This is a genomic window from Kitasatospora sp. NPDC002227 (genome assembly GCF_040296285.1).
Taxonomy (GTDB): domain Bacteria; phylum Actinomycetota; class Actinomycetes; order Streptomycetales; family Streptomycetaceae; genus Kitasatospora.
This window is the reverse complement of record NZ_JBEOWY010000023.1, coordinates 1-56,886: the sequence shown is the minus strand read 5'-3', so window position 1 is coordinate 56,886 and position 56,886 is coordinate 1. Positions and strand designations below refer to the sequence as shown.

At 73.9% G+C, this 56,886-nt stretch carries 51 protein-coding genes and 1 pseudogene (1 of these 52 only partly in view); 38 read left to right on the top strand and 14 right to left on the bottom strand.

What is annotated here, in order from left to right; genetic code table 11:
• Positions 1-888 carry the 5' portion of a LamG domain-containing protein gene (locus tag ABT095_RS21195; RefSeq protein WP_350531001.1) on the bottom strand. It extends 78 nt beyond the left edge of the window, so the window shows 888 of its 966 coding nt (coding positions 1-888); the start codon lies at positions 886-888; its stop codon lies off the left edge, out of view.
• Positions 889-1,155: 267 nt separating this feature from the next.
• Between ABT095_RS21195 and ABT095_RS21190 the strand changes: the two genes are divergently transcribed.
• The 8 genes from ABT095_RS21190 (at position 1,156) to ABT095_RS21155 (ending at position 12,670) form a co-directional block, all read left to right on the top strand.
• A complete protein-coding gene (locus ABT095_RS21190; protein WP_350531000.1) occupies positions 1,156-1,581 on the top strand; it encodes a hypothetical protein in 426 nt (141 codons plus the stop codon).
• Between the two features lie 32 nt (positions 1,582-1,613).
• Entirely contained in the window at positions 1,614-3,764 is a 2,151-nt protein-coding gene (locus ABT095_RS21185) for a bifunctional polysaccharide deacetylase/glycosyltransferase family 2 protein (protein ID WP_502884946.1), read from the top strand.
• Positions 3,765-3,766: 2 nt separating this feature from the next.
• Positions 3,767-4,963 (top strand): acyltransferase family protein, encoded by a 1,197-nt coding sequence (locus ABT095_RS21180; RefSeq protein WP_350530999.1) that lies wholly within the window; start codon positions 3,767-3,769, stop codon positions 4,961-4,963.
• 171 nt (positions 4,964-5,134) lie between these two features.
• The gene (locus tag ABT095_RS21175; RefSeq protein ID WP_502884945.1) at positions 5,135-6,769 is read left to right on the top strand and encodes a glycosyltransferase family 2 protein; all 1,635 of its coding nucleotides are present in this window, start codon (positions 5,135-5,137) and stop codon (positions 6,767-6,769) included.
• Entirely contained in the window at positions 6,766-7,782 is a 1,017-nt protein-coding gene (locus ABT095_RS21170; RefSeq protein WP_350530998.1) for a glycoside hydrolase family 26 protein, read from the top strand. The genes ABT095_RS21175 and ABT095_RS21170 overlap by 4 nt, the downstream gene beginning before the upstream one ends.
• Entirely contained in the window at positions 7,779-10,208 is a 2,430-nt protein-coding gene (locus tag ABT095_RS21165; RefSeq protein WP_350530997.1) for a glycosyltransferase family 39 protein, read from the top strand. Before ABT095_RS21170 ends, ABT095_RS21165 begins: the two co-directional genes overlap by 4 nt.
• A gap of 36 nt (positions 10,209-10,244) precedes the next feature.
• Positions 10,245-11,723 carry a PE-PGRS family protein gene (locus ABT095_RS21160; protein ID WP_350530996.1) on the top strand — a complete coding sequence of 493 codons (1,479 nt, stop codon included), beginning with the start codon at positions 10,245-10,247 and terminating at the stop codon, positions 11,721-11,723.
• Between the two features lie 620 nt (positions 11,724-12,343).
• Positions 12,344-12,670: a hypothetical protein gene (locus ABT095_RS21155; RefSeq protein WP_350530995.1), complete on the top strand. Its 327-nt coding sequence runs from the start codon at positions 12,344-12,346 to the stop codon at positions 12,668-12,670.
• A gap of 1 nt (position 12,671) precedes the next feature.
• On the opposite strand, the gene ABT095_RS21150 is transcribed toward ABT095_RS21155, so the two are convergent.
• Complete coding sequence (locus tag ABT095_RS21150) at positions 12,672-15,029, bottom strand: ATP-binding protein (protein ID WP_350530994.1); 2,358 nt, start codon at positions 15,027-15,029, stop codon at positions 12,672-12,674.
• Between the two features lie 174 nt (positions 15,030-15,203).
• On the opposite strand from ABT095_RS21150, the gene ABT095_RS21145 reads away from it, so the two are divergent.
• A complete protein-coding gene (locus ABT095_RS21145; protein WP_350530993.1) occupies positions 15,204-15,608 on the top strand; it encodes a hypothetical protein in 405 nt (134 codons plus the stop codon).
• Between the two features lie 84 nt (positions 15,609-15,692).
• Here the strand turns inward: ABT095_RS21145 and ABT095_RS21140 are convergent, their stop codons facing one another.
• Complete coding sequence (locus ABT095_RS21140) at positions 15,693-16,823, bottom strand: alpha/beta hydrolase (RefSeq protein ID WP_350530992.1); 1,131 nt, start codon at positions 16,821-16,823, stop codon at positions 15,693-15,695.
• A 304-nt stretch (positions 16,824-17,127) separates the two neighbouring features.
• On the opposite strand from ABT095_RS21140, the gene ABT095_RS21135 reads away from it, so the two are divergent.
• The 5 genes from ABT095_RS21135 (at position 17,128) to ABT095_RS21115 (ending at position 21,682) form a co-directional block, all read left to right on the top strand.
• A complete protein-coding gene (locus ABT095_RS21135) occupies positions 17,128-18,123 on the top strand; it encodes a substrate-binding domain-containing protein (RefSeq protein WP_502884950.1) in 996 nt (331 codons plus the stop codon).
• On the top strand, positions 18,120-19,136 hold the full coding sequence (locus ABT095_RS21130) for an ABC transporter permease (RefSeq protein WP_350530990.1): 1,017 nt from the start codon (positions 18,120-18,122) through the stop codon (positions 19,134-19,136). Before ABT095_RS21135 ends, ABT095_RS21130 begins: the two co-directional genes overlap by 4 nt.
• Before the next feature lies 1 nt (position 19,137).
• Entirely contained in the window at positions 19,138-19,941 is an 804-nt protein-coding gene (locus tag ABT095_RS21125) for an ATP-binding cassette domain-containing protein (RefSeq protein WP_350530989.1), read from the top strand.
• 50 nt (positions 19,942-19,991) lie between these two features.
• Positions 19,992-21,047 carry an ROK family glucokinase gene (locus tag ABT095_RS21120; RefSeq protein WP_350531061.1) on the top strand — a complete coding sequence of 352 codons (1,056 nt, stop codon included), beginning with the start codon at positions 19,992-19,994 and terminating at the stop codon, positions 21,045-21,047.
• Between the two features lie 167 nt (positions 21,048-21,214).
• Positions 21,215-21,682 (top strand): ricin-type beta-trefoil lectin domain protein, encoded by a 468-nt coding sequence (locus tag ABT095_RS21115; protein WP_350530988.1) that lies wholly within the window; start codon positions 21,215-21,217, stop codon positions 21,680-21,682.
• A 189-nt stretch (positions 21,683-21,871) separates the two neighbouring features.
• Here the strand turns inward: ABT095_RS21115 and ABT095_RS21110 are convergent, their stop codons facing one another.
• Together ABT095_RS21110 and ABT095_RS21105 are read right to left on the bottom strand one after the other, a co-directional pair.
• On the bottom strand, positions 21,872-22,027 hold the full coding sequence (locus tag ABT095_RS21110) for a hypothetical protein (RefSeq protein ID WP_350530987.1): 156 nt from the start codon (positions 22,025-22,027) through the stop codon (positions 21,872-21,874).
• The gene (locus ABT095_RS21105; protein ID WP_350530986.1) at positions 22,024-22,836 is read right to left on the bottom strand and encodes a DUF1963 domain-containing protein; all 813 of its coding nucleotides are present in this window, start codon (positions 22,834-22,836) and stop codon (positions 22,024-22,026) included. The genes ABT095_RS21110 and ABT095_RS21105 overlap by 4 nt, the downstream gene beginning before the upstream one ends.
• A gap of 138 nt (positions 22,837-22,974) precedes the next feature.
• Between ABT095_RS21105 and ggt the strand changes: the two genes are divergently transcribed.
• From ggt to ABT095_RS21090, 3 genes are all read left to right on the top strand, one after another.
• Positions 22,975-24,762 (top strand): gamma-glutamyltransferase, encoded by a 1,788-nt coding sequence (gene ggt, locus ABT095_RS21100; RefSeq protein ID WP_350530985.1) that lies wholly within the window; start codon positions 22,975-22,977, stop codon positions 24,760-24,762.
• A 183-nt stretch (positions 24,763-24,945) separates the two neighbouring features.
• Positions 24,946-25,746 carry an exodeoxyribonuclease III gene (locus tag ABT095_RS21095; protein ID WP_350531060.1) on the top strand — a complete coding sequence of 267 codons (801 nt, stop codon included), beginning with the start codon at positions 24,946-24,948 and terminating at the stop codon, positions 25,744-25,746.
• Positions 25,747-25,879: 133 nt separating this feature from the next.
• On the top strand, positions 25,880-26,557 hold the full coding sequence (locus ABT095_RS21090; protein WP_350530984.1) for a hypothetical protein: 678 nt from the start codon (positions 25,880-25,882) through the stop codon (positions 26,555-26,557).
• A gap of 43 nt (positions 26,558-26,600) precedes the next feature.
• Here ABT095_RS21090 and ABT095_RS21085 read toward each other — a convergent pair whose 3' ends face one another.
• A complete protein-coding gene (locus ABT095_RS21085; RefSeq protein ID WP_350530983.1) occupies positions 26,601-27,302 on the bottom strand; it encodes a lysoplasmalogenase in 702 nt (233 codons plus the stop codon).
• A gap of 246 nt (positions 27,303-27,548) precedes the next feature.
• Here ABT095_RS21085 and ABT095_RS21080 point away from each other — a divergent pair, with 246 nt between their 5' ends.
• Positions 27,549-28,925 carry a DUF2398 family protein gene (locus tag ABT095_RS21080; RefSeq protein WP_350530982.1) on the top strand — a complete coding sequence of 459 codons (1,377 nt, stop codon included), beginning with the start codon at positions 27,549-27,551 and terminating at the stop codon, positions 28,923-28,925.
• A 22-nt stretch (positions 28,926-28,947) separates the two neighbouring features.
• On the opposite strand, the gene ABT095_RS21075 is transcribed toward ABT095_RS21080, so the two are convergent.
• From ABT095_RS21075 to ABT095_RS21065, 3 genes are all read right to left on the bottom strand, one after another.
• A complete protein-coding gene (locus ABT095_RS21075) occupies positions 28,948-29,130 on the bottom strand; it encodes a hypothetical protein (protein WP_350530981.1) in 183 nt (60 codons plus the stop codon).
• Positions 29,131-29,477: 347 nt separating this feature from the next.
• Positions 29,478-31,130, bottom strand: coding sequence for a BCCT family transporter (locus tag ABT095_RS21070; RefSeq protein ID WP_502884944.1), 1,653 nt, complete (start codon positions 31,128-31,130; stop codon positions 29,478-29,480).
• An 80-nt stretch (positions 31,131-31,210) separates the two neighbouring features.
• A complete protein-coding gene (locus tag ABT095_RS21065) occupies positions 31,211-31,999 on the bottom strand; it encodes an alpha/beta fold hydrolase (RefSeq protein WP_350530980.1) in 789 nt (262 codons plus the stop codon).
• Positions 32,000-32,180: 181 nt separating this feature from the next.
• On the opposite strand from ABT095_RS21065, the gene ABT095_RS21060 reads away from it, so the two are divergent.
• Positions 32,181-33,473, top strand: a complete 1,293-nt coding sequence (locus ABT095_RS21060; RefSeq protein ID WP_350531058.1) for a sulfite oxidase — start codon at positions 32,181-32,183, stop codon at positions 33,471-33,473.
• A 67-nt stretch (positions 33,474-33,540) separates the two neighbouring features.
• Positions 33,541-34,158 (top strand): TetR family transcriptional regulator, encoded by a 618-nt coding sequence (locus tag ABT095_RS21055; protein WP_350530979.1) that lies wholly within the window; start codon positions 33,541-33,543, stop codon positions 34,156-34,158.
• A gap of 19 nt (positions 34,159-34,177) precedes the next feature.
• On the opposite strand, the gene ABT095_RS21050 is transcribed toward ABT095_RS21055, so the two are convergent.
• The 5 genes from ABT095_RS21050 to ABT095_RS21030 form a co-directional block, all read right to left on the bottom strand.
• Entirely contained in the window at positions 34,178-34,987 is an 810-nt protein-coding gene (locus ABT095_RS21050) for a phospholipid scramblase-related protein (protein WP_350530978.1), read from the bottom strand.
• A gap of 32 nt (positions 34,988-35,019) precedes the next feature.
• The gene (locus ABT095_RS21045; RefSeq protein ID WP_350530977.1) at positions 35,020-35,922 is read right to left on the bottom strand and encodes an acyl-CoA thioesterase; all 903 of its coding nucleotides are present in this window, start codon (positions 35,920-35,922) and stop codon (positions 35,020-35,022) included.
• Between the two features lie 124 nt (positions 35,923-36,046).
• On the bottom strand, positions 36,047-37,225 hold the full coding sequence (locus tag ABT095_RS21040) for an MBL fold metallo-hydrolase (RefSeq protein ID WP_350531057.1): 1,179 nt from the start codon (positions 37,223-37,225) through the stop codon (positions 36,047-36,049).
• Between the two features lie 243 nt (positions 37,226-37,468).
• Complete coding sequence (locus tag ABT095_RS21035; RefSeq protein ID WP_350530976.1) at positions 37,469-37,954, bottom strand: MaoC family dehydratase; 486 nt, start codon at positions 37,952-37,954, stop codon at positions 37,469-37,471.
• A gap of 53 nt (positions 37,955-38,007) precedes the next feature.
• Positions 38,008-38,436 carry a pyridoxamine 5'-phosphate oxidase family protein gene (locus ABT095_RS21030; protein WP_350530975.1) on the bottom strand — a complete coding sequence of 143 codons (429 nt, stop codon included), beginning with the start codon at positions 38,434-38,436 and terminating at the stop codon, positions 38,008-38,010.
• 223 nt (positions 38,437-38,659) lie between these two features.
• Between ABT095_RS21030 and ABT095_RS21025 the strand changes: the two genes are divergently transcribed.
• The 18 genes and pseudogenes from ABT095_RS21025 to ABT095_RS20940 all read left to right on the top strand — a co-directional run.
• On the top strand, positions 38,660-39,481 hold the full coding sequence (locus ABT095_RS21025) for a hypothetical protein (protein ID WP_350530974.1): 822 nt from the start codon (positions 38,660-38,662) through the stop codon (positions 39,479-39,481).
• Positions 39,482-39,676: 195 nt separating this feature from the next.
• The gene (locus ABT095_RS21020) at positions 39,677-40,285 is read left to right on the top strand and encodes a hypothetical protein (protein ID WP_350530973.1); all 609 of its coding nucleotides are present in this window, start codon (positions 39,677-39,679) and stop codon (positions 40,283-40,285) included.
• Positions 40,279-41,241 carry a hypothetical protein gene (locus tag ABT095_RS21015; RefSeq protein ID WP_350530972.1) on the top strand — a complete coding sequence of 321 codons (963 nt, stop codon included), beginning with the start codon at positions 40,279-40,281 and terminating at the stop codon, positions 41,239-41,241. The genes ABT095_RS21020 and ABT095_RS21015 overlap by 7 nt, the downstream gene beginning before the upstream one ends.
• A 78-nt stretch (positions 41,242-41,319) precedes the next feature.
• A complete protein-coding gene (locus tag ABT095_RS21010; RefSeq protein ID WP_350530971.1) occupies positions 41,320-42,081 on the top strand; it encodes an SAF domain-containing protein in 762 nt (253 codons plus the stop codon).
• The gene (locus ABT095_RS21005) at positions 42,081-43,310 is read left to right on the top strand and encodes a CpaE-like family protein (RefSeq protein WP_350530970.1); all 1,230 of its coding nucleotides are present in this window, start codon (positions 42,081-42,083) and stop codon (positions 43,308-43,310) included. The genes ABT095_RS21010 and ABT095_RS21005 overlap by 1 nt, the downstream gene beginning before the upstream one ends.
• Complete coding sequence (locus tag ABT095_RS21000; protein WP_350530969.1) at positions 43,300-44,841, top strand: TadA family conjugal transfer-associated ATPase; 1,542 nt, start codon at positions 43,300-43,302, stop codon at positions 44,839-44,841. Before ABT095_RS21005 ends, ABT095_RS21000 begins: the two co-directional genes overlap by 11 nt.
• Entirely contained in the window at positions 44,841-45,803 is a 963-nt protein-coding gene (locus ABT095_RS20995; RefSeq protein ID WP_350530968.1) for a type II secretion system F family protein, read from the top strand. The genes ABT095_RS21000 and ABT095_RS20995 overlap by 1 nt, the downstream gene beginning before the upstream one ends.
• A complete protein-coding gene (locus ABT095_RS20990) occupies positions 45,800-46,684 on the top strand; it encodes a type II secretion system F family protein (RefSeq protein ID WP_350530967.1) in 885 nt (294 codons plus the stop codon). The genes ABT095_RS20995 and ABT095_RS20990 overlap by 4 nt, the downstream gene beginning before the upstream one ends.
• 43 nt (positions 46,685-46,727) lie before the next feature.
• A complete protein-coding gene (locus ABT095_RS20985; protein WP_350530966.1) occupies positions 46,728-47,006 on the top strand; it encodes a hypothetical protein in 279 nt (92 codons plus the stop codon).
• A gap of 71 nt (positions 47,007-47,077) precedes the next feature.
• The gene (locus ABT095_RS20980; RefSeq protein WP_350530965.1) at positions 47,078-47,455 is read left to right on the top strand and encodes a TadE family protein; all 378 of its coding nucleotides are present in this window, start codon (positions 47,078-47,080) and stop codon (positions 47,453-47,455) included.
• A gap of 41 nt (positions 47,456-47,496) precedes the next feature.
• The gene (locus ABT095_RS20975) at positions 47,497-47,883 is read left to right on the top strand and encodes a TadE/TadG family type IV pilus assembly protein (RefSeq protein ID WP_350530964.1); all 387 of its coding nucleotides are present in this window, start codon (positions 47,497-47,499) and stop codon (positions 47,881-47,883) included.
• Between the two features lie 41 nt (positions 47,884-47,924).
• Complete coding sequence (locus tag ABT095_RS20970) at positions 47,925-48,338, top strand: hypothetical protein (protein WP_350530963.1); 414 nt, start codon at positions 47,925-47,927, stop codon at positions 48,336-48,338.
• The gene (locus ABT095_RS20965; RefSeq protein ID WP_350530962.1) at positions 48,338-52,210 is read left to right on the top strand and encodes a LysM peptidoglycan-binding domain-containing protein; all 3,873 of its coding nucleotides are present in this window, start codon (positions 48,338-48,340) and stop codon (positions 52,208-52,210) included. The genes ABT095_RS20970 and ABT095_RS20965 overlap by 1 nt, the downstream gene beginning before the upstream one ends.
• A gap of 4 nt (positions 52,211-52,214) precedes the next feature.
• The gene (locus ABT095_RS20960; protein ID WP_350530961.1) at positions 52,215-52,538 is read left to right on the top strand and encodes a hypothetical protein; all 324 of its coding nucleotides are present in this window, start codon (positions 52,215-52,217) and stop codon (positions 52,536-52,538) included.
• Positions 52,539-52,594: 56 nt separating this feature from the next.
• Positions 52,595-53,995 (top strand): hypothetical protein, encoded by a 1,401-nt coding sequence (locus tag ABT095_RS20955; RefSeq protein WP_350530960.1) that lies wholly within the window; start codon positions 52,595-52,597, stop codon positions 53,993-53,995.
• 273 nt (positions 53,996-54,268) lie between these two features.
• Entirely contained in the window at positions 54,269-55,039 is a 771-nt protein-coding gene (locus ABT095_RS20950) for a COG4705 family protein (protein WP_350530959.1), read from the top strand.
• 61 nt (positions 55,040-55,100) lie between these two features.
• Positions 55,101-56,150 (top strand): S66 family peptidase, encoded by a 1,050-nt coding sequence (locus ABT095_RS20945; RefSeq protein ID WP_350530958.1) that lies wholly within the window; start codon positions 55,101-55,103, stop codon positions 56,148-56,150.
• A 182-nt stretch (positions 56,151-56,332) separates the two neighbouring features.
• A pseudogene (locus ABT095_RS20940) lies at positions 56,333-56,886 on the top strand (hypothetical protein); the annotation flags it as partial.

The window sequence follows — 56,886 nt, the reverse complement described above, 5'->3', positions numbered from 1 at the left end:
TGACACGGCCTCACCGGCCTTGTAGTAGAACCAGTTGACCTTCATGTCCCAGGTGCGCGCGGCGCCGGTGAAGGGGAGGTCGATGAACCAGTCGCTGAAGTGGACGTCCATGTTCTCGCGCGGCACGTACTTGCCGGAGCTGGTGAACAGCTCCTTGCCGTCCATGGTGTAGGTGGCCTTGCCGTTCACGGCGGTGACCATCATGGTGTGCCAGCCCTTGAGGTGCTGCTTGAGCGGGTGGGTGACCCGGTCCGGCGGGTCGGACTTGAACCAGCTCGTGGTGTCGAGCTGCGGGCCCACCGAGCCCCAGCCGCCGTTCGCCATGTACTCGTAGTCGAGTTCGCTGTAGTTCGCCGAGCTGTCGTCGGGCGAGATGGCCGAGAAGGACTGGACGATGTGGTCGCCGCCCTTGCCGCTCGTCGGCTCGTCGCCGAGGTAGATCCGCGCGGCGAAGGTCCCGTTGAAGAAGGCCGTACCGGTGCTCGACACCTCGGTCTGCTTCGTGCCCGGCTTGGTGCCGTCGGTGGTGGCCCGCAACTGCAGGATCCGGCCGCCCTGGGCGGTGGAGTCGGCGGGGAAGGTGGCGCCGGCGGGGGACCAGGTGTCCTTGATGCCCGGGGCGCCCCCCTCGGTGCGGACGTGCCAGCCGTGGGCGGTGAGCTGCGGGTCGTCGGCGCCGCTGTAGTGGAAGCTGTCGAACACCGTGCCGGGCGGCCCGGTCGGCGTCGGCGAGGCGGCGGTGGGGGCGGTGTCGTGCCCGGGTGCGGCGGTGTCGGACTTCCCGCCGGAGGCGGGACCGGCGGAGCACGCGGCGAGCAGGCACGCGAGGGCCGGAAGCGCGAGCACGGTCCACGCGCGGCGGCGAGAGGTGCGGCGGGGCTGGCTCACTCGGGCTCCTAGGCTGATCAGATCAGAAGGGGGTCATCCTAACCAGGCGTGCAAGTGTGGCTGTGCGGTGTGTGCTTGGGGTCATTGGTGGCCCGCCTGTGAGCTTGCCCGGAACGGTGTCTCGATCCGGTTACGACACCCGTACAGAACGTTTCAAATTCGGACAACAGGCCTAATTTGCCGCAGGTCGGTGCACTAGTGTTCCCGCTACTACGCGATTGCTGTCCACGTACCGGCACGGAAAGGCCTCGCCAGGTGCGCCACGTCATGACTCTCACCGATCCCGGATCGGTGCACCCGGCACAGCCTGACATGTATGGGTCGGATACCGAGGAGCCTGCCCCCGCACCGGTTTTCGTCGACCAGTCGGGTGTGCGCGGGCGAATGCTGCGAGGGCTCGGCTGGCCGGTCTCGCTGGTCGGCGCCGTCCTGGCGGCCGCCATGGCGGGCAGCCTGATCGGCGGGCAGTCGGAGGCGCCGGCAATGTCCATACCGCCGCAGCCCTCGCTGTCCCCGTCACCCTCGCCGTCCCCCACCCCGTCGCCGTCTCCGTCGCCCACCCCGCCGGCGTCGTCGAGCCCGGCCACCCGCCCCGCGACGACCCGTGGGAAGACCCCGGCCGCCACGTCGAAGCCCGTGGCCAACACGCCGCGCAAGGCGACCTCCTCGGGTCAGCCGACCAAGCACGCCTGATCGTCCGCACCACCCAGTTCCAGGAGCGCCATTTGTCCCGCCACCAGCGCCGCCGGCAGTCCCTGCGCAGGTCGCGCAGACTGGCCGCGCCGCCGTTGCGCTTCGTGATGCCGGTGGCCCTGCTGGCCTGCCTGCTGGCACTCCTCGTCCTGCGCGGACTCGCCACCAACGAGGTGTTCCATGACACCCGGATCGCGATCTCGGTCGACAAGGACACCGTCCCCCAGAGCCTGCTCAAGGGCGGCCCGATCATCGACGCGCGCGGCAGCAACAACGCGAACCCGGTGAGCTACCGCATCCCGGACCGCACCGTGGTGCTGAGCTTCGACGACGGCCCCTCGCCGCAGTGGACGCCGAAGATCCTGGACGTGCTCAAGGCCCACGGGATCCGGGCGGACTTCTTCGTGACCGGCTCGATGACCACCCGCAACCCGGAGCTGATCCGGCAGATCGTCGCGGGCGGCAACGAGATCGGCGTGCACACCTTCACCCACCCGGACCTGGTGTTCCAGTCCCATGCCCGGATCGCCTGGGAGCTGGCGCAGACGCAGGTGGCGCTGGCCGGGGTCGCGGGCGTCCACAGCGCACTGTTCCGCCCGCCGTACTCGTCCGACGCCTCCGCGATGGACGACTGGAACTACCCGGTGATCAAGTACGTGGGCGCGCACGGCTATCTCACCGCGTTCATCGACGCCGACACCGACGACTGGAAGCGCCCCGGCGTCGACGCGATCGTCAAGGCGGCGATGCCTCCCGTACCCGGTGCGGGCCGGCTGATCCTGCTGCACGACGCGGGCGGCGACCGCGCCGAGACCGTCGCCGCGCTCGAGCAGATCATCGTCAAACTGCAGGGCGAGGGCTACCACTTCGCCACCATCTCCGAGGCGCTCGGCGCGCCCAGCGCCATGGTGCCGGTGCACGGGTACCAGCTCTGGGCGGGCAAGGGCTTCATCTGGGCCACCAAGGCCGCCGTGCTCGGCCTGCCGGTGCTGGTCGGGCTGCTGGCCGTGGTCGGCTTCCTCAACTTCGGCCGCTTCGCGCTGATGCTGGTGCTGGCTCCGATCCACGCCCGCCGGGCCAAGCGGCGGGACGCCTGGGGGCCGCCGGTCACGGCGCCGGTCACGGTGCTGGTGCCGGCCTACAACGAGTTCGAGTGCATCGCCAACACCCTCAACTCCCTGGCCGCCAGTGACTACCCGATCGAAGTGATCGTCATCGACGACGGCTCGACGGACGGCACCTCGGAGATCGTCGAGGAGATGGACCTGCCGTTCGTCCGGCTGATCCGCCAGGCCAACGGCGGCAAGTCCACCGCGCTCAACACCGGGATCGCGGCCGCCTCCTACGACATCATCGTGATGATGGACGGCGACACCGTCTTCGAACCGTCCACCGTGCGCGAGCTCGTCCAGCCCTTCGCCGACCCGGCGATCGGCGCGGTCGCGGGCAACGCCAAGGTCGGCAACCGGGACAGCCTGATCGGTGCCTGGCAGCACATCGAGTACGTCCTCGGTCACAACCTCGACCGCCGGATGTACGACATGCTCAACGTCATCGTGACCATCCCCGGCGCGGTCGGTGCCTTCCGCCGCGAGGCGCTGGAGCAGGTCGGCGGGATGAGCGACGACACGCTGGCCGAGGACACCGACGTCACCATGGCGGTGCTGTGCCAGGGCTGGCGGATCGTCTACGCCGAGCGCGCCCGCGCCTGGACCGAGGCCCCGGCCAGCCTTCCGCAGCTGTGGTCCCAGCGGTACCGCTGGAGCTACGGCTCCATGCAGGCGATGTGGAAGCACCGCCGCGCCGTGACTGCCGGCGGCCCGGCCGCGCGCTTCGGGCGGCTCGGGCTCCCGTTCGTCGTGCTGTTCGGGGTGGTCGCCCCGCTGCTGGCACCGCTGGTCGACCTGTTCCTGCTGTACGGCGTGCTGTTCGGGGACACCCAGGCCACGCTCTACAGCTGGGGCGGCTTCGTCCTGCTCCAGATGGTGCTGGCCGGGTACGCCTTCCACCTGGACAAGGAGAAGCCCTGGCACCTGATCACCCTGCCGGTCCAGCAGCTGGTCTACCGGCAGCTGATGTACCTCGTCCTGCTGCAGTCCTCGATCACGGCGATGACCGGCGGCCGGCTGCGCTGGCAGAAGCTCCGGCGCACCGGCGAGGTCGCCGTACCGGTGGAGGCGTGACGGTGTCGGACACCCTTCAGCTGCGGATCGTCACCCTCGCTGAGCCGGAGGCGCCGCCGGCGCCCCGCAGGGGCGGCCGCGACCGCTACCTCGACCTGCTGCGCGCCCTGGCGCTGGTCCGCGTGGTGCTGTTCCACATGTTCGGGTGGGCCTGGCTGCCGATCGTCTTCCCCTCGATGGGTGTGATGTTCGCGCTGGCCGGCTCGCTGATGGCCCGCTCGCTGTCCCGCCCGGCCTTCTCGGTCATCAGGGGCCGACTGCGCCGCCTGCTGCCGCCGATGTGGCTGCTCGGCGCGATCGTCATCCCCGGGATGGTCCTGCAGGGGTGGCGGCCGGGGGCGGGCAACAACGCCGTGGACTGGTGGGTCAACCTCTTCTACTGGATCCTGCCGATCAGCGACCCCCCGTACGCCGAGCAACTTCACCACGTCCCGGGACTCCTGGACGCCTACTGGGGCGAGCACGCGGCCGGCCCGCTCTGGTACCTGCGCGCCTACCTGTGGTTCGTGCTGCTCTCCCCGCTGCTGCTCCGCGCGGTGCGCAGGATGCCCTGGCTGACCATGACGGCTCCGATCCTCCTCTGCGTCGCGCTGGACAACGAGCTGATCCCGGCGCCGGACCGGATCTGGTCCGTCATCAGCGGCATCAGCACCTACGGCGCGTGCTGGATCCTCGGAATGGCCTTCAACGAGGGCCTGCTGAAGCGGGTGCCGGGCTACGTCCTCCCGTCGATCATGCCGTTCTTCATGGGGGCGGCGTTGTGGTGGGGCGCCACCCACACCGACCGCGGCGAGAGCCTCAACATGAACAGCACCACGCTCTCCGAGGCCGTCTGGTCGTTCGGCTTCGTCGTGCTGCTGCTGCACGCCAGCCCGTCGTGGGAGGAGTGGCCGCCCCGGCTGCAGCGCTGGAACGGGCTGATCACTCTGCTCAACTCCCGAGCCGTCTCCGTCTACCTGTGGCACAACCTCGCGGTGACGACGGCGATCGAGTTGACCGGCCTGCTCTGGTACAACGACTTCCTGGTCAAGCACGCGTCATGGCTGCTGAACAGCAACTGGCCGGCCTTCGCGCTCGTCATTCCGCTGATCGCCCTCTGCATCGCGGTCTTCGGCTGGGTCGAGGACCTGGCGGCCAAGCGCTCGCCGCGGCTCTTCCCGTACCCGCGCCGTCAGCGGGGCAGGCGCCGAGCCGCCTGACCGACACGCCACCTCCCCATGAAATTTGCCCAGTTGTTTAGGCAAACCGCCAGCGGGGCTCAGCCGGCTTCGCTAGATTCATCGGATTAGACCACTGGTCGGGAGCGGCCTTCTGCCCACGGGCCGGGGCCGTTCCCAGGTGAATCCGGCACGGCGGCGGAGCCCAACTCGGTGAACACACTGCACCACGTTCAGACGCAGGTCTCGTCGCAGGGGACCGCCGCGCACCAGGGTGGGCGGCGCCGGGCGCCGCGCAACCCGCCGCCCACGGCACACCGCAGCGGACTGCTCCCGGCACCACCCGACGACCGCGAGAAGTACTCCTACGTCAAGCGCCACAGCTGGGTGCTGACGCTCTCCTCGCTCCTCGGCTTCGCCTTCGTCCTCTACAGCCAGGTCGACACCGCCCGGCACAGCCTCTGGATCTGGGTCTTCTCCCCGGTCCTGGTGCTGTCCGTCCTCGGGTTCCTGATAGGCCTGCGCCTGGAGGCCTTCACCCCGAGCTTCGACCTCAAGGCCCACCGCCGCCTGGTCCGCACCTGGAACCCCGGGCAGCACCACCCCAGCGTGGACGTCTTCCTGCCGGTGTGCGGCGAGCCCGTCGAGGTGCTGCACAACACCTGGCAGTACGTCCGCCTGATGGCCGGCCACTACGCTGGCGAGGCCACCCCGATCGTCCTGGACGACGGCGACAGCCCCGAGGTGGCCGCGATGGCCGCCGACTTCGGCTTCCGCTACCTGGTGCGCCCCAACCGGGGCTGGTTCAAGAAGGCCGGGAACCTGCGGCACGGCTTCGACAACTCCGACGGCGAGGTCGTCCTGATCCTCGACGCCGACTTCGCCCCCCGGCACGACCTGCTCGACGAACTGCTCCCGTACCTGGACGACGACGAGCGCACCGCGATCGTGCAGTCACCCCAGTACTTCCGGGTGCTCGACCAGCAGAACTGGATCGAGCGCGGCGCCGGGGCCGTCCAGGAGCTGTTCTACCGCTCCGTCCAGGTCTCGCGGCAGCGCAGTGACGGCTCGATCTGCGTCGGCTCCTGCGCGGTCTACCGCCGCGCGGCGCTGGCCGAGATCGGCGGCACCAGCCTGATCGAGCACTCCGAGGACATGCACACCGGCTTCGACCTGCGGGCCCGCGGCTGGGACCTGCGGTACGTGCCGCTCGCGCTCTCCACCGGGGTCTGCCCCGACACCATCGGCGCCTACTACAACCAGCAGTACCGCTGGTGCATGGCCTCGATGAGCATGCTCGGCAGCATGAAGGACTTCTGGCGGGTGCCGATGCGCTTCGCCAGCCGGCTCTGCTACATGTCCGGCTTCGTCTACTACGTCGAGACGGCGCTGCTCACCTTCACCGGCCCGCTGATCGCGCTCGCCCTGCTGCTGTTCTTCCCCGACCAGCTGCAGGCCACCAACATGTGGTTCGTGCTGCCCAGCGTGCTGTACCTGACCGTGGTCTACCCCCTCTGGCACCGCAACCCCTACCGGCTCGAGGCCTGGGCGACCAGGGTCATGTACGGCTGGGCGCACACCTTCGCGATCTGGGACCTGCTGCGGCGGCGCCCGATGGGCTGGCAGCCGACCGGTGCCTCGGGGGCCAAGAACAACAAGACCCGCCGGTTCTGGATCGGCATGTGGGCCTGGAGCACGCCGACCGCCGTGCTGTGGATCGCCGCCGCCGTCTGGCGGATGTCGACCATGGTCCCGGAGAACTTCGCCCTGATGCTCGGCTCCGGCGTCTTCTACGCCGTGGCCGTCGCCCGGGTGCTCGTCCAGCCGCGAACGGAGAGCGCAGAGTGAGTGTCGGACGTCGTTCCTTGCTGCTGGGCGCGATCGCGTTCGGGGCCGCCGCCTGCGCGCCCAGCGCCACCGCGCCGATCGGCGCGGGCGGGCAGGGCGCGGCGCCCGCCGGGCAGGCCGTCCCCGGTGGCTCCGCCTCGCCGGCGGCGCCCCGGGTGCCGTACAACATCACGCCGATGCTCAGCCCGAAGAAGAAGTTCCTCGGCGCGACCTTCGAGGGCGTGCCGGTCTCGCTGGCCCCCGTGGACGCCTGGGCCTCGCTGGTCGGCAAGGCACCCAACCTGCTCGTCTACTACCTCGGCTGGGGCGACGAGTTCCAGACCGACCAGACCAGGGCGGTCTGGGCGAAGGGCATGGTCCCGTACATCGCCTGGGAGCCGTTCAAGAAGACGCTCACCGAGATCGCGGCGGGCGGGGAGGACGACTACATCGTCCGCACCGCGCAGGCGATCCGGGACCTCAACGTGCCCGTGGCGATCAGCTTCGGCCACGAGATGAACGGCGGCTGGTACCCCTGGGGCACCAAGACCAGCACCGCCGAGGCCTTCGTGAAGGCCTGGCGGCACGTGCACGACAAGTTCCAGGACGAAGGCGTCTCCAACGTCATCTGGGTCTGGAGCCCGAACGTGATCAACCCCGTGCCGAACGTGCGGCTCGCCCCCTACTACCCCGGGGACGGCTACGTCGACTGGCTCGGCGTGGTCGGGTACTACGCCAGGACCGGCCCGCACACCTTCAGCACGCTCTTCGAGCCCACGCTCAAGGAGATCCGGGCCTTCTCGGCCAAGCCCGTGCTGCTCGCCGAGACCGCCTCCGAACCCACCTCCCGCAAGCCCGCCGACATCGCCGACCTGTTCGCCGGCGTCCTCGCGGACCCGGGCATCCTCGGCTTCGTCTGGTTCGACCTCAAGAAGGAGGCCGACTGGCGGGTCGACAGCGGCCCGGACTCGCTGGCCGCCTTCCGGCGCGCGGCCGCCGACCCCCGTATCGGCTTCGACGTGGAGCACCCGTGAGCACCGACCCGGACCGCCGCGCCCCGTCCACCGGGGGCGACGGTGCCGCCGCCGACTCGTGGTTCGCCCCCCGCAAGCGCACGGCGCAGCCGGCCACTGCTCCCACTGCGCCGGACGAGCCCGCCCAGGGCCTCCGCCCGGGGCCGGTCCGGCCCTCGGCAGAACACCCGGCCGCAGGCGCCGCCGGCCCGGCCGCTCCGGCCGTGCCCCGTCCCGGCCGTCCGGCCGGAGGCGAGCACCCGGCGGCCCCGGCCCGTGGCTCCCGCTACGGCTTCGATCCGGCTGCCTCTGGTCCCGAGGCCGGTGACCGGGTGACTTCCGGCTTCAGTGCGGAGGCCGGCCCGGCCGCTCCGGCCGTGCCCCGTCCCGGCCGTCCGGCCGGAGGCGAGCACCCGGCGGCCCCGGCCCCCGGCTCCGGTGGGTCCGCCTTCGGTTTCGAGCCGGCTGCCGTCGGTCCCGGGGGTTTCGGCTTCGGTGCTCCTGCCCACGGCTTCGGGGGCAGGCCGTCTGGCGCCGCCACGGCGCCCGCAGCGGTAGCTGACGGCCGGGCTTCGGCCGCGTCCGCCTCGCCGCACGCCGCGGCCGGGCCCGACCAGGACACCACCGTGCTGCGGCGGGTCGAACTGCCCGTCACCGAGCCGAGCGCCGCTGCGGCGGCGACCGCCGGGCGGGCGGCAGCTCCGGCGACGGGGTCGGTCTCGGCGGCGGCCGTGCCCGCGCCCGCCGGGGCGATCCCGTTGCAGCGGGAGGCCACCGACGCCCCGGACGACGACGACAGTATCTGGGCGCCCGACCAGACCATGCAGCTGCGGGTACTGCCCCAGCCGGAGGCGGAGGCGGACCCGGGGTTCGCCTTCGCCGAGCCCGTCCGGCCGGGCTGGACCCTGCCGCCGGTACCGGACGTGGCCTGGTCGGCGGCGGCCAGCCGCCGCCGCACCTGGATCAGCCGGGGCATGCTGCTCGCCCTGCTGATCGTGCAGGCCGTGCTGAGCCTGCGGCTGACCAACTCCGCCTTCGAGGACGAGGCGCTCTACCTCTACGCCGGGCACGCCGAGATCGCCCAGCTCTTCCACGGCGCCCCAGACTACGGCGGCTTCGCGAGCTACTTCTCCGGCGCGCCCACCCTCTACCCGGTGCTGGCCGCCGCCGTGGACTCGGTCTTCGGCCTGGCCGGGGCCCGCGCGCTGAGCCTGCTCTTCATGCTCGGCGCCAACGCCCTGCTCTACTCCTTCACCCGCCGCCTGTTCAACGAGCGGGCCGGCCTGTGCGCCTCGGTGCTCTTCGCCTTCGCCCAGTCCACCCTCTTCCTCGGCAATTTCGCGACCTACGACGCGATGGCGGTCTTCCTGCTCGCCCTGGCCACCTGGATCGTGGTCCGCACCGGCCACGGCCACTGGTCCCTGCCGCTGGCCGCCGCCCCCGTCGCGGCGCTGGCCGTCGGCGTCAAGTACGCCTCGGCGCTGTACCTGCCGACCATCGCGCTGCTGCTGCTCCTGGTCGCGTACCAGCGCCACGGCGTGCTGCGGGCCGTGCTGCGCTCGGCACTGTTCACCGCGGGCGTCGGCGGACTGCTGGCGGCCGCCGTACTGAGCACCGACTACCTGGCCGCCATCAGCAGCACCACCACCGCCCGCGCCCACGGCGACACCCCGACCCTGGCGATGATCCAGGACAGCGCCCGCTGGGGCGGCCTGCTGTTCGCCGTCGCCTGCATCGGCACCGCCCTGTACGGCCGCCGGGCCCGCCTGAGCGAAGTCCCCGGCTGGCGCCAGGCCGTCCCCGGCGCCCGCTGGCGGACCGCCCTCGGCCTGCTGCTCACCGGCACCGCCCTGCTCGCCCCGGCCTACCAGATCCACCTGCAGACCAGCACCTCGCTGCACAAGCACATCGGCTTCGGCCTGCTCTTCGCCGCCCCGCTGGCGGGCGTCGGGGTCACCCGGCTGATGGGAGCGCACTTCAAGTTCCCGCAGTTCGCGATCGCCATCAGCGTCCTCGCGCTCACCATGGGCATGTCCCAGTCCGCCAAGAACTACGGCATCTGGCCCGACACCAAGTACCTGATCCAGGACCTCTCCTACAAGGTCCAGCCCGGCCAGCGCTGGCTCGGCGAGCCCCACGAGGGCCCGGTCTACTACCTCTCCGGCATGGGCCGCACCAGCTACCCCCAGTGGACCTCGGTCTACTACATCGACTACACCGGCCGCCCCGGCCAGCACCTCTCCGGCATCCCCGGCTACCGTGCCGCCCTCCAGGACGGCTGGTTCGACGGCGTCGTCCTCGACTGGTCCGACGGCGCGGGCGAAGTCCCCCGGGCCATCCGCGACGAACTCCGCAAGGGCGGCAAGTACCGCCTCTCCTCGGCGTTGCCGTACCAGACCTCGGCGGGCAAGGGCCACTTCGAGGTCTGGCTCAAGCAGCAGCACTGACGCGGGCGGCGCGCCGGATAGGCGATCATGGTTCGTGTGACGACAGACGGTGGGGAAACGGCGGGGCTGTACAAGGCCTGGCGCGGCGGGCTGGCATTGAACCGGGCAGCGCCGGCGGCGGTGCTGCTGCGGCTGGTGGAGGCCGGGGAGCACATACCGTTCGGGCTGGGCGATCGGGAGCTGGACGAGCAGGAGCTCCGGGAGTGGGTGGTCCATCCCGCCTGGGAGGTGCGCCGGGAGCTGGCCATGTGCTGGACCCTCAGTGCCGAGGCGCGGGCCCCGCTCTTCCTCGACCCGGTGGCGCGGCACCGCTTCGCCTTCACCACTCTCGCGGCCGACTTCTCGACGCCGCTGACCGACGAGACCTTCCGGCTGCTGGCTGAGGACCCGGCCGAGCGGGTGCGCGCGGCGGTGGCCGCCCATCGCGACCTTCCGGTCCGCGACTTGGTCCGGCTCGCCGTGGACCCGGACCCGGAGGTCCGGCGCGGGGTCGTCCGGCGCGCCTGGCCGCACCTGGCGGCCGAGACCCGGACGGCGCTGCTCGCCGACCCCGACGAGAAGGTACGGGAGGGTGCGGTGCTGGCCCACCACACCACCGTGCCGGTCACGGCTGCGGACCTTGCCGCGATAGCGGACGAGGACCTGCGCCGGAAGGTGGTCGAGGAGTGCCGGCTGGCCAGGGAGCTGGCGGAGGCGCTGGTGCGGGACGCCGACCGGCACGTCCGGCGGGCCCTGGCGGCCAACACCGGGCTCGACCTGGATCTCGCCCTCCTGCTCGGGGCGGACCAGGAGAACTCGGTCCGCTGGGCGGTCTCCGTCCGTGCTGACCTGACCGAGGAGCAGCGGGCCCGGATCGAGGCGGAGGACGTCCCCGGCCGCACGTGGTCCGACCCGCTGCCGTGGGTCCGCGCCCTGCACGACGACCCGGAGGCGATGCGTCGCTGCGCGGCCTCCGCCCACGTGGAGCTGCGCCGCAGTGTGGCATGGGCGCGGACCCTGCCGCAGGACGTGGCCGACCGGCTGGCGGCGGACGAGCACCAGGCCGTCCGGGAGGTGCTGGTCGAGCGCTGCGACCAGGCGCCGGGCGAGCTGCTGTTCGAGCGGTGGCGCAGCGGCGGCACGCGCTCGACCGCCCAGCTGCTCTACCGCTCCAACTTCCCCCGGGAGTACGGTCTGCGGCACCTGGACCACCCGGACCCGAAGCTGCGTCAGCTGGCGGCGATGGACCCCGCGGCCGACGCCGAGCAGCTCGAACGGCTGAGCCGCGACTCCGATCCCCGAGTCCGGGAGCAGGTCCTGCGCGGCCGCCGGCTGGATCTCGCCTCGGTGATCCGGCTGATCGACGACCCGGACGTCTCGGTCCGGTCGGCCGCAGTGCTCGACCCCCGGCTGCCCGAGCCCCTGCTGGACACCCTGCTGCAGGCCCCGGCGACGGCCTGGTCGGCGGCCATGAACCCGTCGCTGCCCGAGGCGGCGATGCACCGGCTCCTGAACACCATCGGACGGGACGCATGAGGATGTTCGAGTGGGACCGCACCGACCGGCCGGAGGTCTCGGCCGAACTGTACCGGGCGTGGTGCGACGGCCTGGCGTGGAACCGGGCCGCCCCGGGGGGCGGTGCTGCGACGGCTCCTGGACACCACCGGGCCGGTGCCCCTCGGTCTGCTGTGCCGGGAGCCGGACCAGGAACTGCTCGGCGCGTGGGCCGCCCACCCGCAGTGGCAGGTCCGCCGGCTCCTGGCGGACCACCCGGTGCTCGCGGCCGAGCAGCGGGCTCCGCTCTTCCAGGAGCCCGAGGCGAGACACCGCTGGTACCTCACCGTGTTGGCGGCGGAGAGGGATTCGCCGCTCACGGCCGATACCTTCCGCCTCCTGGCCGGTGACCCGAGCCCGCAGGTACGTAAGTGGGTAGCCCTCCACCGCGGCCTGCCGGTGGAGCTCCTGTGCGCACTGGCCGTGGACGGGGAGCCGGAGGTCCGGCGGGCGGCCCTGCCGCGTGCGTGGCCGAAGCTGGGCGCAGAGGCGCGGGCGGCACTGCTCGCCGATCCCGACGAGCAGTGCCGGGCGGAAGCACTGCTGCGGCACCACATGACCGTGCCGATGCCGCAGACCGCGTACGGCTGGCTCCCGGCGGGGTGGCAGCGCGAAAGGGCTGCCGGAAACTGCTGGCCCTGGGCGACCCGGACTCCACCGCCGAGCTGGTCGAACTCCTCAGCCGGGACACCGACTCGGGTGTGCGTCTGCGCGCACTGCGCGACCCACGCCTGGGCGAGGCCTCCGTCGTCCGGCTGGTCGACGACCCTGACCGCTTCGTCCGAGGTGTCGCCGCCGCCGACCCGCGCCTGCCCGCCTCCGTGCTGGCCGCCCAGCTGCACGACCCGGCGACGGCGGAGGCGGCGGCCAAGAACCCGACGCTCCCGGCGGCCGTGATGCACCGGCTCCTGGACAACGCGCCGGAGTGAGTCAGGCCAGGGCGGCCAACTGGCGCCGCACGGTGACGGCTTCGGGGGCGCCGAGCCGTTCGAAGATCTGCAGGGCGGCGCCCCAGTGGTGCGCGGCGCGGACGGGGTCGCCCAGGGTGGACCAGGTCAGGCCGATGTTGCGCTCGACCAGGCCCTCGCCGTGGGCGTTTCCCAACTCCCGCCGCATGGCGAGCGATCGGCCGTAGAGGTCGAGCGCCTCCGCGAACCTGCCGTTCTCCCGAGCGACTTCGCCGAGGAGGTCCAGGCTGAAGGCTTCGCCGTAGCGGTCCCCGATCGCCCGGTGGATCGCGAGTGCCTGCTGCTGGCACTCGGCTGCCTCGCCGAACCAGCCGAGCCGGCAGAGGGTTTCGCCGAGGTTGGAGAGTGCGATGCCCTCGGCATAGCGGTCACCCAGCCGGTGGGCCACCGCTGCGGCGAGGGAGTGCAGCTCGACCGCCTGCGCCTGGTCGCCGCTGTTGTGCAGGGCGGTGCCGATGGTGGTCAAGGTGAGCGCCTCGGCCCGGCCGTCGCCGGTTCGGCGGCGGATCTCCAGCGCCTCCCGGAGACGTCGGAGCGCCAACTCGGGGCGAGCCGTCGCGGTGTACAGGGCGCCGAGGTTGTTCAGCGTCCAAGCGGTGCCCAGGTCGTCGCCGACCGCCCGGGCGGCGCGTAGGGCGGTCTCGTGGGTGGTCTCCCAGTCCGCCCAGAGGTCACGACGGTTGTACAGCTGGCAGCCGACGACGGCGAGCTTCCAGCACAGTTCGTGGTGCTCCGTCTGCTCGGCCGCGGTGACGGCGGCCCGGAGGTGGTGCCGCTCGGCCTCCAGCCAGTCGAGTGCGGCGCTGTAGTCGGGGAGGGCCGGCAGCGGGCCGTGGTGGCACGGCGGTGGGAGGGCGACCCGCTGGCGCTGCGGGGCGAGCAGGTCCGTGGCGGCGTCCCAGCTGCGCAAGGTCCAGTCGAGCAGCCGGGTCAGTGCCTCCCGCCGCTCCTCGGCCGGCTCCTCGGCGGCGGCCCGTTCCGCGGCGTACGCCCGGATCAGGTCGTGCGGGCGGTACCGGCCCGGGGTGACGGACTGCAGGAGGTGCTGGTGGGACAGCGCCGCGAGCGAGCGCTCGGCGGTCTGCCGGGAGCGGCCGAGCAGGGCGGCGACCGCGTCGATGCTGAGGTCAGGCCCGTCCCAGAGGCCGATGAGGCGCAGCAACCGGGCGTCTTCGGCGGAGAGTTGGGTGTAGCTGACGTCGCAGGTGGTGCGTACGGCCCGGTCGTCGAGGCAGAGTTCGTCCAGCAACCGGTCACGGTCGGCGAGCCGTGCCGCCAGGGTCGCGACCGTCCAGGTCGGCTCGGTGGCGAGCCGGGCGGCGGCGATCCGGACGGCCAGCGGAAGGCCGGCGCAGGCCTTCAGCACCTGCTCCGTCGCGGACGGCTCGGCGGCCGTGGCCGCGGCGCCCGCGAATCGCTCGAACAGGGCGCGTGCGTCCGGTGGTTCGAGCAGGTCCAGGTCGATCCGGTCGGCGCCGTCGAGCCCGGCCAGCCGGTTGCGGCTGGTGACGACCACGGCGCAGCCCGCCGTCCCGGGCAGCAGCGGAAGGATCTGCCCGGCACTCGCGGCGTCGTCCAGGAGGAGCAGCACCCGCCGGTCGGCGAGCAGGCTGCGGTACGCGGCGGCGCGGGCTTCCTCGCCGGCCGGTACCGCCGCGGGGGCCAGGCCGAGGTCGACCAGGAACCGGGCGAGCAGGTCGGTCGGCGCCGTCGGACCGGTGCTCGCGCCCCGGAGGTCGGCGTACAGCTGTCCGTCGGGGTAGCGGTCCCGGACGGCGTGGCCGAGGTGCACGGCCAGACTCGTCTTGCCGACCCCGCCCGTGCCGGTCACGGCGGCGAGCACCGGTACACCGGGCGGGGTGCTGCCCGGCGAGCAGCGGGCGGCCAGGGCGGCCAGCTGCCCGGCCCGGCCGGTGAAGTCGGGCAGATCGCGAGGCAGTTGGGCCGGCCGCGGCCGTTCGCCGGTCAGCTGCTCAGGGGCCGGCGGGCCGGCGCCGCGCAGCCGCTTCCAGGCGTCGGCCCAGGCCGCCGCCTGCGGCCCCGTCGCACCGAGCGCCGTCAGGACGGCCAGACAGCTGTCCAGGCGGGGCAGCCGGCTCCGGCGGGTGTCGAAGATCGCGGCGAGGGTGCTGCGCGGAATCCCGGTCGCCCGGGTGAGGTCCCGTAAGGACGGGTTGCCCGCCTCGACCCTGAGGAGTCGTAACCCACGGAGGAATTCGGGTGGGTTGTGGATCTCCGACGGGTCCGCCAGGGCATGGCAGGACTGTTCGGTGTGCGTCAACGCGATCGCCCCCGTGACCGTCAACACGACGCTGGGCACGATACTCCGCCCCCGGGCCGATGGACAGAGTCGCGCCGGCCCGGCCCGGCCCGTCCGAAGCCGTCCGGGTCCGTCCGGGACAGGGCGGAGCACCTGGAACCGGCCCGGGCCCCGGTGGCAGCATCGCCTCCGCCGGGCCCCGAGCAGCGGGGCCGGAACGTACGGGGAGAGACCATGAAGAAGATCAGCCGCATGGCGAAGGCGGGCGCCGCGCTCGCCCTCGCGGCCGGTGCGCTGCTGCCGCTGGCCGTGACCGGGACCGCCTCCGCCGACCCCAACCCGAACAACCACGGCTCGTCGCCGCAGTGGATCCGGCTGAGCACCAGCAGCCACGCGCGGGTCTTCGGCGACCCGACCCAGAACTACCCCTCCGGCACCGTCCTGTCGAACGGCGACTACGTCTGGGCGGACTGCTGGGTGGCCGGTGACTACGTCGGCACCGCCGGCAACGTCTGGTACCACACCACGTACGTGTACCAGTACGGCACGGTCACCGGCGTCGGGTCGTCCTGGACCTTCGCCCCGTACGTGGACGCCGCGGCGGCGTTCCACAACGTGCCCGGCGTCCCCCACTGCTGACAGCCGTGGCACCACAGCGGCCCCGCACCCCGCTCCGGGAGTGCGGGGCCGCTCGCGGGCGCCGGTGTCAGCGCTGCACGGGGGTCAGTGCTGCGCCGGGATCACGCCGGTGAGCCACTTGAAGATCTCCGGGACCATCGGGCCCCAGACGTCGCTGCTGTGGGCGCCGGTGGTCTCCTGGACGGTGACCGCGGTGGGGAACTTGGCGGCGCTCTTCAGGGCCATCGCGCCCTCGTAGCCGTCGCCCTTGTTGCCGGAGAGGAAGAGGGCGGTCTTCGGCGGGGTGGTGGCGGTCCTGAGGATGTTGAGCGGGTTGGAGATCTCCCGCAGGTGCGGGTCCTTCGCGGTGAGCGAGGCGCTCTCGGAGGCCGGGTCGTTGTAGCCGGAGAGGCTGATGCCCGCGCGGTAGCGGTTCGGGTGCTCCAGGGCGAGCTTGGCGGCGCAGTGGCCGCCGGCCGAGTAGCCGGCCACCGCCCAGCGGTCGGGGGAGGAGTCGACCCGGAAGTTGTCGAGCATCATCTGCGGCACGTCGCGGGAGAGCCAGGTGTCGGCGTTGACCTTGCCGGGCACGTCCGCGCAGCCGGTGTCGGTGGTGTTGCCGAGCAGCAGGGTGCGCGGGGAGATCAGGATGAACGGCGTGACCTGGCCGGAGGCCATCAGCGGCTTGAGCTGCTCGGAGACCTTGAGCGTGCCGTACCAGGTGGAGGAGGAGCCCGGCCAGCCCGGGAGCAGCTCGACCACGGGGAAGGTCTTGTTCTTGTACGCGGGGTCGTCGTACTGCGGCGGGGTCCAGACCAGCACCTCGCCGTCCACGCCGGAGAGCCGCCCCTTGAGCTCGGTGCGCTTGACGTCCTTGGGCACCTTGTTGTCGTCCACCCCGGTGAACTGCTGGATCACCTTGGGCTCGGACTTGGCGTCGTTGCTGCCCTTGCCGCCGGCGGCGGTACCGTCGGCCGGCACCTGCGGCACGGCACGGACGTGGTTGCCGGTGCCGAGCAGGTCGTCCCAGGTGCCGTAGATCAGGTTGGCGTTGTTGACCATGACGAAGACCATGGTCACCGCCGTCAGCTGGGCGAAGAGAATCATGACGAGCCTGGCCAGGAACTGCATGACCTTCGGCCCGCGCACCCGCCCCCAGAGCAGCAGCGCCACTGCGATGGAGACGGGCACCAGGACGACCGTCAGGATGAGGAAGGGGGTGCCTGTCAGTTGCATCAAGTTCTCGTATCCGAGTTGCCGGCCGACCGGGCTCCGCGCGGCCCGGTGCACATTCGTGGGATCAGTCGATTCATCGGATCAGACGGTGGCGAACGATCGATCAGTTGCTTCCGGGCCCCGACGGAGCCTGAGAGGAACATCACGTTTTTCTGAGAATCGGCTGTATTGTCAGCTGCCAGTGTGCCATCCACGCTGCGCCATCCGGTGAACGGCCCCGGTGTTCCGTCAGCGAGTCTCAGCCTCCTCTCACACCGGAGCCCCTGAAACTGGGAGCCATATGACAGCCGATCAGGACGGCGGGGTGGCGAGGGTGCGACGGACGGTGGCGCTGGTGCTGCTGCTGGCGCTGGCGGCCGGGTGCAGCAGCACCGGGGGCCTGCGCGCCGAGCGGGCCCGCGAGAAGGCCTCGGCGGGCGCGGGCACGGCCGTGACGACCCCGCGCTGGCGGGTGGCGATGGTCACCCACGCGGGTGCCGGGGACGCCTTCTGGGACACCGTCCGCAAGGGCGCCGAGCAGGCCGCCGCCAAGGACAACATCACCTTCCTCTACTCCAACGACGCCCAGACCCAGGGCCAGGTGCAGCTGGTCCAGGCCGCGATCGACCAGAAGGTGGACGGCCTGCTGGTCACCCTCGCCAAGGGCGAGGCGATGACCGAGGTGCTCGGCAAGGCCAAGGCGGCGGGCATCCCGGTGATCAGCCTGAACTCGGGCGCCGAGTTCTCGGCCCGGCTCGGCGCGCTCACCCACGTCGGCCAGGACGAGTCCACCGCAGGGCAGGCGGCCGGGACGGCGCTGGCCGGGCGCGGGCGGCACTCGGTGCTCTGCGTGATCCACGAGCAGGGCAACGTCGGCCAGGAGCAGCGCTGCGCGGGCGCGCACAGCACCTTCGCCGGCCCGCTGCAGACGCTGTACGTGACCGGCACCAACCTGCCCGACGCCCGGGCCGCGATCGCCGCCAAGCTGCAGGCCGACCAGGCCGTGGACACCGTGCTCACGCTCAGCGCCCCGCTGGCCGCCACCGCCCTGCAGGCCGTCGCGGACGCCCGCCGCCCGGTGGAGACCGACACCTTCGACCTGGGCACCGACGTGGTGGCCGGCCTCAAGTCCGGCGCGGTCGGCTTCGCCGTCGACCAGCAGCCGTACCTGCAGGGCTACGAGGGCGTCGACCTGCTCTGGCTGTACCGCTCCAACCTCGACATGCTCGGCGGCGGCCACCCCGTGCTCACCGGCCCGCAGGTGCTCACCAAGGCCGACGCCGACCGGCTGGCCGAGTACGTGGCCCGGGGCACCCGATGAGCACGGACCTGCTCGTCCAGGAGCGCAGGCACCGGTGGCGGGCCCGGCCGGAGCTGGGGGCGCTGCTCGCGGCCGCGGCGGTGTTCCTGTTCTTCGCCGTGGTGGCCGACAGCTTCCTGCGGGCCTCCTCGATCGGCACGGTGCTGTACGCCGCCTCCACCATCGGGATCATGGCGGTGCCGGTGGCCCTGCTGATGATCGGCGGGGAGTTCGACCTCTCGGCCGGAGTCCTGGTGACCACCGCCGCGCTGGCCTCGGCGATGGTCTCCTACCAGCTGACCGCCGTGACCTGGGTGGGCGTGCTGGTCTCGCTGCTGGTCGCGCTGGCGATCGGCGCCTTCAACGGGTGGCTGCTCGGCCGCACCCGGCTGCCCAGCTTCATCGTCACGCTCGGCACCTTCCTGATGCTCACCGGCGCCAACCTGGGTGTCACCAAGCTGGTCTCCGGCACGGTGAGCACCAAGCCGATCAGCGACATGCAGGGCTTCGAGTCCTGCCGGCTGCTCTTCGCCTCGGAGGTCACGGTGGGCGGGCTGACGATCAAGGCCACGGTGTGGTGGTGGCTCGGGCTGGTCGCGGTGGGCAGCTGGGTGCTGCTGCGCACCAGCTTCGGCAACTGGGTCTTCGCGGTCGGCGGGGACGCGGCGGCGGCCCGGGCGGTCGGCGTGCCGGTGGCCCGCACCAAGACCTGCCTCTACCTCGGGGTGGCCTTCTGCGCCTGGGTGCTCGGCCAGCACCTGCTGTTCTCCTTCGGCACGGTGCAGTCCGGCGAGGGGGTGGGCAACGAGCTGATCTACATCGTGGCGGCCGTGATCGGCGGCTGCCTGATCACCGGCGGCTACGGCTCGGTGGCCGGTTCGGCGCTCGGCGCGCTGATCTTCGGGATGGCCAGCAAGGGCATCGTCTATGCGGAGTGGGACCCGGACTGGTTCAAGTTCTTCCTCGGCGCGATGCTGCTGCTCGCCGCGCTGCTCAACTCGTACGTCAAGCACCGGGCCGAGCGGGGGCGCTGAGATGCTGCTCGAACTGACGGGGGTCGGGAAGTCGTACGGCTCGGTGCGGGCCCTGGAGGACGTCTCGCTGAGCGTCGAGGCCGGGCGGATCAGCTGTGTGCTGGGCGACAACGGCGCGGGGAAGTCCACCCTGATCAAGATCGTGGCCGGGCTGCACCAGCACGACGAGGGCCGGTACGCGATCCTCGGCGAGGAGGTGCGGCTCGGCTCGCCGCGCGAGGCGCTGGAGCGCGGGATCGCCACCGTCTACCAGGACCTCGCGGTGGTGCCGCTGATGCCGGTCTGGCGGAACTTCTTCCTCGGCGCCGAGCTCGGCCGGTTCCGCCTCGACAGCGCCCGGATGCGGTCGGTCACCCGGGAGGCGCTGGCCCGGATGGGCATCGAGCTGGCCGACGTGGACCAGCCGATCGGCACCCTCTCGGGCGGGCAGCGCCAGTGCGTGGCGATCGCCCGGGCCGTCCACTTCGGCGCGAAGGCGCTGGTCCTGGACGAGCCGACGGCCGCGCTCGGGGTCAAGCAGTCCGGGGTGGTGCTCAAGTACGTGGCGGCGGCCAAGGCGGCCGGGCTCGGCGTGGTGCTGATCACCCACAATCCGCACCACGCATATCTGGTCGGGGACCACTTCACCCTGCTGCGAAGAGGGAGGATGGCCGGTAGCCACCCGCGCGCGGAGATCAGCCTCGAACGGCTGACCACCGAGATGGCGGGCGGCTCCGACCTGGCCGAGCTCTCCCACGAGCTCTCCGGGACCGCGCTGGGCGGCCCGGACGCGCCGGCCGACCCCGAGGAGCGTCCAGACCAGTGACCACGCCGAAGACCACCCCACCGGGGCGCACCACTGCCGCCCTGCCGACCCTGCTCGGCATCGGCCCGCGCGCCGAGCGCCGCCGCCGGGCGCTGCCCGCGAGCCTGCTGCGGCTGCCGACCGTCGGCATCGACATCGGCGGCACCAAGGTGGTGGCCGGGGTGGTGGACGGCGAGGGCAAGGTCCTCGAGAAGCTGCGCACCGACACTCCCGACAAGAGCAAGAGCCCCAAGGTCGTGGAGGACGTGATCGTCGAGCTGGTGCTCCAGCTGGCCGACCGGCACGACGTGCACGCGGTCGGCATTGGCGCGGCCGGCTGGGTGGACGCCGAGCGGTCGAAGGTGCTCTTCTCCCCGCACCTGAACTGGCGCAACGAGCCGCTGGAGGAGGCGCTCAGCCAGCGGCTGCGCTTCCCCGTGGTGGTGGAGAACGACGCCAACGCCGCCGCCTGGGCGGAGTGGCGATTCGGCGCCGGGCGCGGCGAGGACCACATGGTGATGCTCACCCTCGGCACCGGGATCGGCGGGGCCGTGGTCCGGGACGGCTTCGTGGACCGGGGCAAGTACGGGCTGGCCGGGGAGTTCGGCCACATGCAGGTGGTGCCCGGCGGCCACCGCTGCCCCTGCGGCAACCGGGGCTGCTGGGAGCAGTACTCCTCCGGCAACGCCCTGGTCCGGGAGGCCCGCAGCCTGGTCGCCGAGGAGTCGCCGGTGGTCGAGCCGCTGCTCGCCCGGGCGGGCGGCACCATCGAGGGGATCACCGGCCCGCTGGTGACGGAGGCCGCCCGGGCGGGCGACGCGGTGGCGGTCGAACTCCTCTACGACATCGGCACCTGGCTGGGCGTCGGCATCGCCAACCTGGCCGCCGCCCTCGACCCCGGCCGCTTCGTGATCGGCGGCGGGGTCTCGGAGGCGGGTGACCTCCTGATCGGCCCGGCCCAGGAGGCCTACCGCCGCACCCTCTCCGGCCGGGGCTTCCGCCCCGAGGCCCAGATCGTCCACGCGGCCCTCGGCAACGAAGCCGGCCTGGTCGGCGCCGCCGACCTGGCCCGCCAGGTCGCCCGCCGCTTCCGCACCATCAAGCGCCACCGCGTCGAGCGGGGCTGAGCCCGGCCTCCCGTGTGCATTCCCCGTTCGGATGAATGATCAATGCTCGGCTTCTGATGCGGTGCTGATCGATGATAAAAATTCCCTGCGCGCTCGAATTGAGCGGCTGATTAATATCATGATCGTGCACGAATCGCACGTGTTGCTTCGAGAACGGATTCATTCTCATGGCATTCGCCCTCCGCAAGACGATCACCCTCGCGGCCCTGGTGCTGACGGCCTCCTTCCTCCCGGCCGGCAGCGCCTCGGCCGCGCCGGCGCTGCACCCGGGTGTCTACTGCCTCGCCAACGCCTGGGGCACGCCGGACGTCGGCACCAAGCCGTGCGACGCCAACGACCAGGGTCAGCACTGGGCCGTCATGGGGGACCAGATCGCCCTGGCCCAGGCCCGGGCCTACTGCCTCGCGAACCCGTGGGGCTCGCAGACCGTCACCACCAAGGGCTGCGACGGCCGTGACCCCGGCCAGTACTGGAGCGTCTCGGGCGACAAGATCTTCCTCACCAACGCCCCGGCCTACTGTCTCGCCAACGCCTACGGCACGCCGAACGTCGGCACCAAGCCGTGCGACGTGAACGACCCGGGCCAGCACTGGGACGTCTTCGGCGACCAGATCAGCCTCGCGTACGCGGGATGATCCCCACCTGCTGCCCGAGGCCGGCCCGACCGGCCCCGGGCAACGGGCTGTCCGGTGGATATGGAATTGAGCGGCGCGGTGAATTACTTTTCAGGGCCCCGGGAAATTGCCGATGTGAATTCAGGTGTGCGATTGGTGTCATGTGTGCGAACTTCGGCGGGTGATTGACGGCGGGGAGCTCTGTCCGGGCTATGCCTGATTGAAGGCGCCGAGGTCGGTAGGGGCGCGGGTCGGCGGTGAAGCGCTGGGGCCGATCAGGGTGACGGCCTCGGCGTGGTCGGACGGGAGGCGGGAGAGGACTGTCGACAGGTCGATCGTGTCCAACGGCACCGTGCGGGTGATCACGCGTCGAAGCGATCGGTGAAGGGGCGGTCCGGGCAGGTGTGGCACTCGAAGAGGTAGACGCCGCCGTAGTCGCCGAGGCGGAGGCGGGGGCCCTCGATGTGGCTGGTGCCGTCCTCGTACGGGGTCCATATGTGGTCGCTGTCGTGCTCTTCGCCGCTCTCGATGGTGAGCAGGTGTTGCATCGGGGTGCGGCAGCCGCGGCAGACCGGCCACTGCGGGTCCCGGCACCAGCCGGGGTAGCCACCTAGTTTGATGCCCGGGGCGGTGGAGAGGTGGTCCTGGTACTCCCAGCCCCGCTCGTGGTGGATCTGCTCCATGCGGGGCATCAGGGAGTCGAACAACTCCTGTGGCAGGTCCCAACTCGGGTACTCGGTCACCTGTTCCGGGTGCACGACACACGGCCGGGGCACCCGGCCGCCCACAGCGTCCACCGGGGGTGGCGGGGTCGGCCGGACCGCGCCGACGGCGGCGGACGAACGCCAGCGCAGGAGCGGGACGACCCATCGGCCGTCGTGCCGGCGCGGGCACCAGAGGAGCTGGAGCAGGTCGCAGCCGTCAGAGAAGGGCACGACCGCGGGCACGTCGGCCCGGAAGACCTGGACGACGGGGACGAGGGGGGAGCCCGGGTGGTCCTCGCAGGCCGGCCATGGTTCGGCGGCCGGCCAGAGGAGGGGGCCGCCCACCGAGCTTTCGTGGCAGGTGGGCCGGCCCGCGCGCGGGTGGAGGCGGACGGCCTCGCGGCGCAGCGGCGCGACTTCGGGGAAGAGCGCCTCGACGTCCAGCGGTCGGGGCGGGGTTCGGCGGGACACGTCCGGAGCGTACCCGGTGGGTCCGTACCGGCGGGTAGTGGCCTGAAGCAGTTGGTCCGGGTTGTTGTGGTTGCAACAAAAGGTGTGTAGGAACGGGGAGTTGGCTTCAGTGGTGGGGAGATCCGGACAGGAGGCCCGATGAGGACAGTGGTTCGGCTGGTGCCGGCGGTGGTGTTGGCCGCCGCGTTGGTGGGATCGGTGGTGGCGCCCGCGCAGGCCGAGGTGCCGACGCCGAAGAGTCCGGAGGCGGTGGGGTACGGCGGGGCGGTGGCGAGCGTGGACGCCGATGCCACGGCGGCCGGGATCGCGGTGCTGCGCAAGGGCGGGAATGCAGTGGACGCGGCGATCGCGGTGGCCGCGGCACTCGGGGTGACCGAGCCGTACTCGTCGGGCATCGGCGGCGGCGGGTACTTCGTGCACTACGACGCCCGGACGGGCAAGGTGGAGACGCTGGACGGCCGGGAGACGGCGTCCCGGACCGCCGACCAGTCGCTGTTCCTGGAGAACGGCCAGCCGCTGGCCTTCGCCGACGCGGTGACCAGCGGTCGCTCGGTCGGGGTGCCCGGCACGGCGGCGGTGTGGGACAAGGCGCTGCGCCTGTGGGGCACCCGGGACTTGAGGGAGGTGCTGAAGCCGGCCGAGAAGATCGCCGAGCAGGGTTTCGTGGTCGACCAGACCTTCCATGACCAGACCGCCCTCAACCAGGCCCGGTTCAAGGACTTCCCGGCCACCAGGGAGCTCTTCCTGCCCGGTGGCCAACTCCCGGTGGTCGGCAGCCGGTTGCGCAACCCGGACTTGGCGGCGACCTACCGGGAGCTCGGCCGAAACGGCGTCCAGGCCTTCTACCACGGCAAGTTGGCGGCGGACGTCGCCAACACCATCGCGCACCCGCCGGTCGACCCCGCCTCGGGCCGCAACGCCCGGCCGGGCAAGGTGGACACCACCGACCTCGCGGCCTACCGGGTCAAGGAGCAGGCGCCGACCCATGTGAAGTACCGAGGCGACGATGTCTACAGCATCGCGCCGTCCTCTTCGGGCGGCACCACCGGCGGTGAGGCGCTGGGCATCCTCGGGCGGTTCGACCTCGCCTCGATGAGCCAGGCCGAGTACCTGCACCACTTCCTGGAGGCCACCCGGCTGGCCTTCGCCGACCGCAACCGCTGGGTCGGCGACCCGTCCCAGGTGGAGGTGCCGACCAAGCAGCTGCTCTCCCCGGCCTTCGCGGCCGACCGGGCCTGCCTGATCGACCCGGCGCACGCGGCCCCCGGCCCGGTCGCCCCCGGCGACCCGTACCACCCGACCGCCTGCGGCTCGACCGGCAAGGCCGTGCCGGAGGGCTACGAGGGGCCGAACACCACGCACCTGACGGTGGCCGACCGCTGGGGCAACGTGGTCTCGTACACCCTGACCATCGAGCAGACCGGCGGCAGCGGCATCACGGTGCCGGGCCGGGGCTTCCTGCTCAACAACGAGCTGACCGACTTCTCGTTCACCCCGCTGGTGCCCGGCGTGCCGGACCCGAACCTGCCCGGGCCCGGCAAGCGGCCGCGCTCCTCGATCTCGCCGACCATCGTGCTCAGGGACGGCAAGCCGTTCATGGCGGCCGGTTCGCCGGGCGGCGCGACGATCATCACCACCACGCTGCAGGTGCTGCTCGGCCGGATCGACCGGGGGCTGACGCTCGAGCAGGCCATCGCGGCGCCCCGGGCCAGCCAGCGCAACGCCGCCGTGTCGGGTGCCGAGCCCGCATTCCTGGCGGGGCCGGACCGGGCGGGGCTGGAGGCGCTCGGGCAGAAGTTCTCGGACGCGGGTGAGATCGGCGCCGCGACCGGGGTCGAGCGGCTGCCGGACGGGCGGTGGGTGGCGGCCGCCGAGCCGGTCCGCCGGGGCGGCGGTTCGGCGGCGGTGGTCCGGCCGAGCCGGTGACCCGGGCGGGGATCGGGGCACGGCGGGCGCAACAGCGTGCTGTGGTGGGAGGTTGGCCGCGCAGTTCCCCGCGCCCTGGTGGTTGACGTCTGCTGTCAGTTGCGGGCGGTATGTTCGGGGTGGGCAGCCTGCTGGGCCGCCCGCCCCGTCCGTACCGCTGTGGGAAGGCCGTCCGTCGTGACCATCCGCGTCGCCACCTGGAACATCAACTCCGTCACCGCCCGGCTGCCGAAGCTGCTGGAGTGGCTGGCCGGCGCGCAGCCGGACGTGCTCTGCCTGCAGGAGCTGAAGTGCGCGTCGGACGCCTTCCCGTACGAGGCGGTGCAGGAGCTCGGCTACGAGACGGCCGCGTACGGCACCGGGCGGTGGAACGGCGTGGCGATCCTCTCCAAGCTCGGCCTGGACGACGTGGTGCGGGACGTCCCCGGCCAGCCCGGCTTCCTGGCCGACGGCGCGCTGCTGCCCGAGACCGAGCCGCGGGCGATCGCGGCCACCTGCGGTCCGGTCCGGGTCTGGTCGGTGTACGTGCCGAACGGGCGCGAGGTGGGCCACGCGCACTACCAGTACAAGCTGGAGTGGCTGGAGGCGCTGCGGGCCGCCGTGGTGGAGGACGCGGCGGGCGAGCGGCCGTTCGCCGTGCTCGGTGACTTCAACGTGGCCCCGACCGACGAGGACCTCTACGACCCGGCCGTCTTCGCCGGGCAGACGCACGTGACGGACTTGGAGCGGGCCGCCCTGACGGCGCTGCGCGAGACGGGCCTGACCGATGTGATGCCGCGCGCCCTGAAGTACGACCGGCCGTACACCTTCTGGGACTACCGCGCGCTCGGCTTCCCGAAGAACCTCGGCATCCGGATCGACCTCACCTACGCCAACAAGCCGTTCGCCGACGCCGTCACCGACAGCTACGTCGACCGCGAGGCCCGCAAGGGCAAGGGCACCTCGGACCACGCCCCGGTCGTGGTCGACCTCGACCTGGGGTAACAGCTCGAACGGGTGTCGAACGGTGGCCGGGTCCGGCCGGGGTGCCTAGCGTGAGCAGGTGACAGGGTGTAGCCGTCCGCTCACGGGACGACGAGCGTCCCCCCGGCCGCGCCCGCCAATCTGGAGGTGGGCCATGGGCCTCACGCGGATGGCCATCGCCGGCCTCGTCGGCGCAGGGACTCTGGTCGGAGCCCCGTTGCTCGGCTTCGCCAACGGCGCGGCGAGCACGAACACCCCGGCGAAGGGGCGGGAACCGGCCTGGGTCAGCCCGTCCGAGGCCGTGCCGGGGCAGAGCGTGACGGTGAGCGTGACCTGCGAGACCAGCACGGTGCGGACCGTCACCGTCAACTCGCAGGCCTTCTCCACCGGCTCGGCCACCCTCTCCGGTGGTGCGGACGGCAAGTACAGCGGCACCGCGAGGCTGGCCTCCAAGGAGGAGTTCGTTGCCTTGGGGCCGGACAAGTCGGGCAAGGGCTCCAGCTGGGGCATCGACGGCAGCTGCCCGAACGGCGACGCCTTCACCGGGGCGGTCGCGGTGGCGCTGGGTGAGAGCGGGAAGGCCGGCGGCGGCTCCAGCACCCCCTGGAGCCCCGCCGAAAGCCCGGGCTCGGGAGCCGGCTCCGGCTCGTCCAGCGGGAGCTGGGAGGGCGAGAAGAGCCCGCACGGCGCCGTGCACACCGGCCTGGGCGGCTCGGTCGGCGCCTCCGACGGCCGGCTGGCCGCGGGCGGGGCACTGGTCGCCGCCGGGGCCGGCGGGGTCTGGCTGCTGCGGCGGCGCGGCGGCAACGAGAGCGGCGGGGCTCAGACCTGAGCCCCGCCGCTCCCGTACCGCGGCACCTCAGTGCCGCACCGCCTCAGCGCCCCGTGGCGACGGCCGGGGCGCTGAGCCGTGCGTGGGGCTCGGCGCGCTCGGCCTGGTGCTTGAGGGTGCCGGTGGCCAGCAGGTACTGGCCGACGATGTAGGTGGCCATGATCCAGAACTCGTGGCCCGGCAGGGCCTTCCACTTGGCCAGCCGGGTGGCGATCAGGGTGTCCGAGAGCAGGAAGAGCCCGCCGCCCAGGCCCGTCCGCCAGTTGATCCCGGCCGAGGTGACGGCGGTGGAGGCGAGCAGCAGGCTGTAGAGCGCGACCGGCAGCTTGAGGTCGCCGAGGTCCGGCCAGAGCTCGGTGATCAGCACGGCCCAGGCAGCGGCGTAGGCGGCGGCGATCACGGCGCTGCGCCGGCGGTCGGTGAGCGCGCCACGCTGGGCGAACATCGTCACGTAGCAGACGTGGGCGGCCGCGAAGGAGCCCATGCCGGCCAGGAAGGCCGCATCGTCGTCGAACTGCAGGGCGACGTCCCCGCCGGCACTGAGCAGTAGGGCCGGGGCGAGCAGCTTGGGGGCCTCCTCGGTGCCGGCCAGGCTGTGCGCGGCGAGCAGCGGCATCAGGGCGGGCTTGGTGGCGTGCCGCAGCGTGTTCACCCCCGTGACGATCGCGCCGAGGTGGGCGGCCGAGGCGGCGGCGTAGCCGGAGAGCAGGCCGCTGGCGCTGCGCAGGCGTCGGGTGATGGTCATGCGGGGGTGCCCTCCGGGCGGTCGGCGGGGCCGGGCTGCCGGCCCGGGCCCTCGGTGAGGTGGCGCAGCTTGTCGCCCCAGGTGGGGCGGGTTCGGCATGACGGTGACCCTAGGGGACGGTCCCGGGCCGGGGGAAGGGGTTGTTACCCGCGCGTAGCCGGGGGGTGGTCAGGGGGTCGGCGGCGGCGGAGCCGGGTGGGGAGGTGCCACGGGCGGGCGGGGGCAGCGCCTATTCTGGTGGACGACATGGAGCAGCACGAGTACGCGACCGTCCCCGGGGTGGGGCTGGGGAGCGCGGCAGGCGGGCGCGGGGCGGGGGCGGGGCAGCTCTCCGCCGCCGTGCGGGCCGACGTACGCGCTTGCGGCCGGCTGGCCGAGCGGCTGGCGGCTGCTGACGCCGCGACGGCGGACGAGCTCTTCGCCGCGGCCTTCGGGCTGTACGGCGCGCGGCACCTGGGCGGTACGGCCGGGGCCGAGGCGGCCGGGGTGAGTTGGTGGCACGGGCCGACGGTACGGGTGCCCGGGCCGCGCCGCGCCGGGCGCGGCGCGCGGCGGGCCGGGCGGGCCGCCGGGGCCGAGCTGGTGCTCGCCGCGCCGACGGGCGGCCGTGGCCGCCACCGCAAGCCCGAACAGGCCCCCGCCTCGACCCCGCACGCGGTGGCGGTCGAACGCCGCACCGCCGCCCGGCTGCTGGTGGCGCATCCGCTGGTGACGGCGGCCGGGCCGCACGGCGCGGGCCTGCAGCTGATCCGCCGTCACGCCGACTGGCTGGCGGAGCGTTTTTTGGCGGTGCTCGGCTACCCGCTGACGGTCGGTGACAGCTTCGCCCGGCTGCACAAGGCGGGGCTGCCGGGCCGGGGGCTGCCCGGATTCGGCCCGGCGGAGTACGCGGCGCTGGTGCGGGCGCTCGCGGAGTTCGCGGCGGGCGGGGCGGCGGAGGTCGAGCAGCCGCTGGTGCGTCAGCAGCTGGCCGAGTGGCGGGTGCTGACGGAGCAGGGCGCCGACCCCGAGCTGGCCCGGGCGCTCGGGCCGCTGGGCGCGCCGGTGGCCCAGACGCCCGCGCTGGCGGTGCGGCGGCGGCTGGCGGAGACGCCGGTGGTGCTGCAGGACGAACTGACCGCCCCCGAGCGGTCCTGGCTGCTCGGCCGGGAGGCGGGGGAGGCGGCGCTGTTCGCCGACTTCCTCGGCCTGGAGGCGGAGATCCGGGCCGAGGGGCTGGCCCTGCTCGACCCGGCCGGCGAGCTGACGGACCTGGCCGCCCCCGCCGAGGGCGGGACACTGGCGCAGGCCGCGCTGCTGCTGGTCGAGCGGCTGGTGGAGGAGCTGCGGCCGCTGCCCGAGGAGGCGGCGCCGCCCGCCGTGCTGATCCCCGATGCGCTGATAGACGGGGCGCTGGGCGATGTCACGGACGAGTACGGCGCCGGCTGGAGCCGGGACTACCTGGCGGACCTGGCCGGGTTCCGGCGGGACGCGCTGGAGCTGCTCCGGCGGATGGATCTGATCGCCCCGGCCGGCCGGGCCTGGGTGCTGCGCGCCCCGGCGGCCCGGTACGCCTCGCCGCTGGAGGTCGACTCCGGCCCGGGGCCCGGGCGCCACTCGCGGCGGGAAGTGCCGATCGGCTGAGCCCGGCCTCAGCAGCGCGGGGTCATCTGCTGGCCACGACGGAGTTGGCGTTGCCGACCGTCTCCACGGTGGCGGCGACGCCGAGGGAGCCGAGCGCGATGGAGGCGGCGACCGCGGCGCAGGCGAGCACGCGGCGGTGGCGCTGGGGGAGCGGAAAGCGCTCCGGGGGTGCGGCCGGTGGGGCCGCGTCGAGTCGGGCGTTCATGTCAGAGAGCATTCCAGGGGGGCGTTAAACGATGACTACGCGTGGGTGAAGTCTCGGCGGGGGCTGGGCGTCGGGACATCGGTGCAGGTCGTAGGGGTGGTGACGGGGTTGACCGGGCGGCGTGGGCGGCCGGCCCGGGCGGAGTGTGTCAGGTCGGGCCGCAGCAGCCGGGGTGGGCGGGCCGCCAGGAGCTGCTGGGGCATGCCGTACCGCTGGGTGGGGGCCGTCCGTCAGCATGCCACCTGTCTGACTTTCTGTAATGCGAAATTGCTGTCCGTAGTCATGGCTGCGAGGCCCGCTCGGTCAGCGCTGGCACGGGAGTTGCCGCTCGGGCCGGCCCGGCGGAATCACTCGGACGGAGGAGTCCGACCGCGTCGCTGGTCGGCCATCGCCTCGCCGACGGCCGCCCGGACGGCGTCCCGCAGCCCGTGCGCCGCGTGCAGGCGGGAGGGCCCGGCCGCCGGGTCGGTGCGCAGTTCGCGCACCAGGGCGAGGCAGAGCAGCAGCATCACCACGACGAAGGGCAGCGCGACCAGGATGGTGGCGTTCTGCAGCGCCGTCAGCCCGCCGGCCAGCAGCAGCGCGGCCGCCACCCCGCCCATCAGCACGCCCCAGACCACCACCAGCCAGGTGCGCGGGTGCAGCGAGCCGCCGCTGGAGAGTGAGCCGAGCACCAGCGAGGCGGAGTCGGCGCTGGTGATGAAGAAGGTCATCACCAGGAGCACCGCGACCACGCTGGTGACTCCGCCCAGCGGCAGTGACCTGAGCATCGAGAAGAGCGAGGCCTCGGCCCCCTGCGGGATGGTGCCGACCAGGTCGGCGGAGCCGGTGGCGTCCAGCCGGATCGCGGTGCCGCCCATGACGCAGAACCAGATCACCGTGGCCCCGCTGGGCACCAGCAGCACGCCGAGCAGGAACTGCCGGACGGTGCGGCCGCGCGAGATCCGGGCGATGAAGGTGCCGACGAAGGGTGCCCAGGAGAGCCACCAGGCCCAGTAGAAGATCGTCCAGGAGCCGAGCCACTTCTCGTCCGTGAAGGCCCCGGTCTGGCTGGCCATGGTGGTCAGGTCCGTCAGGTAGCCGCCGACGGTGGAGGGGATGGCGTCAAGCACGTAGACCGAGGGGCCGAAGACGAAGACGAAGAGCATGATCACGCAGGCCAGCACCACGTTGGCGGTGGAGAGCCACTTGACGCCCTTGTGCACCCCGGAGAAGGCCGAGAGCACGAAGGCGGCGGTCAGCGAGCCGATGATGACCAGCTGGACGTTCTGGGTCGAGCGGATCGAGGTGATGAAGCCGAGCCCGTCCGCCACCTGTAGCGCGCCCAGGCCCAGGCTGGTGGCCGAGCCGAAGACGGTGGCGAAGACGGCCAGCAGGTCGATCGCCTTGCCGGGCCGGCCGTTGGCCCCGCGCTCGCCGATCAGCGGTACGAACGCGGCGCTGATCCGGTTGCCCCGGCCCTTGCGGAAGGTGGTGTACGCGAGGGCCAGGCCGCCCACGGCGTAGATCGCCCAGGGGTGCAGCGTCCAGTGGAAGAGCGAGAACTCCAGCGCCTGCTGGGCGGCGGCCGCCGTCTGCGGGTCGAGCCCGGAGCCGGGCTGCGGGGCGGCGTACAGCTGGAGCGGCTCGCCGACGCCGTAGAACATCAGGCCGATGCCCATGCCAGCGCTGAACATCATGGCGATCCAGGCCAGGGTGGAGAATTCCGGCTCCTCGTCGTCCCGGCCGAGCCGGATCCGGCCGAAGCGGCTGAGGGCGAGGAGCACGGTGAGCACCAGGAAGACGTCGGCGGCGACCACGAAGAGCCAGCCGAAGTTGTGCAGCACCCAGCCGAGCGCGTTGCCGGAGGTGCGCCCCAGCGACTCCTTGGCGAAGACGCCCCAGGCGACCACCCCGAGCACCAGCACGGCGCTGACCCCGAAGACCACCCGGTCGGTGGGCAGGGTCGCGTGCGGGTCTTCCGGCGGCGCTGCGGCCGGGGCGGCGGGCTGGCTGCTCAACGGGGCTCCAGACTCTGACGGCCCGCCGGACGGGCGCTGACGACATAGAGGGGATGTCCTGTATGTCGTACTATGCGCAGTCAGTTCTGCCGGGCGAGGAAGGCGCGCAGGGCGGTCAGCAGTTCGGCCCGGCGCTCGGTCAGGACCAGGTGGCCCGAGGGCAGTTCGAGCAGCTCGGCGCCGGGGACGGTGGCGGCGAGCAGCCGGTGCTGGGCGGGGGCGACCAGGGCGTCGGCGGTGGGGCTGACCACCAGGGTGGGCATGGTCAGGTGGGGCAGATCCGGCCGGACGTCCACCTCGGCGGCGAGCTCGAACTGCTGGCGGAATCCGGGCGGGGTGGTGACGAGCATCAGCTTGGCCAGTGCCACCAGGTCGGCGTCGGCCTGGGTGTTGAGCCAGTCGGGGCTGAGCAGCAGCGGGAGGGTCAGCTTGGCCTGCAGCAGCGGGTCGAGCCGCTGGGCCGTCAGCAGGCAGTCGGTCAGCAGTCGCAGGTGCGGGGTGGTGTGGGCGAGCCCGGCCACCAGGGTCAGCGAGCGGACCAGGCCGGGGTGGCGGCGCGCGGCCCGGACGGCGACGGCGGCGCCGAGCGAGAAGCCGACCAGGTCGAAGCGGGTCTGCCCCTCCTCGACGGCGGCGGCCACCAGCCGGTCCGCCAGGTCGTCCAGCCGGAGCTCGCCGGGCTCGGCCGGGGTGCGGCCCGAGCCGGGGAAGTCCGGGGCGATCACGGTGTGCCGCTCGGCCAGCGGCAGGATGAAGGTGCCCCAGTTGAGCTCGGCGCCACCGCCCCCGCCGTGCGCGAGGACGAGGCCGGGGCCGGTGCCGCGGACGATCCGGGCGAGCGGCCGGGGCTGGGCGAGGGTCTCGGGCATGGGTGATCCTTCGCGGCTGGGAGACGGCTGGGAGACGGCTGGGGGCGACTGGGGAGATGACTGGGGGATGACGGGCGAGATGATCCGACGATCATGACGGCACGGTGGCGACTCCGTGTCAAGGCTCGCCGTTTGCCGGACGGAAGATAGGGGGTACCCCTACGATCCTGTCCATGTCAGCCTGCTCGGGCTGCGCCCTCGCACCGAACGGAGCTCCGTGGTGAACGAGTTCGAGTACGACCGTCGTCGGCGTCGGCAGTGGCTGGCCGGGGAGGCCAGGGCGGAGGGGGTCGAGCGGCGGACGCTGCTGCGGATGATGGCCGCCGCGGGCGTGCTCGCCGCGCCCGCCGTGGTCGGCTCCGGCAGGGCCTTCGCGGCGGCCGGCAGTCCGGTGCCGGGCATCGTCAAGCCGCTGCCGCCCGAGTGGTTCGTGCCGCGCGGCACCAACGCCGAGATGCGCTGGGACGCTCTCCCCCGCGAGGAGTTCCACGTCCCGGTCGAGCGGTTCTTCGTCCGCAACCACACCAGCACGCCGCTGGTCGACGGAGCCGGCTGGCGGCTGCGGCTCTTCGGCACCGGACTGCGCGGCGGTGAGGTCTCCTTCGACCTCGACCAGCTGCGGCGCCTGCCGAGCACCAGCACCACCGCGATCGTCGAGTGCGCCGGCAACGGCCGCAGCTTCTACACCAGCCAGCAGCACCAGAGCGTGCCCGGCACCCCCTGGACCCTCGGCGGCGTCGGCTCGGCCCGCTGGCGCGGCGTACGGCTGGCCGAGCTGCTGCGCCGGGCCGGCCTCGGCTGGGACGCCGTGGACGTGATGCCCACCGGGCTCGACCCGGAGTACGTGGCGGCCGACGGCACCGTGCTCGGCCACGTCCGGCGCCCGCTGCCGATCGCCAAGGCGCTGGACGACGCGCTGCTCGCGTACGAGATGAACGGCGAGCCGCTGACCCCCGACCACGGCGCGCCGGTGCGCCTGGTGGTGCCCGGCTGGGTCGGGGTCGCCTCGATCAAGTGGGTCGGCAGCCTCGAGGTCTCCGCACAGCCGCTCTACTCGCCGTGGAACACCGACTTCTACCGCCTCTTCGGCCCCGACTACCCGGCCGGCGGCTCGGCGCCGCTGGCCGAGCAGGTGGTGAAGAGCGCCTTCGAGCTCGCGGCCGGCGCCGAGCTGGCGCGCGGCCGGCAGCACCGGCTGCACGGGCGCTCCTGGTCCGGCTCCGCCGCGGTCCGCGAGGTGGAGATCTCCACCGACGGCGGGACGCACTGGCTCCGCGCCCACCTGCGGGACACCCCCAGGGCCGGCACCTGGACCAGGTGGAGCTTCGACTGGCGCCCCGAGACGGCCGGTCCGTACGAGCTGCGGGCGCGGGCGACGGACCGTCAGGGCAACACCCAGCCCGTCACCGCCGTCTTCAACCGCGAGGGCTACCTGTTCGGCGCGGTGGTGGCGCACCCGGTCACGGTGGTCTGAGGCGGGCGCCGGTCACCCCGCGTGCACACGGGTTCGCAGCGGGGTACCCGGCCCGTATCATTGACAGGTGACCAAGGTTGACCTGTCACCACGGCCGGTCGAGGCGATGTCGCCCCGTCAGCTCGAACGCCGAAGGGCCCTGATCGCCGCCGCACTGGCGTTGGTGACCGAGACCGGGGTCGAGAGACTCCAGATGAAACAGGTCTGCGAACGCTCCGGCGTCGCACTCGGAACGGCCTACCGCTACTTCTCCTCCAAGGACCACCTGCTCGCGGCGGCGATCGCCGACTGGCACCGGCTGCTGCTCACCGACCTGACGGCCGATCTGCGGCACCCGAGGGCGGAGCTGAGCGAGACCGACCGGGCCGTGCGGTTCGTCCGGCGCGGGATGCGGGCCTACCAGCGGCAGCCGCAGTTCGCCCGGCTGCGGGTGGCAGTCTCGGCCTCCACCGATCCGTTCGCCAGCGAGGCGCTGCAGACCATGGCCCGGGCCGACGACGCCGCGCTCGGCACCGTGATGGGCCGCCTGCCCCCGGCCGGCGGTGAGCTGGTGCGGCAGATCGTCGGCCACGCCTGGCAGGGCGAGCTGACGGCCTGGGTCACCGGCCGCACCACGCTGGACGACGCGCGGCGTCGCCTGGAGGACGTGGTGCGGCTGGTGCTCGCGCCGTACGACTCCCGGTGACCGCCTCCTGGCCGCCGTGCTACTGGTTGCCGTGGGCGTCCGGGTTCAGCAGGGTGTTGGCGGTCAGGGCCGCCGCGACGGCGAGCGAGCGCAGCGGCTCGGGCAGCGGGAAGAGGAACTGCACGTAGTAGTGGTCGCCGCCGCCGAGCGCACTGAGCGTCAGGCCCAGGCCGTCCCGGGCGATCCGGCCGACCTCGATGCCGTTGTGGTCGGAGATCGTGAAGGTGAACGCGTACCAGCCGTCCGCCCGCAGACGGCCGACCACCTGGCCGCCCGCCACCAGGTCGAAGCTGATGTGCCCGACCACCTGCTGCTGGACGATCTCGCCGACCGGCGTGCCGTCCGGCCTGGCCACCGTCACCTTGGCCTTGACCACCTTGGTGCCCCGGCCGAGCACCAGGAAGGGCACCCCGGCGGCGTCCCGGATCTCGAACTGCCGGGAGAGGTACTTGTCCATGGTGCTCATGAACCGCAGCGCCTTGCGGGCGCCGTTCTGGCCGGTCTCGGCGACCGAGCCGACCGGGGCGCCGGTGGTGGCGTCCAGGATGTCGTAGGTGGTGGTGATGTCCACCCACTTGAAGTTCTGGTCCACCGCCAGGGCCGGGGCGCCGAGCAGCGCCTCGGGGCCGAGCGGCGGCTGCTGGAACTGCCGGGGCGCCTGAGGCTGGTGCGGGGCCTGCGGTTGGTGAGCCGCCTGCGACTGGTGGGGGAGCGGCGGTGCGGCCGGGTGGCGCTGGGCCTGCTCCGTCCAGGCCGTGCCGTCCCACCAGCGGAGATCGGGGCCGTTGAAGGGGTCCTGGTACCAGCCTGGTGCTGCCGTCTGCGTCACGGTGCCGAGCCTACCCCGGGCCGTTCGCGGGCCTACGGCCGTCTCTCCCGCAGCAGCGCCTCCTGGACGGCGGAGGCGACCAACTCGCCGTCGAGGTTGTAGAACTCACCGAGCGCCAGGCCACGGCCGTCGGAGGCCGAGGGGCTGCGCTGGGCGAAGAGCAGCCAGTCGTCGGCCCGGAAGGGGCGGTGGAACCACATCGCGTGGTCGAGCGAGGCGAGCAGGACGGTGGGAGTCTCGCGGCGCTGGACGGGGTGCGGCTGGCGGTGCAGCGCGGTGGTGGCGGCCAGGGTGAGGTCGGAGAGGTAGGTGAGTGCGCAGACCTGGATCAGGCCGTCCTCCGGCGGGAGCGGGCTGCCGGTCCGGAGCCAGACGAACTGCTGCGGCACGCCCGGGATCTCGGCCGGGAGACCGGGGGTGTCCGGCGGGATGAAGCGCATCTCCATGTTGCGGAAGAGGGCGTACTTGGCGTACCCCTCCGGGTCCGCCTCGGCCCAGGCCGGCAGCGGGTCGGGCAGCTCGTCCGGCTCCGGCACGGGGGGCATGGTGCGCTGGCGCTCGGGAGTCTCCTCGGCGACCTTGAAGGAGGCGGAGAGGGTGAAGATCACCTCGCCGCGCTGGACCGCCGTCACCCGGCGGGTGGCGTAGGAGCGGCCGTCGCGGACGCGGTCCACCTCGTACTCGATGGGCCGCTCCGGGTTGCCGGGCCGGACGAAGTAGCTGTGCAGCGAGTGCACGTGCCGCTCGGCGCCGACGGTGCGCCCGGCGGCGGTGAGCGCCTGGGCGGCGACCTGGCCGCCGAAGGCCCGCATCGGGGCCCCGGCGTGACAGCGGCCACGGAACAGGTTCTCGTCCAGCTGCTCGATCCGCAGCAGCGCGGCGAAGGCCCCGTCGGGGTCCGGGGTGGCGGTGTCCTGGCTGATGGCGTCTGTCACCAGCCCATAGTGGCAGACGCTGTCAGCTCGGCGGCACGAGGGGGTAACGCTCGTTAACTGGAACGCGTTCCAGTTGCGAATGCAGGTGCGAATGCAGCTGCGGGTGAAGCTACGGATCCGGCGGTCACACCGGGACGCCGTCGTCCTCGGCGCGGTGCGGGGCGGCGGGCTTGGCGGGCAGCTCGGGGACCAGCAGGTCGGCGCCCCGGGGCGTGGCGGCCACGGCGCGCCACCAGAGCTGGAGCGCGGGCGGGTGGGCGGGCTCGAAGGGCAGGCCGGGGCGGGGCACGGCCAGCTCGGCGGCCAGCGCCTGGGCGGCGGCCAGCGAGCGCTCGGCCGGCTCCTCCCAGGGGTGCGGGGCGAGGTTGAAGGTGGCCCAGTGCACCGGCAGCATGACCCGCCCGTCGAGGTCGAGATGGGCGCGGACGCCCTCCTCGGGCGTCATGTGCACCTCGGGCCAGAACTCGCTGTACGCGCCGACCTGCATCATCGTCGCGTCGAAGGGCCCGAGCCGGCGGCCGATCTCGGCGAAGCCGGGGAAGTAGCCGGTGTCCCCGCTGTGGTAGACCCGGTGCTCGGGCCCGGCCACCACCCAGGAGGCCCAGAGCAGGTGCGGGCTGGTACGCGGCCCGCGGCTGCAGTAGTGCCGGGCCGGGGTCGCGGTCAGGGTCAGCCCCGCGACCTGCTCCGACTCCCACCAGTCCAGCTCGACGATCCGGGCCGGGGCCACGCCCCAGTGCTCCAGGTGCGCGCCGACCCCGAGCGGGACGGCGAAGACCGTGCCCGGCGCGTCCAGGGCGCGGATGGTCGGCATGTCGAGGTGGTCGTAGTGGTCGTGCGAGATCACCACCACGTCCACCGGCCCGAGCTCGGCCAGGCCGAGCGGCACCGGGTGCAGCCGCTTGGGCCCCGTCCACCCGAACGGCGAGCAGCGCTCGCTCCAGACCGGGTCGAAGAGCACCCGGCGCCCGTCCAGCTCGGCCAGCACGGTGGCGTGCCCGAGCCAGGTGAGCCGCAGGCCGGAGGCGGGCGGCTGGGCCAGGTCGAGGGGGCTGGGCCGGTGCAGCGGCACGGCGGCGGCGGGCAGGCGGCGGGTGCGGTTGGAGGTGAGCTGGGCGCGGGTGATCTCCAGCGGGGTGCGCTGGTAGACCAGCCGCCTGGTCGGCACCGGGTTCTGGAAGCCGCCGTCGGCGAAGTGCGGGGAGGAGAGGATGCGGGCCAGGCGCTCGCCCTTGGGCTCGGCGCCGAAGGCCTCGGTGCGCACGCGGTGCCAGGCGGCCCGGTGCCAGGGGGTGCGCGGCAGGTCGAGGGCCGCGCCCGGGGGAGTCGGTGAGGTGGTCGACGAGCTCCAGGGGCGAGGACTGGGCACGGAACCTCCAGGGACTGTCCGCATCGACGCGTACGGCAGTGCGCGGGTGCCCGCACTGCCGTACGACAACCATCTCAACGGGACATTACCGGCCTGGCCCGGCCCGGACGCGGTGAATACCGGCGGGTCGCGCCGATCAGTGGGCCGGTCGGGTGGGCCGGGGCCGCGGCGGGGTGATCAGGCCGCGTAGAAACGGGTGATCGTCTCGGCCACGCAGTGCGGCTTGGCACCGCCCTCGCTGGTGATCGTGTACCGGACCAGAGCCTGCACCCCACCGGGAACTTCGCTCGCCGAGAGCAGCTCGGCGGTGGCCCGGACGGCGGTGCCGACCGGGACGGGGGCGGGGAAGCGGACCTTCTCCGAGCCGTAGTTGAGCGCCATCCGCACGCCCTCCACCGCGTAGCACTCCTTGGCCAGCACCGGGATCAGCGACAGTGTCAGGTAGCCGTGCGCGATGGTGCCGCCGAACTGGCTCTCCTTCGCCCGCTCCGGGTCGACGTGGATCCACTGGTGGTCGCCGGTGGCCTCGGCGAAGAGGTCGACCCGGTGCTGGTCGACGGTGTGCCACTGGCTGGTGCCCAGCTCGGTGCCGACGGCGGCGGTCAGCTCGGCGAGGGAGGCGAAGGTCGTCACGCGTGCTCCTGTGGGGGTGCTCCGGGTCATCGGCTCAGCAGCGTATGCCTACCGGGGAGTACCTGTGCAGGGGGCATCCCGATCTAGCGGGTCACCGCCCGGCCGGCCGGGAGGAGGCGGCGGCCGCTGAGCAGCTCGGGGGTGAGCAGGACGAAGAGCGGCGGCCGGCCGTCCACCCAGGGGCTGGGGCCGGTCCGCAGCAGGTGCTCGTACAGGGCGGGGTCGCGCACCACCTCGGCCTGGCCGTGCACCAGCACGCTCCAGCCGGTCCGGGTGGCCGGATCGAGCTGGTCGGCCTGGAAGGCGGCCACCGTGCCGTCCAGCGCCCTGGTGACGGTGCTGCCCTCGCGCAGGGCGAGGACCAGCCGCCCGTCCGCCCCCACCGCGAAGGCGACCGGCAGCACGGCGGGCAGCGCGTGCTCGGTGTACACCACACGCCCCACCGGCACCGTCCGGAGCAGGCTCAGGCACTGCGCCTCGCTCAGGGTGTCCACACGGTCGTCACGGTCCATGTGATCGATGGTGCCCCGCCCCGCCGGGCGCCAACAGGGCCCATGGTCCCCATCACAGGCCGGTCGCGCCGGGCCGTTGGTCCCCCGCCGTGCGCTCGGCGCGCCCGCCGGACGGGTGGAGTTGCCCGCAGCCGGGAATCAGCGGCGCCCGGCAGCGATACGTTGTCCGCCGTACGGGGCAGAGCGCTCCGGGCGGTCGGTGGGGTGGGAGGGGCGGGTGCGGATGAGCGGCGGCATCGAGCTGGTGGTGATCGGGGCGGACGGCGGGCCGGAGCGGGGGTACGCCGGCTCGGCCCTGGCGGCGGCGGGCGCGCGGCTGTTCGCCGACACCCTCCCGGGCCGGACCTTCGACGCGGGCTGCCGCGTCACCCTGGTGCCGCCCGACGCGGACGCCAACGCCATGCTCACCGCGCTGCGCGCCGCCGCCCAGCGGCCGGCCCGCTGGCTGGTGGTCTGCCTGCTCGGCCAGCTCACCGCCGACCCGCGCGGCAGACGCCTGGCCCTGGTCACCGCCGGCTCCACCCCCGACAACGCCTACCGGCGCGGCCTGGCCTGGGACTGGGTGGTCAGCACGATGGTGCACGGCGGCCAGGAGGAGACCCTCCTGCTGCTCGACACCGTGGCCGACCGGGACACCTGGTCCGCCCTGGAGCGCACCGGCGAGGACGGCGCGGGCGAACTGCTCGCCCACTCCCGGGTGCCGCTCTGGGGCCGGCTCGGCCGCTACAGCGCCGGTCGGCGCGGCCGGGACGCCGTACTGCCGGGCGGAGCGGGCTCTTTCAGCCAGGCGCTGGCCCAGGTGCTCGAGCACGGCGTGCCCGGCGCGCCCGCCGCAGTGGGCCCGGGCGAGCTCCAGGGGGCCGTCTCGGCCGCACTCGGCGAGGGCGCCGACGGAGCCTGGTTGCTGACACCTGGTGAGAACGGGCGCCTTCTGATGCGCAATCGGGCCTCGGTGCGCGGTGCATTGGCCGGATTGTCGCTTTCGGAGGAGCTCTTGGCAGTTCTGTGGCGCGAAAGTGCCCCAACCGATCCGCCGTCCGCGTAAGGTCAGGGGGCTCGAGGTGTTGCCGGGGCGTGCTGGGTTGGCGAAGAATCGCCGCCCCGGCCGGCCAGGCGAGCAGGGCGTGGTTTCGGCGGGGCGGCGGATTCCGGGCGGATTCCTCCGGCGGTTTCTCTGACGGTACGGCCACGGCTCACGGCGCGTTGCCGGGAGTTGGTGCGGCCGTGATGAGGTGGGGCGATGCGGCAGCGCGGAATTGTGGTGCGCCCTGGGGTTCTTGGGGCCTGCGGGGTGATCCTCCTGGCATTCCTGACGTCCTGCGCGGCAGCCACCCCCGGCGCCGACCGCGTCGCGGGCTCCGGCACCCTGGCCGCCCCCGCCACCCCGCCACCCGGCGCCGGCGGCACGGCCCTCCCCCCGACGGACGGGCCGGAAGGCGCGGTCGGCCGACTGGCGCTGGCGGTCTATCAGGACTGGTGGAACACCAAGGTCGCGGTTTTCGGCAGCACCGACGCGAACACCGATCAACTGGGCGTCGATTCCACCGGCAAGGCCTTCGCGGACTCGATCGCCACCGTACGCCAACTCCGGGCCGCCAAAATGGTGATGACTGGAACACCCCGGACTTCTCCGGTGGTCAAGCAACTCGATCTGGCGGCGAAACCGGCCACCGCGACGATCGAGGACTGCCTGGACGTGTCCGGCTGGCACCAGGCCGATGCGGCGACCAGGGTGGTCAAGGATCCGCCGCAGCGGTTGAATCGATATCTTTCCGTGGTCAAACTCCGTCAGACCGAAGCAAGTTGGATCGTCGTGGACGTCACCCGTGAGGTGGGGAAGACATGCTGAGGACACTGTGGCGGCTGGGGACCGCGACCGCGCTGGCCATCGGCCTCGCCGTCGCGCTCGTCCCGGCCGCGTCGGCCGACCCGACGCCCGCCCCGAGCGGCACCGTCACCGACTGCGCGAACCAGTACATCTGCATCGTCGTCACCGAGCCCGGCAGCGACCCGAGCCCGGGCGGCGGTGGCACCGGCACCGGCACCGGCGGTGGCGGGGTGCAGATGTGCGAGTGGAACGGCAAGCAGTGGCCCTGCTCGGACAAGGACCTGGGGTGGTTCGACACCGACGACGGCTGCTACTACCGGCAGTCCGAGCCGCTGCCACTGCCGGGCGCCCCGGAGTGGGAGGGCCACGACCCGTCGGCCGGCGGATCGGTGTACGACATCAACTGCCCGCAGACCGGCGGTGGGTTCACCTCGCGCGGCCCGAAGTTCCTGCCCCAGCCGCCCAAGGGCACACCCCCCACCCACACCGTCTACGAGGCGGCGAAGTCCGTCGCCGACGAGATGGGGGTCGAGCAGCCGGTGCTGCACGCGGCACCGGCGGACGCGGCGGTGGTGGGTGCTCCGGTCTGGCTCTGGTTCGACCGGACCACGGGCACCGGTGGGGACACCGGCACGGAGACCAAGACGGTCTCCCGCTGGGGGTACTCCATCACGGCCGTCGCGACGATCACCGGCGTGCACTGGAACCTGGGGAAGAAGTCGGAGAGCGTGGACTGCACGGGTGCCGGCACCCCGTTCGGCCACGGCGCGACCCACTCCGACTGCACCTACACCTACCGGCAGTCCTCCGCGCTCGAGCCCAACACCTCCTACTACCTCACCGCCACGATCACCTGGCGGGTCACCGCCCACCTGGCCGGGAGCACCGCGGACCTCATCACCCCCTTCCCGAAGTCGGCGTCCAGCCTCAACCCGCTGCCGCTGCGGGTCGGTGAGGTGCAGGTGCTCAACAACTGATCGTCCGTTCTTCGATCGACTTGCCGGCGGCATCCCCCGTAGCCCGTCGGTGTCCCCCGTACGAAAGGCCGAAGCCCGGTGGAGAACCGAACCTTCCCGTCGCCGAGCGCCGGCAGCGCCACGCTCGCGCCCGAGCCGGTGCGGCCCGCCCCGCACGCTCCCTCGCGTGCCCTGCGGGCGCGCCGCCGCCGGCCCGCCGTGCTGGCGATGGCGGTGGCGCTGATCTCGGCGGGCGGGCTGGGCGGGGCGGTGCTGTACAACAGCACCGGCCAGCGGATCGCCGTGCTGGCGCTGGCCCGGGACGTGCCGACGGGGCAGGCGATCACGGCCGGGGACTTGGTGGTGGCGCGGATCGCAGGTGACCCGGCGCTGCACCCGCTGGACGCCCGGGACAGCGGGCGGGCGATCGGGCTTCGGGCCACCACGGACCTGCACCGGGGCTCGCTGCTGGTCAACAGCGACCTCTCGGCGGCGCCGCTGGTCGGACCGGGCCAGCTGACGGTGGGTCTGGCGGCCAAGGGCTCCCAGCTGCCCGCGACCAGGCTGGCCGCCGGGATCCGGGTGGTGATCGTCTCGACCCAGGACAGCTCCGGCGCCACCGGCGGTACGACCCGCACCCCCGAGACGATGACCGCCACCGTGGTGACCGTCGGCCGGTCCGGCTCGGACGGCGGCGCGGTGGTGGACGTGGCGGTGGACGCATCGGACGGCGCCCGGCTGGCCGGCTGGGTGGCGGCCGGGCGGTTCCAGGTGCTGCTCGCGCCGCGCGGCGCGGCCGGCGGGGCCCCCGCCCCGGCCGCGGCGCCCTCGGCCTCCGCCTCGGCCGGGGGTGGGGCCTGATGGCGGTGATCGCGGTGGTCGGCGGGCCCGGCGCCCCCGGCGCCACCACGACCGCCCTCGCCCTGCTGCTCGCCTGGCCGCTGCAGCCGGGCCGCCGGCTGCTGCTCGTGGAGTGCGACCCGGACGGGGGCGCGGTGCTGGCCGGCGCCCTGGAGGGCCGGGTGGAGGCGGTGTACGGCCTGCGCAACCTGGCCGTGGCGGACCGGCGGGGGCTGCTCGCCCAGACCATCTGGGAGCAGCTGATCGACCTCTCGCCCGAGGGCAACGGCGAGCGGCTGCTGCTGCCCGGCCTGACCGACCCGGCGCAGGCGCCGGGCCTGGCGTACACCTGGGAGCCGCTGGTGGAGGCGCTGCACGCGCTGGAGCCGCAGGGCTACGACGTGCTGCTCGACCTCGGGCGCTCCGGGGCGAGCGGGCCCGGCGCGGTGCTGGCCCGGCGGGCGGACGCGGTGGCCGTCACGGTGCGCTCCACGCTGCGCGGGCTGAGCGCGGCGCGGCCGCGGCTGGCGGCGCTGCACGAGGACTTGGCGCAGCACGGCACGGGGGCGGACGCCCTCGGGCTGCTGCTGGTCGCGGAGGGGCCGTACCCGGCGGCGGAGGTGTCCCGGCAGTTCGGGCTGCCCGCGCTGGGGCTGCTGCCGTACGCGCCCCGGACGGCGCGGGTGCTCTCCGACGGCGGGGACACCACGGACCGGCGGTTCGTGCGCTCGGAGCTGATGCGGACGGCCCGGACGGCCGCCGACCAGCTGCAGCTGCTGGTGCGGCGCCGCCGCCAGCGGCTGGCCCCGGCCCAGCAGGGCCCGGCCGCCGGCCCGGCGCCGAGCGCCCCGGTCGCGCCGATACCCGAGCCGCCGCAGGCCGCGGCCTTCGACGGCGACAGCGGATTCCCGGTGGAGCCGCACCCCTTGGCGTACCCGCAGCCGGGCGGTCAGCCGTACTCCGGGTACGGCGCGCCGCAGCCCGCCGAGGGCTACCCGGGCAGCGCCGGGGGCGCGTACCCCGCGCCGCACGCGGGGCAGCCGAATCCGTACGCCCAGCCGGGCCCGTTCGCACCTGGTCCGTTCACACCGGGGCCGGTCACGCCGGGCCCCGTCGCGCCGAGCGCGTACCCCGCTCCGCGCGCCCCGCAGCCCGCCGCGCCCGCGCCGTTCCCGGCACCGGCCCAGGACGACCCGGCCGGGCAGAGCGGGCCGGAGATCACGTACGGGGAGGTGCTCCGTGCGCGGTAGCCCGCTGCACCAGCGACCGCCGCAGACCGACCCCGCGGCCCTGCCGTGGGCGCCCGGCGGCCATCCCATCGGCCAACCAGCCGGTCAGGTGCCGGAGTTCACCCCCGGGCCGGTCAAGGCCGTGCCCGCGCTGCAGCCGGTGGGCGTGCGCCCCGCCGTGGACCAGCAGGTGGCCCGGGAGCTCAAGCGGCAGGTGGCCGCCGAGCTGCACCAGCAGCTCTCCCGGGTGGCCGACGGCTCGGGCCTGGAGGAGGACCGGGCAACCCGCCGCCAGCGGGGGCGGGCGCTGATCGAGGAGGCGGTGGCCCGCTGGTCCGACGCCTACGCCCAGACCCACGGCATCCCGCCCACCCGGGAGCAGGACCGGGCGCTCGCCGAGGCCGTCTTCGACCTGCTCTTCCGGGCCGGGCGGCTCCAGCCGTACCTGGACGACCCCGAGGTCGAGAACATCCTGATCAACGGCTGCGACGACGTGTGGATCTCCCGGGTGCACCAGCCCCTGCGCCAGGTGCCGCCGGTGGCCGACACCGACGAGGAGCTGATCGAGCTGCTGCAGGACCTCGCCCGCCAGCACGGCGGCGGCGAGCGCAGCCTCTCCACCGCCAGCCCCACGCTGGCGCTGCGCCTGGAGGGCGGCATGCGCCTGCAGGCGCTCACCGAGGTGACACCGCGCCCGTACGTGGCGATCCGCCGCCACCGGGTGGCCTCCGCGACGCTGACCGACCTGGTCGGGCTCGGCACCCTGGACACCACGCTCGCCGCCTTCCTGGCCGCCGCCATCCGGGCCCGGAAGAACGTGATGATCACCGGTACCCAGGGCGTCGGCAAGACCAGCCTGCTGCGCGCGATGGCCGCCGAGATCCCGCCGGACGAGCGGATCGGCACCCTGGAGTCGGAGTTCGAGCTCTGGCTGCACACCCTGGGCCACCTGCGCCAGGTGGTGCCGATGGAGGCCCGCGAGGGCAACGGCGAGCGGGTGGACGGCCGTGCGGCGGGGGAGCTGACGATCGGCGAGCTCATCCCGGCCGCGCTGCGGATGACGCTCTCGCGGATCATCGTCGGCGAGGTGCGCTCCAGCGAGGTGGTGCCGATGCTGCGGGTGATGACCAACGGCGAGGGCGGCTCGATGTGCACCCTGCACGCCCGCGCCCCGCACATGGTGGTCGACCGCATCGCCGAGCTCTGCCTGGAGTACGGCGCGCACATGACCGACAGCCTGGCCTACCGGCTGACCGCCAACGCCGTCGACCTCATCGTGCACGTCGCGATGGTGGACGAGACGGCCGTCGGCGGGCGGCGCCACCGCTTCGTCTCGCACGTCCTGGAGGTCACCGGCCTCGGCGAGAACGGCCGCCCCGCGCTCAACACCGTCTTCGGCCCCCGGCCCGAGATCGGCGAGCCGCGCGCGGTGCCGCAGACCCCGCCGCAGTGCCTGGACGACCTGCGCCGGACCGGCTTCGACGCGGGCAGACTCCAATCCCCGTACGGGAGTTGGACGGCGCCGCTGGCCCTGCGGATCGGGGGCCGCTGATGCTGCTGTTCGTGCTCTGCGGCCTGCTGCTCTGCGGCGGCCTGGCCGCGCTGGTGCACTGGCTGGTCGGCAGCGACGCGGTCGAGGAGGACCGCAACCCGCTGGCCGGCCGCGCCCACACCCTCTGGTACGGCGCGCCCGGCACCGCCTCGCCCGGGATGGTGCGGCTGCGGCGGGCGCAGGTGGTCGCCGCGCTGACCGGCGGCCCGCTGGCCTGGCTGTTCACCGGGGTGCCGCTCACCGTGCTGCTGGTGCCGCTGGCGGTCTTCGGGCTGCCCTGGCTGTTCGACGCGACCCGCTCCGACACCCGCCGGATCGAACGCCTCGAGGCGCTCGCCGAGTGGACCCAGCGCCTCGCCGACGTGCTGTTGCTGGGCGTCGGGCTCAACCAGGCGATCCTGACCAGCCGGCGGACGGCCCCGCCCGCGCTGGACGCCGAAATCGCCGAGCTGGCCTCACGGTTGCAGTCCCGCTGGCGCCCCGAGGACGCACTGCGGGGCTTCGCCGACGCGCTGGCCGACGCCACCTCCGACAAGGTGCTGGCCGCCCTGGTGCTGCGGGCCGGCGACAGCGGCCCGGGCCTGGCCCGGGCGCTGGCCGACATGGCCGAATCCGTCCGCGAGGAGGTGCGCCAGCGGCGCTCGATCGAGGCCGACCGGGCCAAGCACCGGGCGACGGTGCGCTGGCTGGTCGGGATCATCCTGCTGGTGATCGTGATCGGCATGTTCAACCCCGACTACACCGAGCCGTACGGCAGTTACACCGGCCAGGTGGTGCTCGGCGGGGTGACGGCCGGGTTCGTCGGGGTGATCGCCTGGATGCGCTCGCTGGCCAGCCACAAGCCGATGCCCCGGCTGCTCGAGCCGGACCGGCGGAGCAAGGCCGGCCCGTCGGCCGCCTCGGCAGCCGCAGCCGCTCCGGCCGAGGAGCAGCCGGAGCAGCACGTGAAGGAGCTGCGATGATCTCGCCCTGGGCCGTGCTGGCCGGCGCCGTCGCGGCCGGTGGCCTCGCCCTGCTCGCCGCCGAACTCAGGCCGGCCCCGCCGGACTTGGGCCAGGCACTGGACCGGCTGCACCGTACCCCGGCCGGCCATGAGGCGGAGAGCGAGCACCGGCTGCCCTGGTACGACCGGATCGGGCGCAGCGCGCTCGGGCTGCCGGGTGCCCGGATCCCGCAGCAGCAGCTCGCGCTGATCGCCCGCACCCCGGCCCGGTTCATGGCGCAGAAGCTGCTGTTCGCCCTGATCGGGCTGCTGCTGCCCGGTTACGCGGTCGCGATGGCCGCCGTGATGGACATCCAACTCTCCTTCCTGGTCCCCGTGGTGGCGGGGCCCGGGCTGGCCCTGCTCGGCTGGCTGGTGCCGGACGCGATCGTGGCGGGGGAGGCGAAGGAGGCCCGGGCCGAGTACCTGCACGGCATCGCCGCCTTCCTCGAACTCGTCGCCCTGGAGCGGGCGGCCGACTGCGGCCCGGCCGAGGCACTGCGGCGGGCCGCCGCGGTGGGCCGGGGCACCGTCTTCCGCCGCATCCGGGACGCCCTGGAGCGGGCCGCCACCGACCGGCTGCCGCCCTGGGACGGCCTGGAGGCGCTCGCGGAGGAGCTCGGGCTCACCCCGCTGCAGGACGTCGCCGACATCATGCGCCTGTCCGGCACCGACGGTGCGGCCGTCTACGACACCCTCCGGGCCCGGGCCAAGGGCCTGCGCGGCGAACTGCTCGCGGCGGACCTGGCCCAGGCCAACGTGGACAGCGAACGGATGGTGGCGCCCGGCACCATGCTCACCATGCTGATGACCGTCCTGATCGTCTTCCCGGCCCTCTTCAAGATGTTCAGCGCCACCTGACCCACCGTCACCCCACCCCCCCGTCACCCCCTGAGGAAGCTGCATGAACCGGATCCGTACCCAGCTCGCGGCCCAGCTGACACTGCTGCTCGCCGCGCTGCTGCTCCCCCTGCAGTTCGCCGCCCCGCTGGTGCAGCGCCGGATCGGCCGGGTGCGGGCGGCCCGGCAGGGCGGTGACCGGGGCGCGATCAGCATCGAACTCGCCCTCGCCATCGTCGCCCTGGTGATAGTCGCGATCGGCGTGGTGGCCGCGCTGCGGGTGCTGGGCAAGAACGTGACCGACCAGGTCACCCAGCTGCCGACCGCCCCGCCCTCGCCGTGACGGGAGTGCTCCGCAGCGGGCTCCGGGCCGCGTGGCGGCGGTCCGGCCCGGCGGACCGGGGGGCGATGGCCGTGAGCCTGGCCATCGTCTTCCCCGCCGTGCTGACCATGGTGCTGCTCGTGGTCCAGGCCTCGCTCTGGTGGTACGCCGCCCAGGTCGCGCTCAGCGCGGCCCGCGAGGGCGCGGACGCCGGGCGGGTGCAGGGCGGCAGCGCGGACCTCGCGAGCTGGCGGGCCGCGGACTTCGTCCGCCGGTTCGGCACCCTGGCCCAGCTGCAGGAGGCCAAGGGTGCCAAGTCCACCAAGGCCGTCCCGCCTGCTACGGAGAGCTTCCGGATGACCGTCACCGTACGGCCGTTGAGCCTGTTGCCGGTGATCCACCTGCCGGACATCAGCAGGTCGGTCGAGGCGCCGGTCGAGAAGTTCGTCGCCCCGGGGCAGCAGCCGTGAGGGCGCGCGGAGCCCTGGGGGGCGACCGGGGGAGCGTGGCCGTGGAGGCCGCGATCGTCGCCCCGGCGGTGGTCGTCATGGTGCTGATCGTGGTGCTCGGCGGGCGTATTCAGAGCGCGGGCGGGGTAGTTGATGCGGCAGCCCGTGCGGGTGCGCGGGCCGCCTCGCTGGAACGCGGGGGCACGCAGGCGCAGAAGGACGCGGCCAGAATTGCCGTCCAGGCGGTCCTGGCCGGTGAACACGTGGACTGCCCCGCCGAACTCGAGCCGGTCCAGGTCGGGTCGGGGCCGGACGGGTTGCAGACGGTCACCGTGGTGGTCGACTGCACGGTGCAGTTCGACCGGCTGACCCTGCGGTGGGTGCCGGGCAGTGCGAAGTTGCACGGACAGTTCACCTCGGTCGTCGACCGGCACCGGGGGACCGGTTGACCGGCAGGTGCAGTGGGCAGCAGTCGGTTGGAGGAGGGGACTTGAGGGCAAGGGCGGACCGGGGGGCGATATCGATCTTCGTGGCGCTGAGCGTCGCGGGGTTGGTGCTCGTCGCCGTCGGGGTGCTGGACGCCTGCGCCCGGCTGCGCACGGTGGAGGCGACCGACGCCCTCGCCCAGGAGGCCGCCCGGGCCGTCGGGCAGCAGCTGGACCAGGCCGCCCTGCTGGGCGGCACGTACCGGGTCGACCAGTCGGCCGCCCAGCAGGCCGCCGACGACTACCTGCACGCGCAGGACCCGACACTGACCGGCGACGTCACGTTCATCGACGACAGCACCGTCGCCGTCACGGTCAGGAAGAGCTACCGCATCTTCCTGCTCGGCAAGGACGTCCCCGTCATCAGCACCAGGACAGCCACCCTGGTGCACGGAGTCACGAAACCGGAGAACGGCTGATGGCCGCGCCGCGAGCGAAAGAAGCCAAGAACCAGCACCGCGCCGCCGACGGCGCCCCTGCCCCGGCCGCCCGCCGGCCCGTCCCGCTGCGGGGGAAGAGGCGGCGGACGGCGGGCGCGGTGGTCACCGCCGTGGCGGCTCTGGCCGCCCTGGCCGGACTGCTGGTCGGCCTGCCGGCCGTACTGCTGTACGGCACCGCCGCCGTCTCCGCGATGGGCGGCACCGACCCGGGTGGTTTCGGCCACCTGCTGACCAGCCCCGACGACGGGCGGCTGTTCCTCTGGGCCCTGGTGGCCGTGGGGTGGGTGGCCTGGCTCTGCTTCGCGGTCTCCGTGCTGATCGAGATCCCGGCGCAGCTGCGCGGCCGGATCGCCCGGCGGCTGCCCGCCTTCGGCTGGAGCCAGCGACTGGCCGCCGGCCTGGTCGGCTCGGTGCTCGCGCTGCTCCCGGTGGCGGGCTCCTCCTTCGCCGCCACCGTCGAGCGGGCCCCCGCCGTCTCCGCCCCGGCCTCGCTCGCCGCCGCGCCCCGGTACGCCGCGCTGCCCGCCGGGGCGAGTGCCGCGGCCCTGGCCCCGGCCGCCGAGCAGCACCCCGGCTACACCGTCCGGGACACCCGCCCGGCCGACAGCCTCTGGTCGATCGCCGAGCGCCAACTCGGCTCCGGCGAGCGCTGGACGGAGATCGCCAAGCTCAACAAGGGCCGGGTGATGGACGATTCGGGCACCCGGTTCGACGCGGACCGGGCGATCCAGCCCGGTTGGCAGCTGCTGATGCCCGCCGACGCCAAGCCCGACGCCGAGCACCCGGGCTCCACCGCCCCGGAGCCGCCCGCCGCGGACCCGGCACCGGCAGGCAGGCAGCAGCACCAGGTCACGGTGCACGAGGGTGACAGCCTGTCGGCCATCGCCCAGCGGGAGCTGGGCAGCGGCGAGGACTGGCCCGAGCTCTTCGAGGCCAACAAGGGCGTCACGGCGCCGGACGGCGAGAGGCTCACCGACCCGGACGTGGTGGTCCCCGGCATGGTGCTCACCGTGCCGGGCACCGCCGCGCCCGCACCGGCGCCGGCCCCGGCGCCGGCCCCCGCCTCCCCGGCGCCCGCCGAGCCCTCGGGCACGGCCGCCTCCCCGCCGCCGAGCGTGCCGCCCGCGACCGGGGCGCCGACCCAGGGGCCGGTGGTGCCGACCGCCACTGCCCCCAGTGCCCCGAAGCCCTCGGCCGGTACCGGGAGTCCGGCCCAGCAGCCGACCGGGCACCAGGGCGCGGACCACGCCCCGGCGGCGGGCAACCACGCCAAGGCCGCGCCGAGCAACGACTACACCGGCGCCCTGACCGCCTCCGCCGTCGGCGTGCTGCTCGCGGCCGTGATGATCGGCACCGTGCAGCGCCGCCGGGGCGACCAGCAGCGCGCCCGCCGCCCCCGGCACCGGATCACCCTCCCGCCCGCGCCGGTCGCCGCCTTCGAGGCCGAGCTGAAGGTCCGGCAGAGCGCCACCGGGATGGACCTGCTGGACCGGGCGCTGCGCACCATGGCCCGCAACACCGTCCGGCAGAGCAAGCGGCTGCCCGCGCTGGTCGCCGTCCGGGTGACCCCCGGCCGTACGGTCGAGCTGCACCTGGCCGCGCCCGCCGCCCCGATCGCGCCCTTCCGGGCCGCCCACGCCCCGAACGTCTGGTGGTGCCCGGAGGACTCCACCGAGCTGCTCTCGGCCGGCCAGGCCGCCAAGGCCTCCGCGCCCTACCCCGCGCTGGTCACCCTCGGCACTGCTCCGGACGGCTCCACCGTGCTCGCCGACCTGGAGACGGTGCGGCTGATGCACCTCTCCGGCCACCCGGACGACGCCCGCGACGTGCTGCGGACCCTGGCGATCGAGCTGGCCCACAGCCCGCTCGCCGACCGGCTGCACCTGCACCTGGTCGGCATCCCGGACGATCCCGCGATCAGCGGCCCGGCCGCCGAGCGGGTGCACCGCTACGACACCCTCCAGCAGGCACTGGCCGCGCTCGGCCCGCGCAGCGCCCGCGCCCGCGCCACCCTGGTGGCCGCCGGGGCGAGCAGCCCCCGGGACGCCCGCAGCCGGGGCCACGCCGACGAGTCCTGGGTGCCCGAGATCGTGCTCTCCGTCCAGCCGCCCACCGGCGACCTGCCCGCCGAGCTCGGCCGGCTGCTCGACGGCACCCCGCGCACCTGCCTGGCGGTGGTGGCCCGGGCCCCCGAGCGCGGCAGCGGCCCGGTGGCCCGGTGGACCCTGCCCAGCACCGGCGTGGCCACCATCCCCGGCCTGCACCTGGGCGTCGAACTGCAGCGGCTGACCCAGCAGCAGTACGACCAGTGGGGTGAACTGCTGCGAAGCTCCAGCGACTTGACCCAGCACCCGGCACCGGACTGGACGCTGGACGGGCCGGAGGAGGAGTTCGCCCCGCTGCCCGCTGCGGCGCCGGTCCTGGTGTCGGTGGGGGCGGCCGCGGTGCCGGTGGCGGGCAAGATGATCGGCTCCGGCAGCAGCCCGTTCGCGGGCACCTCGCCGGTGGTCACGCCGGCACCCCGCACCCCGCGCCACAGCGCGAACGGCCTCGGCCTGGGCACCGTCAAGTCCGGCAACGGCAACGGCAACGGCAACGGCAGCGGCAACGGCACTGCGCCGTCCGCCAAGCGGCTCGGCCCGGCCTTCGGCCTGCTGCCGGACCCGGCACCAGCCCCGGCCCCGGAACCGGCGCCTGCCGCGGATCTGAACGGAGGTGAGCTCGAGGCGGAGCGGACCATGCAGATCCCACTGGCCGACCTGCCGTCCGAGCCCCCGGTGGACCTCCCGGCGGAGGCGCTCGGGATCGAGGACCGCGCACCGACACCGCCCGCCCCGGCGGTGGAGCCCGCTGAGCTGCCCACCCCGGCGGCCGAGGAGGCGCCGCTGCCTCCGATGCCGTCCGCGCCGCCCGCCGTTCCCGCCGCGCCGCCGGCCGAGCCGGCCCCGATGCACCACGCCGCCCCCGCCCCCGACGCCCGTCCGACGGAGTCGCGGCCCGAGCCCGTGGAGTACGCGGCGCCGCCCGCCGCACCCCGCACCGACAGCGACGAACTGCTCGCCATCCTCCGCTCGCCGGAGGCGCACACCTCCCGGACGGCGCCCCGGGTCCGGCTGCTCGGGCCGGTGGACGTGCTCGGCGCGGCCGGCCCGGCCGACCCGGCGCAGGTGGTCCGGCTGACCGAGCTGGCCGCCTTCCTGGCCCTGCGGCCGGGCACCGACGGCAGCGCGATGGACCACGCCCTGCACCCGGCCGGTGCCCACCTCGACCTCGAAGCGCCGGACCGGCCGGACTCGCCCCTGCCCGGCCGGATCACCGAGCTGGCCGCCTGGTTCGCCGCCTCCCCGGAGGGCAGGGCGTTACTGCCGGCCGAGTCGGCGGAGGGCTACGCCTTCGCCCCGGCGGTGACCTGCGACTGGGACGAGTTCCGCAGCCTGTACCGGCGCGGAATGCGCAGCACCAGCAGCACGGCCGACGCCGCCCTGGCCCACGCCCTCGCCCTGGTCCGGGGTGCCCCGTTCGCGGAGGCCCCGGCCGGTGCGTACGGCTGGGCCGAGCCGGAGCGGCAGGACATGCTCGCCGCCATCGTCGACACCGCCCACGAACTCGCCGCCCGCCGCCTCCAGTACGGAGACCACCGCAGCGCGGAGGCCGCCATCTTCCGCGGCCTCGCCGTCGCCCCGGACGTCGAACTCCTGCACCGCGACCTCTTCTACGCCTACGCCTCCGCCGGCGCCCAGGACCAGCTCGTCCGCGCCGTCAACCGCCTCGACGCCCTCAGCCGCCGCACCGGCCGCCCGCTCGACCCGGACACCGTGGCCCTGCTGCGCGACCTCCTCTCGGGAGGCTGAGGTGGTGGAGCTGGTGGTTGCGGCGCTGACGGCGGGGGCCTCGGCGGGGCTCACGGAGACCGCGAGCAGTGCGGTACGGGATGCGTACGCGGGGCTGCGGGAGGCGGTGCGGCGGCGGTTGGCCAGGCGCAGCGAGGACGATGCGCTGGTGCTGGCGGCGCACGAGGCCGAGCCCGGGGTGTGGGAGGCCAGACTGGCCCGGGTGGCGGCCCGGGCCGACGACCTTCGGCAGGCCGGTGAACTCGCCGCTCAGGCCGCCGCCGTCGCGAGGGCGCACCGAGGCGGACCGCCGCGTCACCGCCTGGCTCGGCCTGGGCGGGGGAGCTGAGCGAGGCGGCGGACCTCGCCCGTGCCGTCCCCGACCCGCAGGACCGGGCGCGGGTCATGGCCGAAGTGGCCGAGACCGCAGCATGGTTCGGGGATCCGGGGTTGGCGGCAGCCCTGGTCCGCGAGGCCGAGGAGGCTGCGCGTTCGGTCGCCGGGGCCGACCAGCAGGCGTGGGTGCTCGCCGCCGTGGTGAGGGCCGCGGCAGCGGCCGGGGACACCGCCCGGACGGTCCGTCTCGTCCGACTCGCCTGGAATCTCGCCGAGTCGGTCCAGGACAATCCGGACTGGCAGACCGCCATCCGTGCGGAGCTGCTGGCCGCCGCTCAAGGGGCGGACGATGGATGGGCGTTGGCTCTCACCCGCGCCGTCCCCGATCCACTCGAACGGCCTCCCGTGGTGGCCGAAGCGGTCGAGATCCTGATCCGGGCCGGAGAGCTCGATCGCGCGGGGGCACTGGCCCTGGCCGTCGACGACCCCGAGGCGCAGGCGCAGGTACTGACGCTGCTGGCCCGGGCGACGGCGCAGACCGGTGACCTCACCCGGGCCACGGACTTCGCCCGCGCTGCCGAGAGCGCGGCCAGGAGCCTCGGGCCCGCCTACCGGGCGGCGCTGACGGTGGCGGCTGCGGCCGCGGCGGTGGCGCGGACCGGAGACCTGGGCCGCGCGCAGGACTTGGCCGGCAGCGCCGAGGCGCTGGCCAGAACGGCCATGGACCCGCGCTCGCGGGCCTGGGCCTTCGCCCAGGTGGCGGCGGCATTCGCCGAGTCCGGACTGCCCGGCCGGGCCATGGGCCTCGCGGCCGAGGCCAAGGCCATGGCGGAAGCCTTCCGGGACTCGGGCCAGCGCGAAGGCGTGCTGGGGGAGGTGGCGGTAGCGGCCGCGCTGGCCGGGAGCGTCGAGCAGGCCGTGGCCGTGGCGGAGACCGTCACCAACCGGTTGCTCAAGGGGCCGGCGCTGCGGAAGGCGGCCGCCGCCGCGGCCCGGGCGGGGGACTTCGAGCTGGCCCGGAGCCTGGCCGGCGACGCCGCCCGGGCGGCCCGGACCGTCACCGCCCCGGGTGACCGCGAGCAGTACCTCGCGGTGGCCGCCCAGGCCGCAGCCCGCGCCGGGGATCCGGAGTCCGCCGCAGCCCTTGTCCGCGAGGCGCAGGCCCCACGCGCCGCGGCCCCGACGCCCATGGCGACGGAGGAGATCGTCAGAGCCAAGGTGCTGACCGGCGACACCGCCGGCGCCCTGGCGCTCGCCGCTACGCTGCACCCCGCTCTCCGAGCCGGCGCCCTGTCCTGGACGGCCCGCCAAGCCGGAACGGCCCAACCGCTCGCGCTGCTCGCCCAGGCACTTCGGATCGCGGGCTGGGACCACTCCGTCGCGGCCCTCGCCGCCCTGCGGCCCGGCGTCCTGACCGAGGTCGCCCGCACCCTGCTCGCCGAACTGGCCGATGGGCGGCCGGGGCCGTAGTGGGGTACGGCCCCGGCCTGTGGGGGGTGAGGGATGACGCGGTGGGGAGGTGGCGCCGGTCTTGTGTCCGGGTGGTGGGGGAGCGGGAGTTCGGTGCTCCTCTTCATGATGGCCCCGGCGGCGGGGATCAAATCCTCTGCGCGGGCCATCTGCTGATGGTGTGTCATATCCGCCGGAGTCGTCCCTGCCACCGCCGGGGCGGCTCCGGCCGGGCAAAGGGCGGTCAAAGCGGTGTGGCCGGGCGGTGGCGGGCGCCGTGCCATCCTGTCCGCCATGACCACAGGGACGCTCGGTGCGGCGGCGCGCACCACCGTACGACCGGCGCTGAGCAAGGTGCCCGAGGTGACGGCCTGGTTCTGGATCGTCAAGGTGCTGACCACCGGCATGGGTGAGACCACCTCCGACTACCTGGCCAACCAGCTGCTCACCCCGCCGGTCGCCGTGGCCCTGGCCGGGCTCGCGCTGGCCGTGGCGCTCGGGGTGCAGCTGACCGTCCGCCGGTACGTGCCGTGGGTCTACTGGACGGCCGTGGTGCTGGTGAGCGTCTTCGGCACGATGGCGGCCGATGTGCTGCACGTCGGCCTCGGGGTGCCGTACGCCGTGTCCACGGCCGCGTTCGTGGTCGCGCTGGCGGCGGTGTTCGGGCTCTGGTACGCGAGCGAGCGCACGCTGGCGATCGACACCGTGACCACCCGGCGGCGGGAGCTCTTCTACTGGGCCGCCGTGATGGGCACCTTCGCACTCGGCACGGCGGCCGGGGACATGACGGCCGTGACCCTCCACCTCGGCTACTTCTCCTCGGGTCTGCTCTTCGCCGCGCTGATCGCCCTCCCGGCGCTCGGCCGCTGGAAGGCCGGCCTCGGCCCGGTCGCCGCGTTCTGGGGCGCGTACGTGCTGACCCGCCCGCTGGGGGCCTCGTTCGCCGACTGGGCGGGCGTGCCCACCGGCCGCGGCGGCCTCGGACTGGGCACCGGCCCGGTCAGCCTGGCACTGGCGGCGCTGATCGCGGTGCTCGTGCTGACCGGCCCCCGCCGCAAGGCCTGAGGTCTGCCTGACCGGCGGAAATCCGCTGGGGCGGGAGTGGCCGTTTGAGTACGCTCCGGGCATGACAGAACCTTCCCGCACCGTGCCGTCCAAGCCTGCCCCCGGAGACCGGGTGGCGGTCCTCTCGCCCGCCGCCGGCCTGCCCGAGCTGTTCCCGCAGCCGTTCGAGCTCGGTCTGCGCCGGCTGGTGGAGGAGTTCGGCCTCGAGCCGGTCGAGTACCCGACCACCCGGAAGATGGGCGCGAGCCCGCAGGAGCGGGCGGCCGACCTGCACGCGGCCTTCGCGGACCCGGAGATCAAGGCGGTCATCGCCAGCATCGGCGGGGACGACCAGATCACCGTGCTGCCGCACCTGGACGCCGAGCTGATCCGGGCGAACCCCAAGCCCTTCTTCGGCTACAGCGACAACACCAACCTGCTGATGTACCTGTCCAACCTGGGCATCGTCGCCTACCACGGCGGCTGCGCGATGATCGAGCTCGGCCGCGCCGGGGAGATGCACCCGCTGACCGCCGCCTCCGTGCGCGCCGCGCTGCTCACCAACGGCCCGTTCGAGCTGAGCCCCTCCACCGAGACGAACGACGTGGAGCGCCCCTGGCAGGACCCGGCGACCTTCGAGTCGGCCCCCGTGATGCTGCCCGCCGAGGGCTGGAGCTGGTACGGGCCGGAGCGGGTGGTCGAGGGGGCCGCCTGGGGTGGCTGCCTGGACGTGCTCTCGCAGCTGCTGATGGCCGGCACGCACATCCGCCCGGTGGAGGAGTACCGGGGCGGGGTGCTGTTCCTGGAGACCTCCGAGCAGCTGCCCTCGGCGGACGACGTCTACCGGGTGCTGCGGGCGATGGGCGAGCGCGGGCTGCTGGGGCAGTTCCCGGCGCTGCTGATGGGCCGGGCCCGGGCCTGGTCCTTCGACAAGCCGCTGGACGCCGAGGGCCGGGCCGCCTACCGGGCCGCCCAGCGGGCCGTGGTGCTCAAGGCACTCGCCGAGTACGCCCCCGACACCGTGGCGGTCTTCGACGTGGACCTCGGCCACACCGACCCGCAGCAGGTGATCCCCTACGGCGGCCTGGTGCGGGTGGACGCCCCGGCGCGCCGCATCACCGTGCACTACTGATCCGTGCGCCGTCGGCCGCCCCGGCCGGCGGTGCGGGCTCCGGCGGCCCAAGATCGAGCCCGGTCTGGAACGCCTCCCGCCGGAGGCCGTAAGGTGGCGGGCAGGGGTCGTGGTGACGGGACGACACCGCACAGTGGACGGATGGACGTCGCAGGGGCGGCGGGGCGGGGCGGTGACCAGCGGTGGCTGACACGACTTCTTCCTCCGGGGGTGCCGCCTGGTACTCCTCGACGGAGGAGACCACGGTGCTGCCGCCGATAACCGACGCCGCGGACCCGTTCGCCGCGACGGTGCGCAACCTGGACCCGTTCGGCGAGCCGGCGCACGGCCTGCGCGAGCGCGGCGAGGCGGCGCCGGACCCGTTCGCGGCCGGCGACCCCTTCGCGGTGACGGTCCGTAACGTGCACCCGCTCCCGGCCGCCCCTGCGGTGACCCTCGAGCTCGGCGTGCCCACCGCGGCGGACCAGCCCGGCCCCGGCGCGACCGTCCCCGATCCCATGACGCCCGGCGCGGCCACGCTCGACCCGCCGCCGCCCCCCGCCACACCCGTCATCCCCCCGCCGCCGACCAGCGCGCCGCTGGCGACCGCGCCCGTGGCCGTGCCGCCCGCCGTACCGGCGCAGCCGCCGGTGCCGCCGGGCCGGCCACCGGCCCCCACCGGGTGGAGCGCGCCCACCCCCGCCGGCCCCCCGGGGAGGGGGGCGGCGGGACCGGCCCGGGGGCGCCCCCGCCGGCG

Excerpts from the sequence above, each read along its gene's own strand:
- ABT095_RS21090 (WP_350530984.1), top strand. The coding sequence starts at position 25,880 with ATGGGCCTCACGCGGATGGCCATCGCCGGCCTCGTCGGCGCAGGGACT.
- ABT095_RS21025 (WP_350530974.1), top strand. The coding sequence starts at position 38,660 with ATGAGCGGCGGCATCGAGCTGGTGGTGATCGGGGCGGACGGCGGGCCG.
- ABT095_RS21020 (WP_350530973.1), top strand. The coding sequence starts at position 39,677 with ATGCGGCAGCGCGGAATTGTGGTGCGCCCTGGGGTTCTTGGGGCCTGC.
- ABT095_RS21140 (WP_350530992.1), bottom strand. The coding sequence starts at position 16,823 with ATGCAACTGACAGGCACCCCCTTCCTCATCCTGACGGTCGTCCTGGTG.
- ABT095_RS20990 (WP_350530967.1), top strand. The coding sequence starts at position 45,800 with ATGATCTCGCCCTGGGCCGTGCTGGCCGGCGCCGTCGCGGCCGGTGGC.
- ABT095_RS21125 (WP_350530989.1), top strand. The coding sequence starts at position 19,138 with ATGCTGCTCGAACTGACGGGGGTCGGGAAGTCGTACGGCTCGGTGCGG.
- ABT095_RS20985 (WP_350530966.1), top strand. The coding sequence starts at position 46,728 with ATGAACCGGATCCGTACCCAGCTCGCGGCCCAGCTGACACTGCTGCTC.
- ABT095_RS21035 (WP_350530976.1), bottom strand. The coding sequence starts at position 37,954 with ATGACCCGGAGCACCCCCACAGGAGCACGCGTGACGACCTTCGCCTCC.
- ABT095_RS20995 (WP_350530968.1), top strand. The coding sequence starts at position 44,841 with ATGCTGCTGTTCGTGCTCTGCGGCCTGCTGCTCTGCGGCGGCCTGGCC.
- ABT095_RS21190 (WP_350531000.1), top strand. The coding sequence starts at position 1,156 with ATGACTCTCACCGATCCCGGATCGGTGCACCCGGCACAGCCTGACATG.
- ABT095_RS21015 (WP_350530972.1), top strand. The coding sequence starts at position 40,279 with ATGCTGAGGACACTGTGGCGGCTGGGGACCGCGACCGCGCTGGCCATC.
- ABT095_RS21030 (WP_350530975.1), bottom strand. The coding sequence starts at position 38,436 with ATGGACCGTGACGACCGTGTGGACACCCTGAGCGAGGCGCAGTGCCTG.
- ABT095_RS21130 (WP_350530990.1), top strand. The coding sequence starts at position 18,120 with ATGAGCACGGACCTGCTCGTCCAGGAGCGCAGGCACCGGTGGCGGGCC.
- ABT095_RS20965 (WP_350530962.1), top strand. The coding sequence starts at position 48,338 with ATGGCCGCGCCGCGAGCGAAAGAAGCCAAGAACCAGCACCGCGCCGCC.
- ABT095_RS21080 (WP_350530982.1), top strand. The coding sequence starts at position 27,549 with ATGGAGCAGCACGAGTACGCGACCGTCCCCGGGGTGGGGCTGGGGAGC.
- ABT095_RS20945 (WP_350530958.1), top strand. The coding sequence starts at position 55,101 with ATGACAGAACCTTCCCGCACCGTGCCGTCCAAGCCTGCCCCCGGAGAC.
- ABT095_RS21145 (WP_350530993.1), top strand. The coding sequence starts at position 15,204 with ATGAAGAAGATCAGCCGCATGGCGAAGGCGGGCGCCGCGCTCGCCCTC.
- ABT095_RS20950 (WP_350530959.1), top strand. The coding sequence starts at position 54,269 with ATGACCACAGGGACGCTCGGTGCGGCGGCGCGCACCACCGTACGACCG.
- ABT095_RS21085 (WP_350530983.1), bottom strand. The coding sequence starts at position 27,302 with ATGACCATCACCCGACGCCTGCGCAGCGCCAGCGGCCTGCTCTCCGGC.
- ggt (WP_350530985.1), top strand. The coding sequence starts at position 22,975 with ATGAGGACAGTGGTTCGGCTGGTGCCGGCGGTGGTGTTGGCCGCCGCG.
- ABT095_RS21115 (WP_350530988.1), top strand. The coding sequence starts at position 21,215 with ATGGCATTCGCCCTCCGCAAGACGATCACCCTCGCGGCCCTGGTGCTG.
- ABT095_RS21075 (WP_350530981.1), bottom strand. The coding sequence starts at position 29,130 with ATGAACGCCCGACTCGACGCGGCCCCACCGGCCGCACCCCCGGAGCGC.
- ABT095_RS21065 (WP_350530980.1), bottom strand. The coding sequence starts at position 31,999 with ATGCCCGAGACCCTCGCCCAGCCCCGGCCGCTCGCCCGGATCGTCCGC.
- ABT095_RS20955 (WP_350530960.1), top strand. The coding sequence starts at position 52,595 with ATGGCCGAAGTGGCCGAGACCGCAGCATGGTTCGGGGATCCGGGGTTG.
- ABT095_RS21005 (WP_350530970.1), top strand. The coding sequence starts at position 42,081 with ATGGCGGTGATCGCGGTGGTCGGCGGGCCCGGCGCCCCCGGCGCCACC.